This window comes from Haloferax sp. Atlit-12N (assembly GCF_003383095.1).
Classification (GTDB): Archaea; Halobacteriota; Halobacteria; order Halobacteriales; family Haloferacaceae; genus Haloferax.
Genome location: NZ_PSYW01000002.1, coordinates 710,863 through 768,533, shown reverse-complemented (window position 1 = coordinate 768,533; position 57,671 = coordinate 710,863). Strand labels below are relative to the sequence as shown.

At 63.3% G+C, this 57,671-nt stretch carries 50 protein-coding genes (1 of these 50 running past the window's edge); 33 read left to right on the top strand and 17 right to left on the bottom strand.

All coding sequences use genetic code 11. From position 1 onward, the window contains the following. Window position 1: 1 nt before the first annotated feature. On the bottom strand, window positions 2-919 hold the full coding sequence (locus C5B90_RS12140) for an NAD-dependent epimerase/dehydratase family protein (protein WP_115881774.1): 918 nt from the start codon (window positions 917-919) through the stop codon (window positions 2-4). Window positions 920-1,065: 146 nt separating this feature from the next. On the opposite strand from C5B90_RS12140, the gene C5B90_RS12135 reads away from it, so the two are divergent. From C5B90_RS12135 to C5B90_RS12120, 4 genes are all read left to right on the top strand, one after another. After that, window positions 1,066-1,602 (top strand): hypothetical protein, encoded by a 537-nt coding sequence (locus C5B90_RS12135; protein WP_115881772.1) that lies wholly within the window; start codon window positions 1,066-1,068, stop codon window positions 1,600-1,602. Window positions 1,603-1,815: 213 nt separating this feature from the next. Next, on the top strand, window positions 1,816-3,423 hold the full coding sequence (locus tag C5B90_RS12130; RefSeq protein WP_115881770.1) for a BCCT family transporter: 1,608 nt from the start codon (window positions 1,816-1,818) through the stop codon (window positions 3,421-3,423). A 190-nt stretch (window positions 3,424-3,613) separates the two neighbouring features. Beyond that, complete coding sequence (locus tag C5B90_RS12125; protein ID WP_115881768.1) at window positions 3,614-3,931, top strand: RPA12/RPB9/RPC11 RNA polymerase family protein; 318 nt, start codon at window positions 3,614-3,616, stop codon at window positions 3,929-3,931. 83 nt (window positions 3,932-4,014) lie between these two features. Further along, window positions 4,015-4,677 carry a hypothetical protein gene (locus C5B90_RS12120; RefSeq protein WP_115881766.1) on the top strand — a complete coding sequence of 221 codons (663 nt, stop codon included), beginning with the start codon at window positions 4,015-4,017 and terminating at the stop codon, window positions 4,675-4,677. A 77-nt stretch (window positions 4,678-4,754) separates the two neighbouring features. Here the strand turns inward: C5B90_RS12120 and C5B90_RS12115 are convergent, their stop codons facing one another. Continuing rightward, the gene (locus C5B90_RS12115) at window positions 4,755-5,006 is read right to left on the bottom strand and encodes an AbrB/MazE/SpoVT family DNA-binding domain-containing protein (protein WP_115881764.1); all 252 of its coding nucleotides are present in this window, start codon (window positions 5,004-5,006) and stop codon (window positions 4,755-4,757) included. A 436-nt stretch (window positions 5,007-5,442) separates the two neighbouring features. Between C5B90_RS12115 and C5B90_RS12105 the strand changes: the two genes are divergently transcribed. Together C5B90_RS12105 and C5B90_RS12100 are read left to right on the top strand one after the other, a co-directional pair. Continuing rightward, the gene (locus tag C5B90_RS12105) at window positions 5,443-6,918 is read left to right on the top strand and encodes a PAS domain-containing sensor histidine kinase (protein ID WP_115881760.1); all 1,476 of its coding nucleotides are present in this window, start codon (window positions 5,443-5,445) and stop codon (window positions 6,916-6,918) included. A gap of 185 nt (window positions 6,919-7,103) precedes the next feature. Continuing rightward, window positions 7,104-7,622, top strand: a complete 519-nt coding sequence (locus C5B90_RS12100) for a DUF21 domain-containing protein (RefSeq protein WP_115881758.1) — start codon at window positions 7,104-7,106, stop codon at window positions 7,620-7,622. Between the two features lie 33 nt (window positions 7,623-7,655). On the opposite strand, the gene C5B90_RS20575 is transcribed toward C5B90_RS12100, so the two are convergent. Continuing rightward, window positions 7,656-7,829 (bottom strand): hypothetical protein, encoded by a 174-nt coding sequence (locus C5B90_RS20575; protein ID WP_157575490.1) that lies wholly within the window; start codon window positions 7,827-7,829, stop codon window positions 7,656-7,658. 263 nt (window positions 7,830-8,092) lie between these two features. Between C5B90_RS20575 and C5B90_RS12095 the strand changes: the two genes are divergently transcribed. The 3 genes from C5B90_RS12095 to C5B90_RS20845 all read left to right on the top strand — a co-directional run bounded on the left by C5B90_RS12095 (window position 8,093) and on the right by C5B90_RS20845 (window position 10,091). Further along, window positions 8,093-9,343 (top strand): PQQ-binding-like beta-propeller repeat protein, encoded by a 1,251-nt coding sequence (locus C5B90_RS12095; RefSeq protein WP_115881756.1) that lies wholly within the window; start codon window positions 8,093-8,095, stop codon window positions 9,341-9,343. Continuing rightward, window positions 9,340-9,780, top strand: a complete 441-nt coding sequence (locus tag C5B90_RS12090) for a hypothetical protein (protein WP_115881754.1) — start codon at window positions 9,340-9,342, stop codon at window positions 9,778-9,780. Before C5B90_RS12095 ends, C5B90_RS12090 begins: the two co-directional genes overlap by 4 nt. Window positions 9,781-9,914: 134 nt before the next feature. Then, complete coding sequence (locus C5B90_RS20845; RefSeq protein WP_199517485.1) at window positions 9,915-10,091, top strand: hypothetical protein; 177 nt, start codon at window positions 9,915-9,917, stop codon at window positions 10,089-10,091. Between the two features lie 103 nt (window positions 10,092-10,194). On the opposite strand, the gene C5B90_RS12085 is transcribed toward C5B90_RS20845, so the two are convergent. Continuing rightward, window positions 10,195-10,854 (bottom strand): helix-turn-helix domain-containing protein, encoded by a 660-nt coding sequence (locus C5B90_RS12085; protein WP_115881752.1) that lies wholly within the window; start codon window positions 10,852-10,854, stop codon window positions 10,195-10,197. A 102-nt stretch (window positions 10,855-10,956) separates the two neighbouring features. Between C5B90_RS12085 and C5B90_RS12080 the strand changes: the two genes are divergently transcribed. Then, the gene (locus C5B90_RS12080; RefSeq protein WP_115881750.1) at window positions 10,957-11,295 is read left to right on the top strand and encodes a hypothetical protein; all 339 of its coding nucleotides are present in this window, start codon (window positions 10,957-10,959) and stop codon (window positions 11,293-11,295) included. Between the two features lie 41 nt (window positions 11,296-11,336). Here the strand turns inward: C5B90_RS12080 and C5B90_RS12075 are convergent, their stop codons facing one another. Continuing rightward, a complete protein-coding gene (locus C5B90_RS12075; RefSeq protein WP_115881748.1) occupies window positions 11,337-11,525 on the bottom strand; it encodes a hypothetical protein in 189 nt (62 codons plus the stop codon). Between the two features lie 206 nt (window positions 11,526-11,731). On the opposite strand from C5B90_RS12075, the gene C5B90_RS12070 reads away from it, so the two are divergent. From C5B90_RS12070 to C5B90_RS12060, 3 genes are all read left to right on the top strand, one after another. After that, on the top strand, window positions 11,732-11,968 hold the full coding sequence (locus tag C5B90_RS12070) for a hypothetical protein (RefSeq protein WP_115881746.1): 237 nt from the start codon (window positions 11,732-11,734) through the stop codon (window positions 11,966-11,968). Then, complete coding sequence (locus tag C5B90_RS12065) at window positions 11,965-12,318, top strand: type II toxin-antitoxin system PemK/MazF family toxin (RefSeq protein WP_058828760.1); 354 nt, start codon at window positions 11,965-11,967, stop codon at window positions 12,316-12,318. The genes C5B90_RS12070 and C5B90_RS12065 overlap by 4 nt, the downstream gene beginning before the upstream one ends. A gap of 602 nt (window positions 12,319-12,920) precedes the next feature. Next, window positions 12,921-14,306, top strand: a complete 1,386-nt coding sequence (locus C5B90_RS12060; RefSeq protein ID WP_115881744.1) for an ATP-binding protein — start codon at window positions 12,921-12,923, stop codon at window positions 14,304-14,306. A 194-nt stretch (window positions 14,307-14,500) separates the two neighbouring features. On the opposite strand, the gene C5B90_RS12055 is transcribed toward C5B90_RS12060, so the two are convergent. Next, window positions 14,501-16,306, bottom strand: a complete 1,806-nt coding sequence (locus C5B90_RS12055; protein WP_233511986.1) for a choice-of-anchor I family protein — start codon at window positions 16,304-16,306, stop codon at window positions 14,501-14,503. 1,112 nt (window positions 16,307-17,418) lie between these two features. On the opposite strand from C5B90_RS12055, the gene C5B90_RS20570 reads away from it, so the two are divergent. The 4 genes from C5B90_RS20570 to C5B90_RS12040 all read left to right on the top strand — a co-directional run bounded on the left by C5B90_RS20570 (window position 17,419) and on the right by C5B90_RS12040 (window position 20,718). Beyond that, window positions 17,419-17,559 (top strand): hypothetical protein, encoded by a 141-nt coding sequence (locus tag C5B90_RS20570; RefSeq protein ID WP_158547223.1) that lies wholly within the window; start codon window positions 17,419-17,421, stop codon window positions 17,557-17,559. Between the two features lie 59 nt (window positions 17,560-17,618). Continuing rightward, window positions 17,619-17,999 carry a hypothetical protein gene (locus C5B90_RS12050; RefSeq protein ID WP_115881742.1) on the top strand — a complete coding sequence of 127 codons (381 nt, stop codon included), beginning with the start codon at window positions 17,619-17,621 and terminating at the stop codon, window positions 17,997-17,999. A 121-nt stretch (window positions 18,000-18,120) separates the two neighbouring features. Then, window positions 18,121-18,906 carry a winged helix-turn-helix domain-containing protein gene (locus C5B90_RS12045; protein WP_233511984.1) on the top strand — a complete coding sequence of 262 codons (786 nt, stop codon included), beginning with the start codon at window positions 18,121-18,123 and terminating at the stop codon, window positions 18,904-18,906. 102 nt (window positions 18,907-19,008) lie between these two features. Then, window positions 19,009-20,718 carry an NAD(P)/FAD-dependent oxidoreductase gene (locus tag C5B90_RS12040; protein WP_115881740.1) on the top strand — a complete coding sequence of 570 codons (1,710 nt, stop codon included), beginning with the start codon at window positions 19,009-19,011 and terminating at the stop codon, window positions 20,716-20,718. Between the two features lie 39 nt (window positions 20,719-20,757). On the opposite strand, the gene C5B90_RS12035 is transcribed toward C5B90_RS12040, so the two are convergent. The 3 genes from C5B90_RS12035 to C5B90_RS12025 form a co-directional block, all read right to left on the bottom strand. After that, the gene (locus C5B90_RS12035; protein ID WP_115882510.1) at window positions 20,758-21,081 is read right to left on the bottom strand and encodes a hypothetical protein; all 324 of its coding nucleotides are present in this window, start codon (window positions 21,079-21,081) and stop codon (window positions 20,758-20,760) included. A 173-nt stretch (window positions 21,082-21,254) separates the two neighbouring features. Then, window positions 21,255-21,740 (bottom strand): hypothetical protein, encoded by a 486-nt coding sequence (locus C5B90_RS12030; RefSeq protein WP_115881738.1) that lies wholly within the window; start codon window positions 21,738-21,740, stop codon window positions 21,255-21,257. Further along, the gene (locus C5B90_RS12025) at window positions 21,733-22,422 is read right to left on the bottom strand and encodes a nucleotidyltransferase domain-containing protein (RefSeq protein WP_115881737.1); all 690 of its coding nucleotides are present in this window, start codon (window positions 22,420-22,422) and stop codon (window positions 21,733-21,735) included. Before C5B90_RS12025 ends, C5B90_RS12030 begins: the two co-directional genes overlap by 8 nt. A 153-nt stretch (window positions 22,423-22,575) precedes the next feature. Here C5B90_RS12025 and C5B90_RS12020 point away from each other — a divergent pair, with 153 nt between their 5' ends. Further along, window positions 22,576-22,851: a hypothetical protein gene (locus tag C5B90_RS12020; RefSeq protein ID WP_115881735.1), complete on the top strand. Its 276-nt coding sequence runs from the start codon at window positions 22,576-22,578 to the stop codon at window positions 22,849-22,851. A 69-nt stretch (window positions 22,852-22,920) separates the two neighbouring features. On the opposite strand, the gene C5B90_RS12015 is transcribed toward C5B90_RS12020, so the two are convergent. Continuing rightward, entirely contained in the window at window positions 22,921-26,853 is a 3,933-nt protein-coding gene (locus tag C5B90_RS12015) for a heparinase II/III family protein (RefSeq protein ID WP_115881733.1), read from the bottom strand. A 130-nt stretch (window positions 26,854-26,983) separates the two neighbouring features. Continuing rightward, window positions 26,984-28,234 (bottom strand): hypothetical protein, encoded by a 1,251-nt coding sequence (locus tag C5B90_RS12010; RefSeq protein ID WP_115881731.1) that lies wholly within the window; start codon window positions 28,232-28,234, stop codon window positions 26,984-26,986. A gap of 643 nt (window positions 28,235-28,877) precedes the next feature. On the opposite strand from C5B90_RS12010, the gene C5B90_RS12005 reads away from it, so the two are divergent. Further along, window positions 28,878-30,095, top strand: coding sequence for a succinylglutamate desuccinylase/aspartoacylase family protein (locus tag C5B90_RS12005; protein ID WP_233511981.1), 1,218 nt, complete (start codon window positions 28,878-28,880; stop codon window positions 30,093-30,095). A gap of 113 nt (window positions 30,096-30,208) precedes the next feature. Next, window positions 30,209-30,670 carry an HTH-type transcriptional regulator Lrp gene (gene lrp / locus C5B90_RS12000; protein ID WP_115881729.1) on the top strand — a complete coding sequence of 154 codons (462 nt, stop codon included), beginning with the start codon at window positions 30,209-30,211 and terminating at the stop codon, window positions 30,668-30,670. Window positions 30,671-30,672: 2 nt separating this feature from the next. Here the strand turns inward: lrp and C5B90_RS11995 are convergent, their stop codons facing one another. From C5B90_RS11995 to C5B90_RS11980, 4 genes are all read right to left on the bottom strand, one after another. After that, window positions 30,673-32,838: a PAS domain S-box protein gene (locus C5B90_RS11995; protein WP_115881727.1), complete on the bottom strand. Its 2,166-nt coding sequence runs from the start codon at window positions 32,836-32,838 to the stop codon at window positions 30,673-30,675. A 75-nt stretch (window positions 32,839-32,913) separates the two neighbouring features. Continuing rightward, window positions 32,914-33,615, bottom strand: coding sequence for a hypothetical protein (locus C5B90_RS11990; protein ID WP_115881725.1), 702 nt, complete (start codon window positions 33,613-33,615; stop codon window positions 32,914-32,916). A gap of 258 nt (window positions 33,616-33,873) precedes the next feature. Next, window positions 33,874-34,707, bottom strand: coding sequence for a CPBP family intramembrane glutamic endopeptidase (locus C5B90_RS11985; RefSeq protein ID WP_115881723.1), 834 nt, complete (start codon window positions 34,705-34,707; stop codon window positions 33,874-33,876). Between the two features lie 76 nt (window positions 34,708-34,783). Next, entirely contained in the window at window positions 34,784-38,701 is a 3,918-nt protein-coding gene (locus C5B90_RS11980; protein ID WP_115881721.1) for a PAS domain S-box protein, read from the bottom strand. 279 nt (window positions 38,702-38,980) lie between these two features. On the opposite strand from C5B90_RS11980, the gene C5B90_RS20840 reads away from it, so the two are divergent. Then, entirely contained in the window at window positions 38,981-39,964 is a 984-nt protein-coding gene (locus C5B90_RS20840; protein ID WP_199517484.1) for a hypothetical protein, read from the top strand. 60 nt (window positions 39,965-40,024) lie between these two features. Beyond that, window positions 40,025-40,417 (top strand): DoxX family membrane protein, encoded by a 393-nt coding sequence (locus C5B90_RS11970; RefSeq protein WP_058566541.1) that lies wholly within the window; start codon window positions 40,025-40,027, stop codon window positions 40,415-40,417. A gap of 33 nt (window positions 40,418-40,450) precedes the next feature. On the opposite strand, the gene C5B90_RS20835 is transcribed toward C5B90_RS11970, so the two are convergent. Together C5B90_RS20835 and C5B90_RS11965 are read right to left on the bottom strand one after the other, a co-directional pair. After that, a complete protein-coding gene (locus C5B90_RS20835; protein WP_199517483.1) occupies window positions 40,451-40,627 on the bottom strand; it encodes a hypothetical protein in 177 nt (58 codons plus the stop codon). A 98-nt stretch (window positions 40,628-40,725) separates the two neighbouring features. Further along, window positions 40,726-41,901 (bottom strand): PAS domain-containing protein, encoded by a 1,176-nt coding sequence (locus tag C5B90_RS11965; protein ID WP_115881719.1) that lies wholly within the window; start codon window positions 41,899-41,901, stop codon window positions 40,726-40,728. Window positions 41,902-42,094: 193 nt separating this feature from the next. Here C5B90_RS11965 and C5B90_RS11960 point away from each other — a divergent pair, with 193 nt between their 5' ends. From C5B90_RS11960 to C5B90_RS11910, 11 genes are all read left to right on the top strand, one after another. Beyond that, window positions 42,095-43,432, top strand: a complete 1,338-nt coding sequence (locus tag C5B90_RS11960) for a hypothetical protein (RefSeq protein ID WP_115881717.1) — start codon at window positions 42,095-42,097, stop codon at window positions 43,430-43,432. 644 nt (window positions 43,433-44,076) lie between these two features. Continuing rightward, complete coding sequence (locus tag C5B90_RS11955) at window positions 44,077-47,346, top strand: 5'-nucleotidase C-terminal domain-containing protein (protein WP_199517482.1); 3,270 nt, start codon at window positions 44,077-44,079, stop codon at window positions 47,344-47,346. Continuing rightward, the gene (locus C5B90_RS11950; protein WP_115881715.1) at window positions 47,339-48,256 is read left to right on the top strand and encodes a hypothetical protein; all 918 of its coding nucleotides are present in this window, start codon (window positions 47,339-47,341) and stop codon (window positions 48,254-48,256) included. Before C5B90_RS11955 ends, C5B90_RS11950 begins: the two co-directional genes overlap by 8 nt. A 64-nt stretch (window positions 48,257-48,320) precedes the next feature. Next, a complete protein-coding gene (locus C5B90_RS11945) occupies window positions 48,321-48,926 on the top strand; it encodes an acetyltransferase (RefSeq protein ID WP_115881713.1) in 606 nt (201 codons plus the stop codon). 271 nt (window positions 48,927-49,197) lie between these two features. After that, the gene (locus tag C5B90_RS11940; protein WP_004975735.1) at window positions 49,198-49,398 is read left to right on the top strand and encodes a hypothetical protein; all 201 of its coding nucleotides are present in this window, start codon (window positions 49,198-49,200) and stop codon (window positions 49,396-49,398) included. 259 nt (window positions 49,399-49,657) lie between these two features. Beyond that, window positions 49,658-50,461 carry a DUF502 domain-containing protein gene (locus C5B90_RS11935; RefSeq protein WP_115882504.1) on the top strand — a complete coding sequence of 268 codons (804 nt, stop codon included), beginning with the start codon at window positions 49,658-49,660 and terminating at the stop codon, window positions 50,459-50,461. Between the two features lie 221 nt (window positions 50,462-50,682). Next, window positions 50,683-50,973, top strand: a complete 291-nt coding sequence (locus C5B90_RS11930) for a hypothetical protein (protein WP_115882503.1) — start codon at window positions 50,683-50,685, stop codon at window positions 50,971-50,973. Window positions 50,974-51,291: 318 nt separating this feature from the next. Further along, window positions 51,292-52,275: a CARDB domain-containing protein gene (locus C5B90_RS11925; protein WP_115881711.1), complete on the top strand. Its 984-nt coding sequence runs from the start codon at window positions 51,292-51,294 to the stop codon at window positions 52,273-52,275. Between the two features lie 192 nt (window positions 52,276-52,467). Then, on the top strand, window positions 52,468-55,440 hold the full coding sequence (locus C5B90_RS11920; protein ID WP_115881709.1) for an FtsX-like permease family protein: 2,973 nt from the start codon (window positions 52,468-52,470) through the stop codon (window positions 55,438-55,440). Further along, entirely contained in the window at window positions 55,433-57,097 is a 1,665-nt protein-coding gene (locus C5B90_RS11915) for a hypothetical protein (RefSeq protein WP_233511979.1), read from the top strand. The genes C5B90_RS11920 and C5B90_RS11915 overlap by 8 nt, the downstream gene beginning before the upstream one ends. A 49-nt stretch (window positions 57,098-57,146) precedes the next feature. Continuing rightward, window positions 57,147-57,671 carry the 5' portion of an ABC transporter ATP-binding protein gene (locus tag C5B90_RS11910; RefSeq protein WP_058566549.1) on the top strand. The gene runs 156 nt beyond the window's last position, so 525 of the gene's 681 nt are visible here — the first part of the coding sequence; the start codon lies at window positions 57,147-57,149; its stop codon lies off the right edge, out of view.

Below are 57,671 nucleotides of genomic sequence, written 5' to 3'. Positions count from 1 at the left end.
GTCAGTCGAGATACGGCTCACAAACCCGCTCGACTCCCTCCTCGAACGAAATCTCAGGCTCCCACCCTGTCGCCTCGTGTATCTTCGAGTAGTCTGCTTTCGTGTCGTGGACGTACACCTCGAACGGGTTTTCCACATACTCAGGCTCCACATCCGTCCCAAGCACCTCGTTGATCATGTCGACCATCTCGTTGAACGAGTAGCTCTCGGCAGTCCCGAGATTGTAGATGCCCTGGAGTCGCTCGTCGGCCGCGAGTTCGATCCCCCGAACGATATCATCGACGTGGGTGAAGTCACGCGTCTGTGACCCATCACCGAACAGCTCCGGCGACTCACCATTGGCGATTTTGTCGGTGAACTGCGCGACCGTATTCGCGAACTCGCCTTTGTGTTCTTCTGCGCCACCGAAGCCCTGGTACACAGAGAAGAAACGCATGCCAGCCAGTTGCATGTCGTAGTGGTGGTGGAAGTACTCCGCGTAGCGCTCACGGCCTAACTTCGACGCTTCGTAGCCCGTCCGCGACTCCACGGGCATGTCTTCCGGCGAGGGTTCCGTCCGCGAGCCATAGATCGAAGAGGTCGTCGCGTACACGACGGTGTCGCACCCGTCTTTCCGGGCCTGTTCGACCGTGTTGACGAAGCCTTCGATGTTCACACGAGCACCCTTCGTCGGGTTCTCTTCGTGCATCTTGTACGACGACAGCGCCGCGAGATGGAACACCACATCGACGCCCTCGGTCGGGAGGTCGTCGTCGAGGACCGTCATGTCGTGGAACTCCACGGCATCATCCAGATTCTCGGGCGTCCCGAGATAGAGGTCGTCGATTGCAATGACGTCGTTGTCTTCTGCGAGAGAGTTGGCGAGATTCGAACCGATGAATCCGGCACCGCCAGTAACGAGGACTCGTTTGCCGTCCATACGTGGTTGCTTTCGTCAAGTGACAAGAACCTATCGCGTGCGTGTTCGTCCACCAGACGAGAGACGACCGCGGTTCGCCTGCGGGAACCAACCGAACCTAGTTATTTCAAGAACATATTTTCAGTCCCGCCGACTAACTCGATTCCATGCAACAGTACACCCGCCGGAACGCCCTCCGTGCGTGCGGCATCGCCGCCCTCAGTTCACTCGCTGGGTGTTCGGCCCTCCCACCGGACGATTCGAACGCGGAACAACCATCGTACGAGCGGCTCGACGTGACGCCAGTCTACATCGCCGATGGAGTCGACCTCTCAACCCCCGCAGACATCGAGACCGTGAGCGCACCCCACAACGCCGACCTGCTCGTCCTCCCCGACGAGACAGACACCGACGCCACACAGGCAGTCGAGTGGCTAATCGATGACCGAGTGCTTGCACTCCTCGGTGAAAAGGCTGAAACAACGTGGCTGTCGTGGGTTCGAAGCGATGCGTTCAACGACGTGTTCGACACGCAGGGATACAGCGAGAGCGAACCAGCTCCATCCCTCGTCGTCGGTGCAAAAGTCGGCCTCAGAACCACGACGTCTCGGTACTCGTGGGGCGATAAACCAGCCAACCGTGACGTACTCAGGGCGCTCGACGAGTCGCTCGTTGCGATTGAAAACCGGACGCCGACAGGGTAACTCGGCTGTCCCCCACCCCTCGCACCGAGTGACACCCTGCCGAGACACCCATCGCATTGTCCGAGTGACACGTTTTCCGGAGCGTTACTGTAAATTCGTCGTCAATTGCCCTGAATCGTTGGAAGACTGGCACCGTCGAGAACAGCGTTGACTTAAACAGGAGCCATATTCAACCCGAAATTAGAGACACCATGACGGAAGACATCATTCCGAATGGTAGAAAATAACACCCCAATACAACGGTTCGTCGACGAACTTGACTTCACCATCTTCGGGATTGGATTCTCGGTATCGCTGCTCGCGATTATCGTGTTCTTCAGCAACCCCACTGCCTCTGCAAACGCGATGGAACAGATCAATACGTTCCTCTGGACGGAGTATATGTGGGTCTACATCGGAACGATGTTCCTGATGGTCATGTTCAGCCTCTGGCTGATGGTTGGCCCGTGGGGACGCATCAAACTCGGCAAACCAGACGAAGACCCAGAGTTTGGGCTGCTGTCGTACTTTTCGATGATGTTCTCGGCAGGCATTGCAGCAGGGATCGTTTTCTGGGGCCCTGCAGAGGCGTTGAGTCACTATCAGACGGTGCCGCCACTCATCGGGGGCGAACCCCAATCGGCGACCGCGGCAGTCGGGGCAATTCAGTACACCCTCTTTCATTGGGGGATCTCGTACTGGGTTCCGTACCTCATCGTCGCACTCCCGATTGCGTACTACGCGTTCCGTCAGGATGCCCCGATGCGGGTGTCGACGCTTATCGCGCCATTCGTCGGCGTCGACAAGCTTGACGGCGTTCTAGCGAAAGGCATCGATATCTTGGCCGTGTTCGCGACGATTGGTGGGATCGCAACCACGCTGGGATTCGTCGGAGAGCAGTTCCTCACTGGGCTGGCGTACAACTTCGGCGTCTCGATCGGTGATACCGGGACCGTACTGGTAATCACGGGGCTGACGGTTGCGTTCACCGCCTCGGTTGCACTCGGCGTCAAGAAGGGTATTGCCCGAATTTCACGGTTCAATATGGGCGTCTTCGCCGTCCTGACGGTCATGACGTTCCTGTTGGGGCCAACCAACTACATCATGAATACGGGCCTCCAGGCGATGGGGAGCTACTTCGTTGGCTTCCTCGAGATGTCGTTGTACACCAACGCGACGGGATCTGGCGAGTGGGTCGGCAACTGGACTGTCTTTTATTGGGCATGGGTGTTCTCGTGGGCACCATTTGGTGGGCTGTTCGTAGCCCGGATCTCACGCGGCCGGACGATCAGGCAAGTCGTCGCCACGGCACTCGTAGGCTCAACCGTTGCGACCACGCCGTGGTTCCTCACGATGGGCGGGAGTGCGATTTTCTTCGAACGGCAGAACATCGCACCGATGCTCGAGATGGTTGCCGAACACGGCGTTGCCGTCTCCGGCTTCCCGTTGTTCGGCTCGTTGCCATTCGGTGGCGTGCTTTCGGCCGTGTTTCTGTTCCTCGTGGTCACATTCTTCATCACGTCTGCTGACTCCTCGACACTCGCACTCGGGATGCTCACGACAGGTGGGAAGCAACACCCCTCGACTGTCAACCGCGTCATCTGGGGGGCCCTCATGGGCGGGCTCGCGTCGCTACTCATCGTCGGTGGCGGTATCAACGCGCTCCGCTCGTCGGCAATCATCACTGGATTCCCATTTGCACTCATCTCTGTCATCGCCATCGCTGGCATGCTCCTGGAATTCCAGCAAGTTGAGCCACTCCTCTCCGGCACGAGCGACTCGACGGGTGCCGAGCGAGCGAGTTCGCCGAATCGGGCAGGGTCGAGTATCGACGACGACTAAGCCAAAACGGGTCCCCCCGTGACCACAATCGCTGTCTAGAACCGTAACCTACCCAAAATCGCCTTAGACACCCGGCAGAGTGGGTTACTGACACCATGAATGCTACTCGAACACGGTGTGGAGATGCCACTCCTCCACGACGAAGCGGAAATTAACACATATATCGGCCAGCCGTATACTCCCGCCAACGATGCAATTTTGCTCCGAATGCGGGTCGCTAATGCACACGGAAGGTGACACGTGGGTGTGTCGCTCCTGCGAACACGAAGAACCGCGGGACTCGCAAGCGGAAGCAGCCATGTCGATTCAGGACGGACAGCGAGACGACGGCGCACCCGCCGTGGCCGACGCGACCCAAGACTCCTCCGAGACGATGCAGGAGCCCTGTCCGGCGGACGACTGCGACAGCGACCGAGCCAACTATCAGATGATGCCGAAACCGGGTGGCTCCTACGAGGTACGGCTGTTCACGTGCGTCGAGTGTGGCCACAAGTGGCGCGATTCTTGAGACGGTCGTTCTCGTGAGTGCGTCGAACACTCCGTCCTCGTACACCAACAGAGATTCACTCGCGGAGCGACTCGCTCGGAACGATGCACCGTCGCACGCTTCTCGGACTGGTCGCCAGCGCCGGAGTCGTCGGCGTCCTCGGGGCGAACTGGGGTGCCGGCGAGCCTTCCGTTCCACCAGCCACCTCCGCTCCGGAGCCAGTCCCGTCGACAGGTCAACGCGACAGCCCCGTCGTGGCCACCGACACGACGACGGCGGGGAGCACGACGTACGGAACCGTCCGACAGTCAGCGTCGGTTCACGACCTCGAGGCGACCGGCCGCTACGCCCTCGTCACCACGTATCAACTTATTCCAGGGTCGAACTATCACGCGAGGAGCGGGTGGAAAACTGCCTCTCTGACGGTCGAACACAGGTGGAACGCCGGATCACTCGTCTCTCACGCTGGAGACGTTGTGCCGGGTGACGATGACAACGCCGACTCGAACCTGTACCTGGGTACTGGCCGGTCGGCGAGACAGTACCGATGGCAACTGACGTTTGACGCTGCGACAGGGAATTCGCACACGTTTCGCTTCGCTACTGTCGTGGACCGTGAGGACGTCCCCGAGCGAGGTGACGCACTCGTCGATGCGATGTTCGGGGCGGGTTTCACGCAGGGATTCTTCGGAGCCTCGGAACGGGACCTTGCGACGGCACGCCTCGAACTGCAGGAAACGAGCGCGGACACTCGGCGTCGAACCTGAGGACGACACAGTCCCAAACGTGAGGGCAGGGTGACGCTCAATACACCCCACCGTTTCCGGAGAAAACCCACTCTCGTTTACTCCGCCCCGACGCCCCACGCGTCATGGTTCTCGGTGGCGTCCGTTTCTTCGTCGACAGCATAGCCATCGAAATCCGCAAACGTCCCACTCCGTTGTTGGACGACACGAACTCGAATACTTCCGTCGTCTTCGAGATGCCAGCGAAGTTGGTCGCCATCGTCGATCCCCAGTTCTCGACGAATCCGTGCTGGAATCGTCGCTTGGTTCCCAGACACCGTGCTTTCAGCGTCTACTGGGTCACTACTCATGACTGACCACTAGAACCACTTGGTGAAAGCCTAGTGTGTCGCCACACTACCAAAACTACGGTTGGGTCGACGCGAAACACACCCTCCCCCATCGACAACCCGGCTCCCAGCCCCGCCCCGAGCGCCACGCCGATTGCGATGCCTACTGCACAGTCGTTGCGACCGGCGCTCTCAATGTATCGGCTTCGCATCGAAGCGCGAAAGCGATCCAATCCAACAGGCCCCGTTCATCTCATATCTCACGCTATTTTCACGATTATCATCAACGGCGACCTCCAAGCGGAGTCGTTGCTGGACTGCATCACGCTGTAGTCCCGTGACGTCGATTGTCGTGAGCATGCGTTGGTCGGGGAGCAGTAGTATCACACTCTGATATCGCCGGGTAATATTGAACTGATATGTAATATTGAAGTGATACGCAATCAATATAACCGACATGACGGGTCCTGGGAACGAATCGTCAACAAACTACAGACCGGGCGACAACTCGGCCTCGATTATGGCATATGCGCTCCAGGCCACAGAGACCGTTATCTGGGACTGGGATATCTCCGCGGATGCTGTCTCGCTGTATCCTCCTTCGCAGACTGTGTTCGAAGATATCGCCGACCTTGATGACTTCTTGAGTCAGGTTCATCCGACAGACACACAGCGCGTCGTTCACGCACTGGAGGTCGCAGTTGAAGAGACCGGGCACTACGTGACCGAGTTCCGCCTTGCCGATGACACAGAGCGATGGGTCGCTGCACAGGGGGAAGTGACCTACGATGACGGAGACGACCCGGAGCGTCTGATTGGTGTTGGGCGAGACGTAACTGATAAAAAACACACAGCGCAGCAGCTCAGACGAGCGACAGAACACCTTGCCGAGACAGAACTCGTATCCGACATTGGTGGGTGGGAACTGATACCCGAAACGAACGACCTGTGGTGGACACAGGGGACGAGACAAATCCACGATGTCTCGCCGGAGTACAACCCGACAGTAGAGGATGCCTTCAAGTTCATCCATCCAGCGGACAGACAAACAATCGAGAAGGTGGTCCAACAGTGCCTGACGTCCGGCGAACCGTATGGTGTTGAACTCCGGTTGATTACTGCCGAAGGACGTGAGCGATGGGTCTACTGTAGGGGCGATCGGGTACAACGTGGTGAGACCACCGTTCTCAGGGGCGTGATCCAGGATATCACCGACCGAAAAATCCGTGACCAACGGTTGATGGTGTTGAGTCGGGTTCTCAGGCACAATATTAGGAATACACTTGGCGTCGTCATTGGGAACGCAGAGTTACTGGCAGAAGAACTGGAAGCACTCGATCCACTTGAGACGTACCTCGCTGAAACGGCTTCGTTTCCACTTGATGATAGTCGTCGCATGCTTTCGAAGATTGCTGACAACGCGACGCAGTTGGTTGAGCTGGCTGAAAATGCCCGGCAGCTGAGTCGTGTGTTAGAACGTGGTCCGGTGCGGTACTACGTCGATGTCCCGACAGTTGTCGATCGACTCGTCTCGAAGTTCACCGACCAGTATCCCACTGCAAGTATTCACGTCGAAAAACAAGCGGTCGGCGTGAAGGGAAACGAAGAATCCCTCGAGATGGCGCTTACTGAACTCATAGAGAACGCAATTGTCCATACTCACGACGCGTCACCGACAGTCGAGGTTTCCATTTCCCGAGTCGACAACGAGCGAGTTCGTATTCAGGTCGCAGATACAGGCCCGGGCATTCCGGAGATGGAACAAGAGGTTCTCGAGATGGGTACTGAAGAACCCCTCCTGCATGGTCGGGGAACCGGGTTGTGGATGGTCAATTGGCTGATGACACAGTTAGGCGGCAGTATTTCAATCGACGAAAACGTCCCTCGAGGAACCGTTGTGTCTCTCACGTTGCCTGCCGCACTGAGTGAGTGACGGCTTTCGCGCCCCCTGGCGTGGAGGAGTCAACTCCTTAGTGAGCGGGAGTCCGCACTGACCGACACAGAAACAGGAACACACAGCGCTCAGGCTTGGTCGGTCTCGGTCGGGCCAGTCGACTCGGACACGAACGCGCCAACCAACCACCGATATTCATACCCCTACCAGCGAACGAGTGTGATATGAATACATACTCGATTTTGGGGCCGTCACTCGTCGCAGTCGTGATTTTGTTGTTGCTGAGTGCGTTCTTTTCCAGCAGCGAGTCAGCGATCTTTTCGCTCCCGGATGACATGCAGCCCGCGACCGAAGACAGTACGAAAGACAGCCGCACACTCCAGCAACTCCGCGCGAACCCGCATCGACTCCTCGTCACACTGTTGGTCGGCAACAATCTCGTCAACATCGCCATCACCAGCATCGTCACACTGCTGGTTGCACGGTTCGTTCCCCCCGGATACACCGTCGTGATTGCAACACTCTGTGTGAGCGTGCTCGTCCTCGTGTTCGGGGAAATCGTGCCGAAATCCTACGGCCTCGGTCACGCGGAATCCTGGAGTCTCCGTGTCGCCCGCCCAATCTCGTACGTCGAACGTGTACTGAGGCCACTCGTCGTGTTGTTCGACATCGTCACGCGATGGCTGACGTCACTTATCGGCGGCGACCAACACATCGAAAAACCATATCTCGACGAGGACTGACTACGCCCCGACGGGCGTGAAATTCAGCATGGGTCAGCCGGTCGAGTCGTAGACAGCCAGATACAGTATTCCAACGAGGCCGATGAGTCCAAGGCCAAGGTATCCAGATTGCGGGACCAACTGCCCGTAGCTGAACACGCCGATGACGATCAGGACGAGCAGGTAGAACTCGATCAACAGCAGGTGTCTGCGGAGGGCCGAATCCATGGATCCACTATCGTCGGCGGAGTTATTGTAAATTTGACTCTTGTTCGACGACCGACAGCACGAGTGTGGTCTCCCTCAGGTGGTCGGTATCGCAGTCCCGGGGTGGCTGAGCGACCGCCACGAGAACCGAATCGGTATCACAGTCATACAACTGCCACACCTGTCTGAACAGCACCGCACGGACTCCGGGCGAACACCATGATGACTGTATTCATGTCAACAACAGCGACAGACACTATATCCCGAGCGCAAAACCGACGAGTATGCCCTCCGAATCGCTCGTCTCACGCCGCGGCCTGCTAGCCACGCTGGGTGGGGCCGCGTCGATTAGTCTCGGGGCGGTGGTTGGGTCGGACGCCGTCCGCCCGCCGCTCAGTCTCGAACACCGAGTCCCCGCCGGCGAGTGGCCGATGGCGAAACGGACGCCGCGACGAACCAGTTTTCAACCACAGCCCGGCCCCCAAGACGGCCTCGTCGAGGCGTGGCACCAGCCCGTCGAATCCGCGACTGTCGTCTCCCCGGGACTGGTGGCGACGCACGACCGGGTGTACACCGTCGGTCGGTACACGGTGCGAGCGCTCGCGAGTGCTGACGGCCAGCCCGACTGGACGCGACCGCGTGAGAACGCCCCGAGCGTCCTCACCAGTCGCGCCCCCTTCGAGTTCCTCCAGACCGGCCCGACCGTCAGCGGCGACCACCTGTACGTCGTCGGTGGAGTGACGCTGTACGGCCTCGACGCCACAAGCGGGCAGTCGACGTGGGCGTTTCGTACGACGAGTAGTTTCGAGCACGTCCTCCCGGTCGGCAACCTCGTCGTCGCCGGCGTCTCGCGTGGGTCCGAGGACTCCCTCGTCGCACTCGACCAGGCGACGAGTTTCGAGCGCTGGTCGCGGGTGACCGCCGAGGTCCCACTCGCGTTCGCGTCGGGCACGGAGGGCCACGTGGACGCCCCACTCCTCCTCACCGGAACCACAGCACAGAGCAACAGCCAGCAGTTGGTCGGCCGCGACCCAGTCGATGGCTCCGTCTACTGGCGAACGACCGCCGACGCGCCGGCGTTCGAGGCGTTCGCGCTCCCCGCGATTAGCCAGGGGCGCATCTACGCCGGTGGACCGCGGCTGACTGCGTTCGCGGCCACCGATGGGAGCGTCGAGTGGCAGACCCCGATTGTCGACCGTGCCGAGTCGATATCGCCAGTCACCGACGGCGAGCGTGTGTACGGCGTCGGTGGCGGCGTCGCCATGGCGGTTGACGCGGCGACCGGAACTCGACAGTGGTCGGTATCGGTCGGGGGAGTCACTCCGTTCGTCCCGCCCGTCATCGCTGGTGAGACACTGTACATCCCCGGCGACGACGCCGTCATCGCGCTCGACACGACCGACGGCTCGACGCGGTTTCGGCACGCACTCCCGGAGTCGACGCCCGACGGTATGGCGAGCGCCGACGGCAATCTCTACGTGAGAACGCACGAGTCGGTCCGCGGGTACGTCGCGTCCGGGGAGGCTGACTCGTGAGCGACTCCGAGTCGCCCACCGAAGCAATGTCGACGTACGCTCAACAAGTGGGGCGTGGGGTCGTCTCGCTTCTCATCCTCCAGTACTCACTCGGCGTCGGTGTGCGTGCGACGGTCCAGCACGCGTTCGGGCCGACCCCGATTGTGCGGCCCAGCATCGTCTCGACCGTCGTCGTGGCGCTCGTCGTTGCAGTTCTCGTCAATAGCGCCCACCAACCCAGCTACCGACAGCTGACGGGCTTTACCGTGGTTGCGTTGGTGATCGGGACCGCTGTCACCACGCTCGTCGGTGGTGGAGACGGACACGTCGGTGCGCTGTATCCGACGCTGCAGACCGGGCTCTCTTGGCTGGGCGCGTTCTGCATCGCGTACGCCGTCGCGTTCGAAGTCGAGTGGCGTCGCGTCGTCGAGGTGCTGCTCACGCGTCCGAGAGAATAGCACTACTACTCGTCGCCGAGCACGCCGAGAGGCGAACCACCGACTCGACGCCGATCTGGTCACAGTCCTTCGTTGCCGTTTCGCTGACGACTCGAACACACCACACTAACAGAAGGCCCGCTCCAAGCCAGCCCATGGACCGGACGGACTTCTTCCTCGGCTTGATCGTCGTGCTGTTGGCTGCACAGGTATACGAGACCGGTGATGGTCACACACCGATATTCATCGTGTTCCCCGTGATGGCGATTCTGTATCTGGGCCCGGTGTACCTCGTTGGGGCAGTTCTCATCGAGAACGTCGTCGATAGCTGATCCGGAGCACACGGTCCGTCTCGTAGATGTGAGACGCCACAGAAACGGCGTACAGAACGAGAGCACACGGCGAGACACGTGAATCACAGCGGGAGCCAACGACCTACCCGTGGGCAGACGCCGACTCGTTCACGACTGTCTGTTGCACGAGTTGCTTCACGCCTCTGCGAAACCGTTCGGACGCAGAGCTATCCGAGATGTCAAGCTGCTCTCCCAGGTCGGCCAGCGAACACGTCCGCGGAATTTCCAGATACCCACACTCAGATGCAACAACCAACATCTCCCGTTGGGCGTCCGTCAGCGACACACTGGGTCCGTCTTGGTACGTCTCCTCGTAGAGTCGCTTGACGGAGATGTCGATCTCGTGGTCACGACAGAACTGCATGATGTGTCTGAACGCGTCTCGACTCGGGAACTGGGCGTGACACCGCCAGCCGCTGTTGGTCCCGACCGCACGCTGAAGGACGCCCCCGACCGAGATGAACTCGGGCATGAGATTCGTCTCGTCTCCGACCGGAGTGAAGTCCACCCGGTAGAATCGGCGGTCACCCGTATCGTCCAAGACGGTTGGGTTCGTGACTGAGCGGTCGTCAGCCAGCGCCCGCCCGACCGCCGCGAAGTCGTCGCTCCGCACGGAAAAGAGCATCTGCGTCCGGTCGTCTGGCCCCTGATACGTCTCTTCCCATTCGACCTCAATGTCGGGTATCTCCCGTAACGCCGTGAGCAAGATCGGATGGTCGATCGTGAATTCTGCTATGAGCATTGGTAGCACCCCTCACCAGATAATAAAATGTGGGGGTCATAGATAAACACCCGGGAGGGTCAGGCAGGGGACTCATTCCATCCTCGATAGAACAACCTGTAGATGTCCACTTTCGACGTGCCGTCGTCGCAGCAGGAACCTGATCGAATCGGAGAGCTTTGCGACGTCATCGCAAAACAGCGTCGTCGCCACGTCCTGTACTCTCTCCGTGACGCGGACGAAGCGACTGTGGCTGTCGAGCGGCTCGTCCAGTCTCTCGTCGAGCGGACGGGTGACGAGACAGCACGAGTCGAACAGCGGCTGCACCACGTCTCGCTGCCGAAACTCGTCGCCGCGGGCGTCATCGAACACGACCGCCGGAGTGGGTGTGTCCGGTACCGTCCAACTCGTCTGCTCGAACAACTGCTCGAACAGGTGTCGGCACTCGAAGAGCGGGACTAGTCGCACTCCAACCCAACAGCCCATCCGAGAACGTCCCTACCCTACTCTCCGGACTGCCGACGGGCCTCGTTGATCAACGTCGGGACGACGATACCCACACCGAACAGCGCGACGAGTTCGACAAGCCCGTTCCCCAGATACTCTTGTGCTAGGTACCAGGCGGTAAGCCCGAGAACCATGAACACGAGCGTCGTCTTCGTCTCGGTACTCAGGAGTCGATCACCGGTCATAGTCGTTATTCAGCACCCGCGAGTGTAAATACGCCCCACGAGTTCTCGACGAGACGTTCCAACAGCGCTGGCACAGAGAACAAACACGTGCTGACGCAGGCAATTTACATCACCCACGACCGACGTCATGGCGGTACTGACTAGATCTACGCCGTGGGCAATAGTGGGTAAAGCATTTGTTGTAGTGGGTTATAGTGGGTATCACGATGGAAATAGACGCCCGTGACCTGCGAACCAACGACACCGACGACCGAGGTCGAATTTATCTCGGGACGGAGTACGCGAACAAGCGCGTGACCATCGCTGTAGTGGAAGTCGAAAACAACCACCCTGACGAAGACGAACTCGCAGCTGCCTATCAAGAAGCCTCTGAGAGTGCGGCATCGTTGGCCGAAGCGTGGGACGACACGTCGGACGAAGCGTGGCAGGGGCTGGATGAATGAGCGAGGAGACGGACGTTCAACGCGGTGACGTCGTCATCGTCCGATTGGATCCTGCTGAAGGCCACGAGATGAAGAAGACCCGGCCGGCAGTTGTCATCCAGAACGATGTCGGGAACGCAAATTCGAGTACGACTATTGTCGCACCTGCGACAGGCACGTACCGTGGCTACCCGTTCGAAGTACTGGTCGAAGCGGACAACTCACCATTCGAGAAGGATTCGTCAGTCCGGCTTGACCAGATTCGTGTCGTCTCTATCGAAAAGCGGATTCACTCGGTCGTCGGGAACCTGGCTACTGGAACGATGGAACAAGTTGACGATGCACTCAAACTGAGCCTCGGACTCAATTGAACGGGTGTCCGCTTCGGGCGTTTAATACCTCAACGCTCGGGGTTCCAGCGTTGACGAGACCAGCGGTCTCGTTCGCACACCAGAACGCGCTGCGTTCTGGGGACGCCTTTAGCTGCTTCTCGTGGCTTCTCCCTCCGATTTCCGATACGCACTGCCCATCGGAAGCGAAGGGTTCGTTCGTGACCCAGTCACTGCCGAAGACGCGAACGTCCCGCAAGAACAGATGAAGTCGTGGGGGGAGCGAGCAGACCGTATTGAACAGTCCACACCGAGGATTCGGGGACACGACGAAATTCGTGCTGGCGATGTGAAGCAGTACCGTACCCCACGACTTCATCTGTTTCAGCGCGCTTCAAGCGCTAACACGCCTGCAATCGACGCTTCAGTCTCGATAGGAAGGGACGGCTCTGTTGAACTCCCCTGGGCCTGACAGAATGTGCGTGCTGCATACAGCGGGTCGGATTCCTCCCACGGCTTCAGCCGTGGGCTTCCTCCTCGTAATCATGTGAGTCTCCGTACTCGAAAATAGCCTATTTCAGAATAGCCTATTTTGAATTTGGTTATTCGGCATAGTTAACTGCGTGCGAGGAGAGGTGAGGATCATGGAACGGTTTGTGGATCGGGAAAGCGAACTATCTCGGCTGCGAGCGTGCTACGCGTCCGACAGCCCAGAGATGATTGTCATCTTTGGACGGCGTCGGCTCGGAAAGACGCAGCTCGTTCAACACTCACTCACGCAGCGAGATGATGCCGTCGTATACCAAGCGACGCAGACGACACCACAGGTGCAACTTGACGAATTCGTTGACGCCGCCTCAGATTCCTTCCCTGGCATTGAGCATATCAAACAGAATTGGGAGTCACTACTCGGATATCTTGTCGAACAAGGCGGAATTGTCGTACTCGACGAATTTCCATATCTCATCGACGCCGACAAGAGCATCCCTTCGGTGATTCAGCGATTGTGGGACCAACGCCTCCAGAACACGAGTGGAACACTCATCCTCGTTGGATCATCGATTAGCATGATGGAGGAAGCAACCCTGTTAGGAAACAGCCCGCTTTACGGGCGATTCACCGAGAAAATCGATCTCCGACAACTCGGATTTGCTGCTGCCCAGGAGTTCTTCCCAGAAAGCTACACGCCTGAAGACCGGATTTTTGCATGGGGTGTCTTCGGTGGTGTTCCATACTATCTCGATGGCATCGACCTTGAGCACGACCTTGGAACTGTGATTTCTGACTCCCTCCTCTCACAGCAGGGATATCTCCACAACGAACCGGAGTACGTCCTCCGAACTGAGTTAACTGAGCCGAATCGATACTTTGCGATTCTCAAGGCCATCGCTGCAGGGAATACCACGTCAAATGAGATTGCACAGATGGTTGGAATCGACGGAAAGCAGATTTCGACCTACACCCAGAAACTAGAACGCCTTCGGCTCATCGAACGCGAAGTTCCACTCACAGAAGAGAAAGCTCGCTCCCGCCGTGGCCGCTACCGGATTCTCGACCCACTGTTTCGGTTCTGGTTCCGATTTGTCTACGGGAACGAAGACCGATACGAGCGATTGGGCGACGAAGCGTATGAGGCAGTCATCGAGCCCGAACTCCCTGACTTCGTGAGTTCACAGTTTGAAGTCCTCTGCCAGGATGCGCTTCCTGGACTGTATCCGGATAAAACGTTCTTAGATATCGGCCGGTGGTGGTACAAAGAACACGAAGTCGACATCGTCGGTTTCACTACGGAGGGTACGATGGTCGTCGGCGAGTGTAAATTCACGAATGCCCCGCTCGACTACAGTGCGCTTGCGTCACTCGAAGAACACACAGAAGAAATCAGATGGACCCCTGACAGTGGCGGAGAAGTCGACAAAGAGTATGCACTGTTTACTCGGAGCGGGGCGACCCAAACTGTCCGAAAAGCGGTTGCAAAGCGAGATGACGTGCGGCTGTTTGGGTTAACTGACATAACAAACAACGTGTAGTCCGAAAGCCTGCAAGCTAACCACCGTGGGCTCACGGAGAGGAGCACCGCCCGAGTGGGCCACCTCGGGGTCACATGATTCGCGACGCGGAGTCGCTCGTCACCACGGACAGCGTCGAGTGCCGTCCACCCCCGAGGTGCTCGCCGTGTGTATCTGCCGTCGCCCGCTACGGACCCGCAGTTGACACCGTTAGCTCACGAGCCGCGGCCGTTGCCACGGCCCTTTCCATGTCCGTTCTTACGCCCGTTCCCCGGTGAGTCGGCGCTGCACGACCCGACCGCGGCGTCCGCGCTCGTGTCGCTCGTCACGCGAAATATCGCCGTCGTCCCGCTGATTTCGTGGCCGACGAAGACGAGCGGGTCGTCAACCGGGCTCTCTTCGGCGGTCGCGAAGTCCAGTCCCTCCGGACCGAGGTCGCCAGCAGCGCCGGCGGGCGCGTCACCGTCTTCGATGGCCGCCTCGATGTCGACCGAGAAGTCCCGGTTGTTGACGTACTCGACGAACGTGGCACACTCGGGGTCGGTGATGTCGTACACCATGACGCCGCCGATGCGTTCGAGGCCGATGAACGCGTAGTACCGGTCGCCGACCTGCCCGATTGTCAGCCCCTCGGGCTCGGGACCTTTGTTGTCGCTGCGGCCGTCAGGGTCGTGTTCGTTGTTGTCGTTGTTGAACTGGTCGCCGAATCGCTCGGCGGTGATGTCTTCGAAGTCGCTCCCGCTGTCGAACACTCGCGTGCCGTTCGTCGTGAAGATGCTGAACGACCGCCCGCCGAAGACGTAGAGTTCTTCGTAGCGCCCGTCGCCGTCGACGTCACCGAGCGTCGTCGTCACGCCTTTTGCGCCGAGGTTCTCGGGCCGCTGGAGTTCCTCGACGCTGTCGATCCCCTCGATCTGGTCGAAGTCGAACGCCTCGGGGTCGAGTCGAAGGTCCGCGACTTCCGCTTCCTCGCTGAACGAGCCGTAATCCCGGCTATCGCCCTCGTTGGCCGTCACGAGATAGGTCTGGCCATCGGGGCTGTACGCGCCGATCGCGTCGGGCTGGAGGATGCCGTTGATCGGCCAGTTCCGGATGTTGACCCCGCCGTCCTCGTTGCTCGCGTCGAGTTCGTTCCCCGCTAGACTGTAGTCTTTGAAGCCCAGCGGCATGAGGTCCGTGATGGTCGCCGTGTCGATGTCGACCTCCGCGATCGCGTTGTTCTCCTGCAGCGAGACCCACGCCGTCTTCGAGTCGTCGCTCACGGCCACGTACTCCGGCTCGAAGTCCTGCGACGCGCTCGCGTGCGGCCCGAAGATGCGGATGCCTCGCTTTCGGAGCTGGTCTTCCTTGCCGTCGAAGGCGGTGAAGTCGGCAGTGCTGACCGTCGGCGCAGCCGCGCCGTCGGACACGTCGACGATGCTGACCGAGCCACGGGGGTCGTACGCGTAGTTGTCCGTCGGCTCGCCCTCGTTCGCGACGAGCACCCGCGTTCCGTCGGGGGTGAAGGTGACTTTGTCCGGCAGCGGACCGACCGGAGCCGTCCCCAGGCGGTCGAGCGTCTCGGGGTCGTAGAAGCCGACCTGCCCGGGGTCCTGTGCGACCTCGGCTTCGAGCGCGACGGCGACGACGTCGGCGGACGTCGCGACGCTGTTCGCGGAGCTCACGTCGTCGAGCTCGCTCGCGGCGTCGATCGCACCGACTTTCTCGGGCGCGGTCGGGTCCGACACGTCCAGCACGTCGACGCCGCCAAGCTCGGCGTTGATCACGAACAGCCGCTGGGTGGGGGCGTGGTAGGCGATGATTTCGGCCCCACCCTCGTCGAACAGCCCCGACTCGTACCGGCCGATCTGTTCTAACGCGACGTTCTCGACGCCCGAAAACCCACCCGCAGCCTCGGAGCCAGCCGCCGCCGTGTCGTTACCCGCGACAGCCGTCCCTGCGAGGAGTCCAAGAACGGTTCCGCCGGTGAGTCCGAGCACAGCTCGACGCCCGATTTCGCTCGTCTGGTGTGTTCGTTCCACACCCGATGCCCTCGGGCGGGCACGTTAAGAACTTATAATATTTGACACTAGTGCTATGTAGTGAACTGTTGACCACGGGGGTCCTGTTTATCGAATCCCAACATATCGAGACGGCTCCCCTGACAGCCGTCACCGTTGAATCGTTGGGAGTCGCTCTGCTCGGGTTTTCGTGGTTCTGTTGGCACTTCACTAGTCAGCAACTCGCCAGACATACCGGGAGGTTTCAACAGTCGTTTCACGGCGAGTGGTCGACCGCGGGCTGGTACGCTTGGCGTCGTTCGCCCACCTGTAACGCGCTGGTCTCACCACTCAGTTGCGGACGCACACCGGAGCGATGCCGCGCTGGCGACAGTCCGAGGCATCCGATTCGTATGGAGAATCTAACACAACCGTAGACGGCGAACCGGCGCACTCCACAGCCAGCCATTCACGACTGCGCCGACGCTACCACGCCGCCCACCGCGATACACCCCTGCCGAAATACCCGGCTGATTCTACACCCCTGGTAGCGAGGGTGAACCGGGAGACACGCGCTACACCCCCGACATGCAGGGGTGTACATGGACGCCGATTCTCCGCAAGGGTGTACTCGATTCGCGTCGATTCGTGACGCATCCGGGCGGCCATCGACGCCGGCTGTGTGGCGTTCGTCGCCTTACCCAATTCCGGCCTGCAGCCGTCTCACACCCTCCCTGGGCGTATTTGTAGGTTCACAGTCCCCCTGCGAATGCCGTCTCGACGGCCGTTCGTCGTCGCTTTGGCAGGGTCGAAAATCGTCAATTCCCCGGTACACCCAGTCGTGGATGGGGTGTATCGACCGATTCCGAACGCGGAAATCCGCCTCGAAGTGGCGTCTCGATGCAGGCACGACGCGCGTCGGCGACAGTCCACAGTCTCCCGTCTGTCGCCGTCTGAACGGTTAGTTCGACCCGTTCGACCTGAAATGGGGGTTCGTCGAGAGGGCCCGAATTTGGCCGCGATTGCCGGCCGACTTGGAGTCGACGCGACGACGGCCACAGCGGACACGTTGTTGCGGGAGAATGTGTGGGTGTACGCTGACTCGCCCCACCAACGGGAGTGGATTTTTCCGACTCGAACTGAAGACGGAGAATATGGTTCCCGTACAGTCGATACTCAAGGGACTCATCGGCCTGCTGTTTGTGTTGTTCCTGGTCGTCGGCCCTATCCTCCTGTACATCCTGGTCCGGAGCGAGGGACTCCTCGGTGACCCACCCGGTCGGGGTCTCCAGTAACACCCCCGACGAGACGGCGCGGACTTATTTCACTCCCCGAACCGACACACGAATACGAAATGACCGACACCCACACACTCGGCGAGACGAGCAAACGGCTCGGGACGTACGCGCTCATCGCTGTCGCTCTCGGTGCGCCCTTCGGTCCGTTTTGGTACGTCGAGTCGACGGTGGGCCGGCAGGCCTCACTCGTACACATCGGCGGTGCGCTCCTCGCCGGGTCTGTCGTCCTCCTGTGTGGGCTCGTCGTCCTCGAACGCTACGCGGGAGTCCGTGCGAAGACCATCGCGTCGTTCGACGGGTTCTTCCTCGGCTTCAACGCGGGCGTCCTGTACGGGGAGTGGCTCGGGCTCTTGGGGAACGCATCGGCGTTCACCGGACTGGCTGGGGCACTCGTGTGGTCGCTCGGGTTCCTCGAGATTCACGACCGGATTCGGTGAGTTGTTCGCCCGGTCGGCGCGTCGCGACGGCAGCGTCGTCGACAGACGAGTTTCAGTCATCCTCGATTTCTCGACAGTCTTCTAGAGATACACTTACAGTTTGCAGGTCCGTTCCGAGAACATGACTCCTCACGGACCGGACTCACACCAGTTGCTGGACCAGGCACCGCTGTTGGATGCGGCCCGTGATGGGCCGCTCGATAGGTCCACGCTCCAGGATGAACTCGACATCTCTCGTGCGACGGCCTATCGGTGGACGTCCGCGCTCACGGACGGGCAGTTGCTCGAACAGACGGCGACGGGCTACCAGACGACGGGCGCGGGCTGTGCCGTGGCCGATGCCGTGTCCCGATTCGAGCGCTCAATCGCTGCGGCCGACCGATTAGAACCCCTGCTCGCTCAGATTTCAGCGCCGGAGTTCACGCGTCACGTCCATCTGTTTGCCGACGCCGATCTCCACGTCGCCACGCCGCAGAACCCGAACGCGCCCATCGAACCGTGGCTCGAACAGTTCGCGTCGTTCGACCGCTCGCGGAGTCTGGTCGTCGCCGGCTGCCCGCCGAAGGTCACAGAACAGGGTATCGAGCACGCCCAAAACGACGTGGACTTCGAGGCCATCTGTACGCCGCTGGCGCTCGAAGCGGACCGAAACGCCTCGAAGAACGCGTTCGACACCATCGCGTCGGCTGACGCGCCCGCGTTGTACACCCACCCCGGACTGCCGTTCACGATGGGCATCATCGACGACGTGGTCATCGTCGGCGGCTTCGACGACGAGACAGCCCTCCCGATTGCCTCCGTCACGACCGATGACCCCGAGGCTCGCGAGTGGGCCGTGGATCTCTATCGGCGCTACAAGCGCGAAGCGGACAGGCTCGACGTGACGCAGATGAGTACCGGGCTGTAGCCACTCCCGCGCAAAATCTGTATGCTGCGTGAACCGTGTCTCACGACCTGAGACGCCGTCTCAGGGAATGACTATAATCCTGATCTGTCCGTCGAGCAGGATATGGAACGGACAGGGCAGACCGATTCGGGCGACGAGAATCGACAGCACGGGCGACGAGACGACCGGGGCAACGGAGAATCACCAACGACCGACACCTACGACGTAATTATCGGCGGCTCCGGGATGTCGGCATCGCTCACCGCGATGATTCTGGGGAAACACGGCCTCGACGTGGTGATGCTGGAGGCCGGGTCGCATCCGCGGTTCGCCGTCGGCGAGGCGATGCTCCCGCAGAGTTCGATGTGGATGTGGATTCTCGGGGAGTACCACGGCATCCCGGAGATTCAGTATCTCAGCGACACCAACGACATCGTCGACAACGTCACGTCGTCGTGCGGTATCAAACACTCCATCGGCTTCGCGTACCACGAGCCAGGCCAGTCGGTCGCGACGGACCACAGCCACCAGTTGATCCCGCCGAGCCTGCCGTTCTACAGCGAAAGCCACCTCCTGCGTTCGGAGGTCGACCAGTATCTGGTCGCGGCCGCCGAGCGGTACGGCGTCGAGTACCTCGACGAGACCGAAATCACCGGCGTGGACATCGGGCAAGACGAGGTGGCCGTGACGACCGACCGCGGTCGTATCGACGCGACGTTCTACGTCGATGGCACCGGCGGGAACTCCGTCCTCGCCGACGAGATGGGGTATCGCGAGGACGCGCCGGAGTTGGAGACGGATTCGCGCGCCATCTTCACGCACGTCGAAGGGCTCGCTCCGTTCGACGAGCTACTCGACGAGGCTGCCCGCCCCGGACAGTCTAACCGCCTCCACGACGGGACGCTCCACCACGTGTTCGACGGGGGATGGATGTGGATTATTCCCTTCGACAACTTCGAGCGCTCCGAGGCGAACAAGGCGAGCGTCGGGTTGGTGCTCGACCGGACGCAGTACCCCACAGACGAGTCGGTCAGCGCCGAGCGAGAGGCTCGCCGAGTCATCGCCGAGTTTCCCGACATCGAACGCCATGTCGAGTCGGCGACGCCGGTGCGACCGTGGGTCCGGACCGGGAGACTCCAGCGGACCGCCAATCAGTCCGCGGGGCACCGCCACTACCTGACCAACAACACCTACGGCTTCGTCGACCCGCTCTATGCGGTCGGGCTGGTGAACACCCTCGAATCCGTCTTCGTGTCGACCAACCTGCTGCTGGACGCGTTCGAAGACGACGAGTTCTCGGCGACGCGCTTCGCGCCCATCGACGAGATGCACCGCCGCCAACTCGCGACCAACGACCGGGTCATCAGCAACGCGTACAAATCGATGGGTGACTTCCGGCTCTGGAACGCGTGGACCCAGATGTGGCTGGGGCAGGTCCTGTTTCACGACCTGTATCTCCAGCGGCATTGCTTTACCTACCTCGCGTCGGGACAGCCCGCCGAGTTCGACTCGCTTCTCGAAGAACCGACGCCGGGCGATGGCGCGCCGTTCGTGCCGGAGAAAGCCGAGATACACCGACGAATGGGCGAGATACTGGACGCCTACCGGGCGGACGACGCGAGCGTTGACGAGGCCGCTGGCCTGCTGTTCGCGGAACTGCGACGGGCAGACTGGCTCCCGAAGCACGTCTACGACTGGGGCGACGAGCGGGCGCGACACGTCGACTTCTCCGACCCCGAGCTCGTGGGGAAACTCATTCAGTGGGGAAAGACCGAGTCACCCGAACAGCTTCGCGCGGAACTGTTCGACTTTCCCGTTCCCGAGATGGCCTAACTCCCTGAACCTCGCTACAGACGGACCGAGGACGGTGTCTCACTTCTCGTCATCAAACCCGGGAAGCCGTCGAACGGCTTTCTCCCACCTGTCGCGGGCGGCCTGCCCGGGCTCGGCAACCGGGTCATACGTGATGTCGTCCGCGGTTCCGAGCTGGCTGCCCCCGTCTCGTCCGGCCGCACGCCGCCACAGCGCGACCACCGACGCGAGCATGACCACGGCGAACAACCCGCCCAAGAAGATGTTGACTGGGTACTCGAGTGCGGGCACGACGAACGCGAGGACCAATGCGAGCACAGCTAGTTGGACCGCGTACAGCAAGTAGCTGAGCCGCGCGCCAGTGAGTTCGAGCGTCCGACTCATTGTCGGCTCCATCGGCCCACTCCGACAAAGGATTTCGCCTAAACTAGATGGGCGGTCCCTTCCGCACGGTTTGACCGGAGAGTGTGAGTGGGAGTCGACTGCGTTCACGAGGGCAGCGCTCTCGTGAGCGAACGAAACGTGGGGTGTCTCGTCCAGCCGGACTTCTTGTTCAATCACTGGCAGATGCACTCGTGTTTCTTCGCCGACTGATTAACGACGTACTCGTGGGTCTCCGACGCGAGTTCGTATAGCATCTCTGCGCGCTCTCTCGCTGCGAGTCCATCTTGGTAGTACGTCTTCGCACGGTGGTTCCGCCACAGATCTTGGAGACTCTCGGCGACGTGTTCTGAAAGAATCCCGCGTCTCGCTGCTTCTGTGTACACGCCGGGGTGTGTTCCGGGAAGGTCTCGCGGTTCGATGCCACCTTCGAGGAGTTTGAACTCGACAACGCGCTCGATCGCGACGAACGACGCCTCGATTACCAATGTGTAGAACCCTTGTTTCAGCAGCGTTCCTGCACCCGCGAGTAGTCGACACGACTTTCGGAGCTGGAGGACGTCCGCCTCGCTCGTCTCTAGCCCTTCCTCGATATTTTCGGGCCGATAGTCGAAGGCGGCTTGCACCTCGTCGACCAACGTCTCAATTCGAGAACTACTCACGACTCATCACCGTCGTCCGAAGTCGTTGGAACTCGTCGCCACCGTAGACGGTGATTCCCTCTCGGAATATCTCTCGAAGCTTTTGGCCCGCTCGGATCGAACTCCCCTCACTCTCGACGAACGGTTCGAACGTGTACCGGTCGCCGTCAAATCGCTCTTCGCCGAGTTCACTAGCCACGTTCGAGACGACACGACGAGCAGTCGTTCGGTCGCCGTCAACGAGGACAAACACGTCGATGTCGCTCTTCCGGTCGGCCTCACCGCGAGCGACGCTCCCAAACACGAGAACGCCGAGCAGTTGGTCGACTTGGTCCGAGTTCTCGACCACTGTCTCGACGCGCTCTACGAACGTACGAACCGGAGCGTGGTACTCGGTCTGTTCGATGCCGAGTATCGGGTCGTCTTTCTGGAGTCGCGCGGGGTCGATAGAGACGTACTTTCGCTGTGTCGTCTCTCGCACCTGAACGATGTCGAGTTCGTCGAGGAACTCGACTGCCCGCCAGACTGTTGACCGACTCCGGTCGGTCATCTCGGACAGCTCCTTTATCGTGAACTCTGACTGGTGGGCGTCGACGAGCAGTCGAAGCAGGTCGTCGGCCGCGTGGAGCCTGAATATCTTCGCGTCATCACCGGGGGTGACGGGAAGGCAGATGTTTATACCTTGTTTTGTTTCTTCGGACACTGTCTGATATAGTGCAACGAGGTATAATAACAGTTAGCCCGAGCACGAACTGGTGACAAGAACCCATCTCGCGCCGCGGGTATCTATGACGGTTTTTCACGGTCTGTCGCGGCCGAAATAAACATATGCCGCCGGGCGAGTGTTCCTGCACGGATGCCGACGCGAGAGCACATCGACCAGAAACCCACGAGCGAGCAGCGAAGCGAACTCGCTGCACAGGACACCCGCGACGACGACGACCGCGTGGCTACGACCCCCAATGGTGCGTACACCGGCGGCTACGCGTACCACGAACTCGACGACGACGGCGACATCGTCTGCGGCGGCCACAGCGACGGCCGGTTCGTCGAGGTCACCCGCGCCGAGGCCAAGCGAACGGGCAAGACGCCCTGCGGGAAGTGCGAGTGGATTCTCGGCCTGAAGAAGTAGTGCACCCCCACCACGTCGACGCGCGGGGCCGAACGGGTGCGCGCGACCGGACGAAGGCTGATGGGGCGGCTATCCCGACCACGTGGTGCGCAGCGGGATGACGAACCGTCCGTGTTCTTCGAGGATGTAGTCGTAACCGGCGTCCGGGTTGCTCGGGTCGGTGAACTGTTTGACCGTCGTCTGCTCGCCGAGTTTGAGCGTCGCGCTGGTGCTCGTTACGTTCTCGACGCCGACGATTTCGTACGCTCCGTTTCGGCCATCGACCGCGTCGGCGTACACCCACGAGCCGACCGCTTTTTCGATGAGGCCGGGGTCGAGTGGGCCGTTCGTCACGCTGACGTGCAGTTCGTTGTCGAGCGAGAGCGACCTCGTGAAGTCGTCGACGACGCCCTCAATACGGGGCTGCTGGTCGAGTAACTGGTCGCCGTCGGCTGTCAACGTCGACCCATCGAGCAGATAGGCGTGTTCGTGATTCCCATCGCTGTCGGTGGAGTAGACCGCAACCGCACCGTCACAGGTGAAGACGCCGTCGACGGTGTGCTCGGTCGGTTCATCATCGGGACGAGCGGTCGCACAGAGGATGTAGTCTGTCCGTCCGTTGTTCAGTTCGACCTGTACTGCACGGGCGGTGGGGTCGCGACTCTCGACGGGGGCGCCGGTCACAGCGGCGACCGCTCGCTCGTCTTCGTACGATTCGATGACGGACCGAAAGACGGACTGGCCGTCCTCGGGGTGTCGATGGGCGAGGAGGTAGTTCAGCGACTTCGGGTTGTTCCACCGCTGCGGCGGGTCACCGGTGGCGATTGCGACATCGTCGCACGCCGTCAGCATCGTTAGCCGCAACCGGACGGAGTCGGCCTCGCGTGGCCGAACGTCCCAGTAGTCCAGCGCGTTCCACTCGACGCTGAAGAAGCCGCTGGGGTCTGTGTCACGTTTGACGTCGTAGAGATAGTTGAAGCCGTTTCCAACGGTCTCGTTGTAGTCCGTGCGCTCCCCCTCGCCGGGCTTCGGCACGTCTCGGCCGGCATACGTCCCCTGGTCTTGCGGTGTGAGATACAGACAGTCGGTCGACACACCGCTCTTCTCATCGAAATCCGTCCGAAGGAAGTCGACCGCAGTGCCGTTGACAGAAAACCCATCGAAGTAGAGACTTCCCGTCTGTCGCGTTCCGAACCCACCGAAGATACCGACCCGCTCGTCGGTCTCATTCGCTAGCTCGTACGTCCCCTGTGCGTGAGTCGTGCCATCGGCCGCCGATTCGAGCGAGATGTCGACGGTCGTCCCCTGTGTCGAGACAGTGAGTTCGTACCACGTCTGTTGGTCCCAGCCGTCGATTGACGTGAACGCCTCCCAGGTGTTCGTGTCGGGCGAGAAAATCCCGAGTCGCGGGCTGTTACCAGGCCCGTGATTGCCGATTCCGGCACAGACGTGTCGACGGTTGTCGTCTTGACCGAGATAGATCGCTTGGACGTGTTGCAGGTAGTCTTCCGTCCCCGTCAGCTCTGAATTGACGTACACCCGCGCCTCCACGTCGGCGTCCGCGGCGACGGACAGTCCGCGACAGTCGTGCGACTCGTCCGAGGGGTCGAAGATACGTATCGACCGGTCGTCACCGTCGTAGGTCACGTCGTGGGATGGTTCGACCGCTCCTGCCCCCTCGCGGGCGATGAACTCCGAAACCCCATCAAGCAGGTCGTACGTCACGCGGTCGGTCGGAGTCGGGGGACCGTGAAAACTGAAGTGGTGGTCGGACCCACCAGCGACAGCGAAGAAGTCCACCGCGTACGAGGTTTCCTCGTCGATGGTGATCTGGGCGGTCGTTCTGCGGTACCGCTCGGTCTCTTCGTAGACGTTGGCGGCATCGACATCGAGCAGCTGGACGCGGTCTGTGTGGTCGAACCGCTTCGGTGTGGCGACCCACTGGCGGTCCTGCTGTCGTTCGTTGACGACGACGGTGTTGTGGCTGATCGTATTGGCAGTCCAGTTCCACCGCTTCGGCCAGTCGCCGGTCTCTTCCGGATAGCCGAGGTCCGGCGAGAGGTTTAGTCCGTGGCCAAACAGCCCCAGGTTGAGCGTGTCGCGGTGGCAGTGACTGGTTCCGTAGCCCTCGTCTGGACCGAACGCGTTCCGCCCGTAGTACGTCCAGACCCCACGGCCCGTTCCCTCGTTGGCGTCTCCCGCTCGAAGGGCTGTGAAGCCGTACCCCGCGAGTTGTGTGCTCTCGTGATTCAACGGCCCGGTCGCGTTCAGCGCCGCATCGAGTGCCTCTCCGATCTCCTCGGGGCGCTCGTCGAAGATGTCACCTCGCAGGCCTGCCTTCGTGTTTCCGTTGCGTTGATAGAGCCACTTAACGAGGTCTTCGTCTCTGTACTTCGTGTACGCTCGGATCAGCAGGTCCGGGATAACCATGTCGTCGAACCCGGGGCTGCCCGTCCCGGCAGTGTCTCCAACTCGGGGAACGTATCGGTTGAGGAACGTCAGTTGGGACTGATTCTCGAACGCTTGGTTGACGAACGGGTTGCGGTATAGATCTGCGCCAGAGTAGCCACCGTACCCGTTGAGAACCTCAGCGGCACCTCCGAATGAGCGGGTTACGAGACTGTTGTAGTGGACGCTCGCTTCGTTCGGAAAGCCGTCGCGGTCGAAGTCGGTGAGCAACTTCGAAAGCAACTCGCCACCGGTGATGTACCAGCGGCCAAATGCCGTTCCGTCGGTTTCTTTTTCGAGTGTGCCAGCTTTGAAAAGGAAATCGAGCGCTTCGTCGGTATACCCGTCTCGGTCGTCTTGAATGACGGCCGAGAGCGCCAACGTCTGCTGGTGATTTCCGAAGTTACCACGAATCTGTGCCTGCTTGACCCCGGGAAGCATCTGCTTGATGAATCCCTCTTCGATGTTCGCCCGGACGGCGTTCGGAGTGTCCTTCGCTGACAACGCGGGATACTCGGTCGCCTTCCGGTCGAGCGTCCTCGTGAGCTCGGAATCGACGTCGAGTGCGGGGAAGACGGCGTCGTAGGCCTTCATCACCGCTTTGACCCAGCTGGATTCCCAGATTGAGCCGATCTGTTTCCCCTGGCCCGTCCCGCCGTGGGTCGGGTTCGGCAGTCCGTTCACTGCTGTGTATCCCCCGTCGTCGAAATACACCGTCTCTTGGAGGCTCATGTCGGGATACACGTCGGCCAGTCGGTCGAGCAGTACTGCCGCAGCGCGCGCATACCGCTGTGCTTCGGTGTAGAGGTAGGCTTTGGAGAGGTGTTCCAGCATCGAACGCATGCCGTAGATGACGTTCCAGTGATGCGCCCACCCGACCGGTGTCCACCGAACGCCCGGTTCACCGAGGTCACCGTTCTCGTCAACCCACCCGAGGCCGTCATCGACGCCCCACGTCTCTCCCATCTCGGGATGCGTTTCGTTGACGAGGAGCGACCGGTCCGCAAGCGACGGGTCGAACGCGCCCGTCTCGTCGAGACCGCTCCGACGGTACGCCTCGAAATCGTTCGTTGGCAGGGTGTACTCTCCGTTCGTGATGTGCCACTGTGTATCTGGCTTCGCCGCATACCTGGCCCCGGCCGCGGGGTCTCTCGGATCCCATTCGCTCGACCACGGATAATACCCGGCCGTCCCCTCGGCGAGCCACGCCGTCCGAGGAATGTTCTGTGAGCCGACGTACTCCCAGAACTCGTCGAGTGAGAACTGATTGAGCAGTTTGTTCGCGGCCGAGACGATGCCGTTGCGTCTCGCCTGTGCCCACTCGTACGAGGCGATGTTTTCGCGGGCCGCGTGACGCTTCCGGTCGGTGTAGAACGTCGCCCGCGTTTTCCGCGGTGACCCCGTCGCGGAGACTCCATCGCTCGATAACAGCGTCCCGAGTACGCCGACACTCGACGTTTTCAGAAACCCGCGACGGCTCAGGTCCAACCCCAGACCCTGGTTCTCACCGTTGTCAGACGCCTCTGGTGTCGAGTCGTCTTGGCTCGCGGTTGGATCACGGTTAGTGTCATTCATTATCTAGTTATCTGTATCACGAATGTTAAACCATTGGACATTTTGATTAAAACCAATATCTAAAACTGAGATTTAAACTGTGCTGTGGACCGCATGCGGTCCGTGGCTCGGGTGTGGGCCCCGCAGTCGTCTAATTTGGACGGGTGATTTTCGTCATGAACCCGTCGTACTCATCACGTCGCTGGGGCGGGTTCCGGTATCCACAGACACCGAGCGCGTTCCTCCCCATCGTCGTAATTGCGTACGGTTGTTCCACACGCTCAGTACCGAACGTGTACTTCCAGGTGCGGTCCCCACTCTCGTCGAGTCCGTTGAGCCACATCTGCGGGCCGATGATGTCGACGCTTCGGGTCCCGACCGCGGCGTAGCCGTCTTCGAGGGCGGCAATTCCGTCAGCGGTGAACTCCTGTCCCTCCTCGCCGTAGGTTTTCGTCCAGACCACGTCGCCGTCCGCCGTGGTCTTGACGAACAGCGCGTCGGTGGTGACGTCGTCGTCCGCCTGCGTCGTCCCCGCGAAGACGTAGCCGTCGCCAACCCGGATACACTCGCCGAGGTGATTGGCTTCGTTGGCTGCGTAGGACGTTCGCCATCGCTCGCGTCCCGCCGCGTCGGTCCGCACCATGAGGAACTCCGTGGTGTCGTCGTCGTTCGTGCGCGTTCCGGCGACGGTAAACCCATCATGTGCTCGGGTTACTGACGCGATTTCGGTTCGCGTCCCACCCGCGTACGTCCTCGTCCAGCGAACCGCACCGTCGGAACTGAGTCTCGCCAGCGCCGCGTCGTCGCCGGACGTTCCCGCGACGACGAACCCACCGTTGGGCGTCTGAACGACGTCGTTCGCCCGGTCGTCGGCAGACGTCGCGAGATGAAACCGTTGTGTCCACCGCGCACGGCCGTTTCGGTTGGTTTCGACGACGTACATCTGCTGGCTACAGCGACCACGCGTTGCACCGCACAACACGTAACCGTTGGTCGCGGTTCTCGCACCGCCGTACGCGACGTCGACTCCGGACTGACCGTGCAGGGTTGCCCACCGCTTGTCACCGTCGGCATCCCACGTGTACTGCCACGACTCCGAACCGTCGTCGGACGTGGTTGCAAGGCCGAACGTCGTGATGCCACCGTCAGGCGTTGAGACGGCCTCTCTGAACTGCTCTCGCCCGGCCTTGTCGCCAGTTCGATACCAGACGACGTTCTCCCGATACTCGCTGAGCGGCGTTTCTTCGGGGGAAGCGTCGTCACGGTCGTCCTGTGTCGGTGCCGCGGTTGCGGTCGTCCCCGCGGCCGACAGGAGCGCTGCTAAACTGATGCCCCTGAGGACATCTCTGCGGTTCACGGCGAGTTCCGTACGTGCTGTGTCGGTGTCTGAAGAGTCTGTCATGGCTCGGTGGGGAAACGACGACGTGCGTGTGATGGAGTGGAACTGCCCCGAGACGTGCGTTGGGTTCCAAACCATCACCATGCTCTCGATACTCGTGGGCGGGCCGACCGGTCGACTGCGATTGGGTGCCTCTCTGCCGCTCACGCGCCCAGACGGGGCACGTGGGTCGCGCTCATTCCAGACGAATGTGCGTCCGGTAGGGCAGGTCGTGGATTCGTGATGTTATTGCCGGGATTACACGTCCACGCGATACTTGCTACTGAATGACACGATGAAAGGAATGTGGCGATAAATAATAACATCTGTCTTATATTTTGGATTAACCGAACTATCGTCCATACTCGCCGATTGTTCGGTTTTTCACACAGTACCAGCATCTATTTGTCATCTCGATAGGGTGTTCTAGGCAGGTGTTCACAGCGTGCACGAGTACCTCGAATCCCTTCGTCAGAATCCGGACCAGTCTCGGTTGTTACCACGTGTTGCGACTCGCGACTCGCAGCGAGGGTCACTCGGCCGTCGCTCGCTCGCGACCGCTGTCGGAGGGGCGGGGTTACTCGGCGCGGGTGGCACCGCCGCTGCGGGGTTCTCACCGGGCGTCGTCGGGACCGCACCATATCTCAGTGACCGACTTCACCCGACGATGGGCACCGACGATTCGAACCCGACGCTCGTCGTCTACGTGAACTTCCTGTCGGACTCCTCGCAGTACTTCGTCCAGCACAACCTCGAAGACATCGTCCGCGAGTACGTCCTGACGGGCGACCTCAACCTCGAACTGCGGTTCCTCTCGTACAGGCCGGACGCCATCGACACCTACCTCGTCGGCGACGACGAGGGCGAAGCCCGCGCCGCCCGCGCCGCTCACGGCGTCTGGGACGTCGAACCGGAGAACTTCTGGCAGTTCTTCGAGTTCATGTACTGGAACTTCACGACCAAGACGTACACCCACGCTCGGTTGGAGTCTTATATGGACCTCGCGGGTGTCCGAAACATCACGAAAATCGCCAACCGCGCCTACGAAGACCGCTACGACAGCCTCGTCCGCTCGGCGACCGACGAAGCCGTCCGCTACGGCATCTCTGGCGTGCCACGAGTTCGCCTGCTCCGCGACCACAAGGACGCAAACTACGGTGACGTTCTCGTCTGGATTCGGACCCGCTTCGACCGGGTGAACGAGGGTTCGGTCAGCACCCACTCGCTCCTTCCGGGAACGAAGTACGAAACGCCCGTCTACGTCATCGACTCGGTGGAATCCGGCCCGACGGCGTTCGTCGTCGGCGGTATCCACGGTGAAGAGCCCCAGGGCTACCACGCGGCGAACCATATCAGGCATCTCCGGCCGACCGGCGGCAAACTCGTCGTCGTCCCCTACGCGAACGCGCCCGCAATCAGCATCGGGGCCAGATACACTGAAGACGGCGACCTAAACCGGCAGTTCCCCACGGGGGCGCAGCCCATGTCCCGACTCGCGCGGGCGCTCTGGGACGAACTCGTCTCGCACGACCCCGACGTCGTCGTCGACCTCCACAGCTCCAGCGGCATCTACAAGCACGACGGGAGGGTCGGGCAGGCGGTCTTCCCGACCTGGGCGACCCCCGACAACGCTGCAAGTGCGTGCAACTCCGTCAACGAGCAGTACGTCGACCCCTCGGAGTACCCGTCGTACTACGACTTCGACCGCGGGAACTTCCTCGATGGTTCGCGACCGCTGTTCGTCCACAAGGTGTACGGCGACCGCAAACTTCCCGGGTACGTCGTCGAGACGACCCGCAAGGGGACGGCCCTCGAAGACGCCGTGACGTGGGAAGTCGCCGTCGCTCGCGACCTGCTGTGGCAACACGGAGTCTACCACGGGTGAGTCCCATGCACTCGCGCCCATGACGAGCGTTCAAGCAACTTTTGCAACGACAATTCACCGGATTGTCAACTTCAACCGGGAGGTTAATCACAATCAACTGCAAAGAGGCCCATATGACCTACGAAAACTTGGATTCTGACCTCATTAATGCGCTGTTGAAAGACGGGCGGCGCAGTCTCCGGAGCCTCGCCGAAGAGCTCGACGTCTCGGTGACGACCATCTCGAACCACCTTCGAGATCTCGAAGACGAAGGCATCATCGAGGGCTACACGCCGCGTCTCGACTACGACGCGCTCGGCTACGACGTGACCGCGGTCATGCACCTCAAAGTCGAGGGGAGCGCGCTCACGGATGTGACCGACATGCTTGCCAACGAGCCGCAGATGGTCTCTGTGTACGAGGTCACCGGCGACTACGACGTCCTCGCGGTCGGCAAGTTCAAAAACACAGACGACATGAACCGCCAGATCAAGGCGCTTCTGAACGAAGCGCCGATTCGCGAGTCGAACACGAGCGTCGTCCTGAACGCGGTCTCCGAAAACGAGCAGTTCGACCTCGACGCCGGCGACGCGTAGGCTCAGTCGACCCGAAAGTCGAAGCGCGCACCACCCTCGGCTCCTTCCGAGACCGTCACCGTCCAGCCGTGCGCGGCGGCGACCTGCGAAACGATGTTCAGGCCAAAGCCAGTGCCCTCGGAAGACGTGGTGTAGCCGGCTTCGAACACGGTGTCGTGGTCGTCCTCGGGAATGCCGGGGCCGTCGTCTTCGATGGCGAACCCGTCGTCGGTCTCGCTGATAGTGACGGTCACGTCGCCGTTGCCGTCGCCGTCGTCGGAACTGTGCTCGACGGCGTTCCGAAACAGGTTTTCGAGGAGTTGCTGAAGCTGGTCGCGGTCGGCGTCGACGACGGCGTCGGTCTCGACGGTCAGCGTCGCACCGTCGGTCACGACGTTCTGCCAGCACGCCCGTGCGAGGTCGGCCAGCCCGACCGGTTCGACCTCCATGGCGTCGTCGCCCTGGTGGGCGAGTACGAGCAGGTCGCTGATGAGGTCGTCCATGCGGTCCAACGCGCGGTCGATATCGTCGAGGTGGTCGCTGTCACAGTCGTCTTGGAGCATCTCGAGGCGGCCCATGGCAACCTGCAGCGGGTTGCGGAGGTCGTGGCTCACGACGCTCGCAAAGCGGTCGAGCCGTTCGTTCTGTTCGACGAGTTCGGCCTCGCGTTCCTTCTGTTTGCTGATGTCGCGAATCATCGCGACGAACATATTCTCGCCTTCGACGTTGAGTTGGATGAGGTGTATCTCGGTGGGGAACGTCGTCCCGTCGCGTTGTTCGAGTTCTCCCTCGAAGCGGTGTGGCTTGTTGGTCGGCAGCTCCGTCCAGAACTCCCTCGCGCGGTCGGGCTCGGACGAAGGGTCGAGGTCCCAGACGGTCTTGCCGACGAGTTCGGCCTCGCTGTAGCCCAGTTCCTCACACACCCGCTGGTTCACGTCTTGGATAGTTCCGCCGTCGTCGTGCACGATGACGAGGTCCGGCGAGTGCTCGAATAGCGCTTCGAGTCGGGCGGTGTTCGACTGGAGGAGTTCCTCGTAAGTTTTTCGCGGCGTGATGTCGTCTTGGAAGCCGACGAAGAGATCGACGCTCCCGTCGTCGTCGAAAATAGGGGCGATGCGGACGCGATTCCAGAATTCGGTGCCGTCCTTGCGGTAGTTCAAGAGTTCGGTCGTCACGGGTTCGCGCTCGTCGACCGCCGCCCGAAGCTCGTTGACCGCCGCCTCGTCCGTCGCTTCGCCCTGCAGAAACCGACAGTTTCGCCCGAGGGTTTCGTCACGACTGTATCCGGTGATGTTGGTGAATTCGTCGTTGACGTAAACGATGGGGTTGTCGGCTTGGTCGGGGTCCGTGAGGACGACGCCGATCGGTGCCTCGTCTATTGCCCGCTCCCGACGCGACAGTTTCGTTTCGAGTCTGTCGCGTTTCGAGACGCGCGACAGCGTCCAGACGAGCGATCCGTCCGCCGTGCTCGTGAGCGTGTGGTCCACGTCGACGAGGCTCCCGTCCTTCCGCACGAGCGACGACTGTCCCGACCACCGACTCTCGCGCGCTTCGGGGAGTATCGAATCGGAGACCGTCTGCACGTCGTCGTCGGGATAGAACGCTTCCCAGTGGCGACCGAGGAGTTCCTCGCGCTCGTAGCCGAACAGCGCAGTACAGGCCGCGTTCGCGTACTCGATTGTGCCGTCGTCGCCGAGGATGCAGACTGCATCAGTCGCGTTCTCGATGGCCGTCAGTCCCCGAGTGAGAGACTGCGAGGCTCGATACCGCTCGACGGCATTCTCGATGCGGTTGGCGAGGAGTTGATACTGACTCGTGTCGTCGCCTTTCCGGAGGTAGTCGGTCACGCCCGCCGAAATCGCCTCGCTGGCGACTTCCTCGCTGCCGTTCGCGGTGAAGAGAATAACTGGGAGTTCCGGATACTCGGCCCGGACGCTCGCCAGCACGTCGAGGCCGTCGAGGTCGGGCATATCGTAGTCGCAGACGATGCAGTCGAACGTCGGGCCGTCGCGCCGAACCCGGTCGACCGCGACCCGCGGGTCCGTCTCGGTATGGACGGTGATGTGCTCGCGCTCGCGTTCCAGCGCCGCCGCGACGAGCGTCGAGAACTCGGGGTCGTCGTCGACGTGCAAGACGTCGATAGGCGACGACTCCGAGAGCGAACGCGGCGTGTCACGAGGCGAGTCCATTTGTGAGATAAACGTGACCGCACCGCATCATAATGGTTGTTGCTCGCGGGAGGACCGAACGGGGGACAGGCCCCCTCAGTCGTCGAGGTCGTCGATGGTGTAGTACACCTTCACCTTGCCGGGGTTCCCACGGTCGGAGTCGATGGGGACCGTGTTGGTCACCTGCTGTGGGTTGTCGCACGCGAGCGTGATATCGACCGGCTCGCTCCCTTCGTCCGGTGTCCCAGTGAACCAGTCCGAAGGTACCTCTCGTTCCGTGATTTTCGTCACGATGGTCTTCGGTTCCGACCCATTTCGGGGAACTTTGAAGTTGTCAATCGCCACACCGATGTTTCGCGTCGCCCCCGTTGGGAGCCTGAGCGATGTGTGTTCGGACTGCCCGCCGCGGATGTCGTGTTCGATCTCCAGTTCGAGCGCGCCTTCACCCGGACCTTGCCCGCTGACGAACTCGACTTTCTCCGCGCGGACGACGACCTCACACAGGTCGCCGTCGCCGTCGCCCGGACCGCCAGCGATGGCTCCTGTGTGGACCTGTACGTGGTCGGGATTTTCGAGGCTGATGGACTTGATGCCGCCGTAGATTCGGAAGCCGTCTGACTTCCCCCAGACGGTTCCGTTTGCCGTACTCCCGGACACTTGGTCTCCGGGACCTGTGGTGACGGGGAGTCCGCCGAGCCTGCCGCCTGCTTTTTCGATGTCGCCAGTCGCCTGAATCGTGTAGTCGGACTTTCCGGCACCGAGGCCTTCCAGCACGACGTAGTGCTTTGGGTTTGCCATGTCAACAGACCACAAACTGATGTCAACTCGCGACTGGTTAATTGTTATGAATGTTCAACAAGTTCACACAATCGGCGGGTTTGGAACGTGACGTGTTTCGGCCCGAATCGGAGTGCAGTCGGAGAGTCTGTGAGACGGTGGCCACAGCGTTTCCGGCGGACAGCAGTCGATAGAAAAGGGAATGCAGTACGGACCTCTATGCTCAGGCCGAGGAAGAGAATCTGCCAATCATCGCCTGTACCGGTCGGTTTCGAGATATTAGTGCCATTCGCGGGCCCACACGGATTCCCCATCACCGACACCGGTCAGCCGAACTGCGAGCACCACGACGGCGAGAATCCCCGCGTATTCGACCACGCCGGCGACGAGATGCAGGTCCGAGGGGATGTCGACGGTCACGATGAACGGCGGTTGGTTCATCGTCGCGTGGAACAGCGCGACCACCCAGAGATTCCCCGTAAGCGCGTAGACACCGCCGTAGGCGAGTCCGGCCAGAAACAGCCCGAACAGTCGCGTTCCGAGTGCGGCGCTGACGCCGTGGCCCGAGGCGATGAACCACCGAGGCAGGTGGAAGACGGCGAACAACACAGCGACGACCGCGACGCCGCCGATGACCGCGCGACGACTATCGCCGCCGGCCAGCGAAATCGCCTTCTGCTGAAAGTAGCCACGAAACAGGAGTTCCTCCGGGAGCGCCGTGAGCACGAACGAACTCAGAAGCGCAGCGAGATACGGAGCCGGGTGTGCGACGACCCGCGACAGTGCGGGTTCGAAGCCGACGACGCCGGCTGTCGCGAGTCCGGCCGCGGCGACGTTGTACGCCGCCCAGAACGCGGCGACGACGGCGACCGCCGCGCCGAACGCCCGGAGAGACGGGAACAAAGACCGGAGTGCGACGCCCTCAACCCGAAGCGCACCGGCCGCGAGCGCGACGAGGAGGCCGCTCCACGCGAGTCCCAAAAGCGGCGTGGGTGAGCCGTGGGGCGCGGCGAAAAGAAACCCACTCAGCGCGGTGACGAGAAGGAGGTAGGTGACAGTCGGAAGCGACGCGCCGCGGTCGAACGTCGGCGGTGTGAGACGAGTGCGTACCATCGTCCGGACGATTTCACTCGCGTTGGGAAAATGGCTTTTCATTGACTTTTACGACGGCTGACCGCGCTCGGTCAGGTCACCGCTCTGTCCGGAACTCGAACCGCGCACCGCCGTCGGTGCCATCGGACACGTCCACTTGCCAGCCGTGTGCGCTCGCGACGTCGGCGACGATGGACAGTCCGAAGCCGGTTCCCGTCTCGCTGAATGTCACGCCGTGGTCGAACACGTCGGCGCGATGCGACTCGGGGATACCGGTGCCGTCGTCTTCGACGTAGAAGCCCGCACCGTCGTCGAGGGGGCCGACAGTCACCGTGATGTCGCGGCCACCGTGTTCCACCGCGTTCCGAAACAGGTTCTCGAACAGTTGTGTCAGCCGCCCGCGGTCGCCGGCGACGGCGCTGAGGTCGTCAATCGTCGTGAGCGTCGCCGCGTCGGTGTCGACGTAGCCCCACGCCTCGGCCGCGAGCGCCGCGAGGTCGATTTGCGTCGGTTGCTTGATGGTCGTCGCTCCCCGCGAGAGCGTGAGGAGGTCCTCGATGAGTCGCTCCATCCGGCCGTGTGCGGACTCGACTTTCGACAGGTAGCTCGTGTCACCGGTCTCCTGTGCGAGTTCGCGAAAGCCGATGGCGACGGTCAGCGGGTTCCGGAGGTCGTGGGCGACGACGCTCGCGAACGTATCGAGGCGGTCGTTCTGTCGCTGGAGCTTCGCTTCGCGACTCGCGCGGGCGAACGCGGCTTCGACGGTCGCACTCAGGATGCGAAACAGGTCGATGTCAGTGTCGGAGAACGCCGACGCTGACGGCGAGGCGGCGAACATGAGCCCGTACTCGCCCAACGGAATCTGAATTTCGCTTTGAATCTTCGTCTCGGGGTTGTACAGCCCCGACTGGGTGGGCACGTCGTCGTACACCTGCGGTTCGCCCGACTCGAACGTCTGCCACGCCAAGCTCTCGCCGGCAGTTAACCGTGGAATCGGCCCGAAGAGGTCGCGCGCGGCCGCGGTCTCGGTAATCGGCAAGAGCGAGTCGTCCCGCTCGTCGTACTCCCAGACGCCGGCGATTTCGAAGCCGAGGATGTTGCTCGCCGCGTCGACGACGATGTCGCCGATTTCGTCGCTCGTCTGCCCCCGGCTCAGCGCTTGGGCGGTCTCCTGCAGCGCGCGCAGGTCGCGCTCTAACTGCTTTTGCTCGGTGATGTCGTCGAGCACCGCGAGGACACTCGTTATCTCCCCGTCGGCGTCCGAAAGCGGGACAACCGACAGGAGGTGGTCTAACTGCTCACCGTCTTTCGTCTCGCGGCGAACCTCTTTGCCGCGGATTCGCTCGCCTTGGAGCGCCCGCTCTCGGTGGGCCTCGAACTCGACGCCACGGTCGGTGGGGATAATGGGGTTCGGCTCCCCGATGACCTCGTCTTGGGACCAGCCGAACATTTCTTCTGCGCCCCGGTTCCAGAGGACGACGTCGCCGTCAGTGTCGATTTCCATGATGGTGAGCGGTGCGGCTTCGATGAGCGATTCGAGCCGCTGGTTCGTCGTTTCGAGCGCACGCTCCCGCTCGACCTGCGGGGTGACGTTGCGGGCGATGCCGACGATTCTAATGAGCTCGCCATCGACGATCACTGGTGCGAGTCCCGTCTGCCAGAAGCGGGCGTCGACTCCGAGCGGGAGCTCTTCGCGGTACGAAATCGGGGCACATTGTTCGACACAGCGGCGGTAGTTGGCTTCCAACTCTGCCCCACGTTCCTCGCCGAAGGCCTCTCGTGGCGTCTTTCCCCGCACGTCGTCGGTCTTGAGTCCTGTCGTGTTCTCGTAGCCGGTGCTGAGGCGAGCGTATTCGAAGCTCGGGTCGTCACCGGACGTGTCGACGTCGATGAGGAAAATCGCGTCGCCGGACGTGTCGAGGAGGGCTTCGTACTCCTCGGCGAGCGTCTGGTGGACACGCGCCTGCTGGGTGTGTTCGGTGACGTCCTGGAAGACGCCACGGACGACTCGGCCGTCGTGGGGGTCGCTGTCGACTGGATGCCCCCACGCGCGAACGTTGCGAATCTCGCCGTCCGCCCGGACGAGTCGGAGGTCGAGGTCGAACGGCTCACCGTCTTCGACCGCCGCTGCGACGGCCGCCGAAATCCGGTCTCTGTCGTCTGGATGGTAGAAGTCGATGGCGTCGTCGAGTTCCGGCTCGTAGTCCGGGTCGACGCCGTGAAGCCGCTTGATGCCGGCCGACCACTCGAGCGCGCCGGTTGCCGGGACGTACTCCCAGATGCCGATGTTCGCGATGTCCTGGACGCGGTCGAACAGGAACTGCTGGCGTTCGAGTTCGGCCCGGTCGCGGCTCCGCGAGAGCACGGCGCTCACGAGCTCTGACAGAAGTTCGACGAACGTGTGTTCGAGCGTTCCGAACGGCGTCGCCCGCGGCGACGGACTCGAGAAGTTGAGCGTCCCGTAGCGCTCGCCGTCGACGACGAGCGGGACTCCGATGTACGATTCGAGCGCGAATTCTCGATAGGTGGGGTGGTCCGCTTTTCCCGCGGCTGCCGCGTCTGTGAACGCGCACACCTCGTGTTGGCTGACCACCTCCTCGCAGTACGTCGACGCGAGGTCGAAGCGGTCGCCGACGTCGATGCCGGCGTCGGACGGGTGGACCGCCCGAACGGTGTAGTCGTCGCCGTCGATGTGCGAGACGATGCCGATATCGAGCCCGAGCGTGCGACAGCCGACCGCAATCAGGCTCGACAGGCGCTCGTCGGGCGACGGCGTCTCGGCGGCCATCACCGACTGGAGTTCGCGCAGCGCGTCGCGCTCGCGCTCTAACTGCCGCTGGGCGTCGCTCCGTTCGGTCACGTCTCGGGCGACGACGAGCGCGTTAGACTCGCCCGCCCGGCGAAACGGCGTCAGTCGAACGTCGAACGTCCGCGTGCCGCTCCCGTCGGTGAAGTCGACCTGTAAGTCGGCGTCGTACAGCCCCGTCGTCCCCCCGTCGCTTTCGGCGGCGTCGAGCGTGTCTGCGACCGCTCGCACGAACTCGCTCGCGTCATCGTCCGACACGTGCCGGCCGACGACTTCCCGGAGCGACAACCCAACGAGTGACGACGCCCCCGTCGCGCCGAAGAGCCTGGCCGCCGCCGCGTTGGCGAACTGGACGGTCCCGTCGGCGTCGAGAATGAAAACCACGTCGTGAATCTGTTCGAGAATCGTCTCGCTTCGCTCGGCGTCGAGGCGCTGTTCCCGGGTGCGGCCACGGTCGGTAGCGGTCGCCTGCGAGAACATCGTGAGGCCGTCGTCGTCGGGGAACACGCGCAGGTCGACGCCGTGGCCGAACGGCGTGGTACGAGCCCGGTCGACCGAGGTGGTTTCGCCGCGTCGCATCGCCGTTCGGAGCGTGGCTTCGAGTTCGGTCCCACGGAGCGACGGGAACGCTTCCCAGAACCCGTCGCCGGCGAGTTCGTCCGGGTTGCGGCCGAAGCGCTCGGCGAACTGCCGGTTCGTGTACTCGATGCGCCACTCGTCGTCGACGGTGATGACGCCGTCGGTCGTCCGTTCGAGCACGCGGTCGAGTTGTGTCCGCGCCCGTTCGGCGTCGCGTCTCGCCTGTTCGGCGTTCGAGAGCGTCCGAATCCGGCGTGCGAGCAGCGCGAAGTCGTCCCGGTCCGCACGAAGCGGGATGTAGTCCGAGACGCCGGCGTGCGTGGCTTCGTCGTCGAGGCTGCCGTTGCCCTGCCCGGTGAACAGAATCACCGGCAGGTCGGCGTCGCGTTCTCGAATCGCCCGCGTTAGTTGGAGGCCGTCGGACTCGGCGAGTGAGTAGGCGGTCACGACGCAGTCGACCCGTTCGGTCGAGAGTGCGTCGAGCGCGTCCTCGGCCCGCGTCGCGGTGCGGCAGTCGAACCCGAACCCCGTCGCCCGAAGCTTCGTCTCGACCAGCTCCGTGAACTCGACGTCGGCGTTGACGTAGAGAACCCGAATCGGTTCGTTCGATGCGTCGGCGAGGGAGGACATGATGCGTAAACCAATCCTCGGAATTGTGGTAAGCGTTTTCCACGGTGAACCGCCCGACACGAGGGCTGACCGCGGGCCCACCTCGCCCCCTTGCGTGGTGCGACTGTGCGGGAGACGCGTGTCTCATTTTCAGCCCAGACAGTCCGTAGCTGCGCACGCCAGAATACCGGCCCATCAGCGCGTGAAACGAGTGATTATGGCGGTTTCGGGCGTGTTCAAGCTCTCCTTTCCGGGGAGATAGCAGGCTAATACTTTAGCCCGATACCGGGTAGGGTTGACATGACTTCGCGACGTTCGGTGCTGCTCGGGTTCGGGTCGATGCTGACTGCCGGGGGCGCACTCGTGGGGAGCGGTGCATTTGCGACTGTGAGCGCACAGCGGGCGGTCAGCGTGGACACGGCCGGCGACGCGAGCGCGTTTCTCACGCTCACCGGCGACGGCGTCTACGTGACCGACGACTCCGCGACGGGGACGCTCACTATCGACCTCGGCGGCCCCGGTGAGGCGGGTTTCAACCAGCACGCGGTCACCACCGTCACCGACATCGTGACCATCGCCAACAACGCGGCCGACGGGTCCACGACGTACGTCGGCGTCTCGACGGACGCGCCGAGCGCCGACCCCACCGCCGCCCCGAGCGCGACCATCGCGCTCGAAGCCGGGACCGTCACGTTCGCGGTCGGGAGTGCCGCCTCGCCGAGCGTCCAGTCCCTTTCGAGCGGCGAGTCGACCGCGCTCCACGCCACGATTGACACCACCGCGGGCGGGAACGGCTCGCCGACCGGACAACTCACAATCGTCGCGACGAACGAAGCGCCCTCTGGTGACGGTGCCGGTGAGTCCGGGGGTTCGGGCGACGGCTCCGGTGACGCTGGCGGTTCCGATGGCTCCGACGGCTCGACCCCGCCGTCGCCGCCGAGTAACGCGATTCACGTCGCGGCGGACTCGGACACGCCTATCGACGCCAACGGCGCGGTCGTCGTCATCGAAAGCGGCGTCACCCACAGGAGCAACATCAACAACGCGCGCAGTCTCTTCCTCTTGAGCGGGGCGACCGTCACGGAGTCGGTCGGCGTCTCGGAGGACATCGTCCTCCGCTCCGGCGCGAGGTTGAACGGTAACGTCAACGGCGGACAGAACCTCTATCTGCTTTCCGGGTCGCGAGTGAGCGGAAACGTGGGCGTGAGCGGGCAGATATACCTGAAACAGGCGAATCAGATTCAAGGGAACGTCAACTCGGGAACGGTCCGTTTCGCGTACTAAAGCCTACTGGCAGATTCGTAATCGGAGCCCTTATAATTAGAACTCCGTTTTCGAAAGGTGATGACAGCCCCCGACGAATCCGAACGCAGCACGCCATCGCGGCTCGCCCGCGCCCTCTTCGCGAGCGGTCTCGCCGTCCTCGCGATTCGTAACCTGACCGACCTCGACGGCCGCATCGCCTACGCCGAGGCGAAGGGCGTCCCCGAGGCGGACCGACTCGTCCCCGCGGCGAGCGGCCTACTCCTCGGCGGGAGTATCGGTATCGGCCTCTGGAAACTCCCCAAACTCGCCGCCGCGAGCGTCGCGGCGTTCTTCGCCGGCGTCACGCCGACGATGCACGACTTCTGGGCCGTCGACGACGACGCCCGCGACGAGGAACTCACCTCGTTCCTGCAGAACCTGACGCTGTTCGGCGCGGCGGTCGCGTTCTTCAAGCGCGCGTCGAACGAATAACGACACCGACACACGGCCCTCGCTTTTCTGCGGTCACACGTCGATTGCGTCGTCGTCGGCCGCGTCCTCGCGTCTGAGCGTGTACAGATTGAGCAGCCCGACGATAACCCACCCGGCCGCGATGAGCGGTGAGCCATCGACGATCCAGTATACTGCAAAGAGGAACGCGGCGAGGACGAGAAACTGCTGGAGGCGGGTCCGTCGGGACATGAATACAGACGACGCGTCCCGCGGTTGTAATTCTTCCTCGCGGGTACGACACCCCACCGTTTCCAGTATAGTCGTCGGCGACTGCGGCGACGTTCGCGTCAGGGCGAGTCCGCGTTGTCTGCGTCGCCGTCGCGGTCGCCCACGCGTTGGAAGCCGACGAAGCATTCGAGCGCGCCGTCGTCGTCCCGAACCGGATGGATGTCGAGACGGTTCCAGAAGGGCTCGCCGTCGACGTCGTAGTTGCGAATCTCGGTCGAAATCGACTCGCCGGCGTCGAGCGCGGCCCGAATCTCGGCGACCGTCTCGGGGTCCGTCTCGAGACCTTGGAGGAACCGACAGTTGCGACCCGTCACCGACTCGGCGTCGTAGCCCGTGAGCGCCTCGAACGCCTCGTTACAGTAGACGATCGGATTGTCGTCCTGCGAGGGGTCGGTGACGACGATGCCGACGTCGAGGGCGTCGAGCACCCGGTTTTTCAGTTCGACCTCCGCGCGCAACGCGTCGACCTCGGTGAGTTCCTGGACGATACAGACGTGTCCGCCGTCGTCCATCTGGGTCAACACGAGGCGCTCGGGAACCGCTTCGCCGTCTTTGGTGACGCCGGTCGAAAAGCCGCGCCACGACCCCTCGGCTTCGAGTTGCGGGAGGATTTCCTCGTGGAAGCGCCGGGCCTCGTCGTCCGGGTAGAGGATGTCCCAATGCTCCCCGATGAGTTCGGTCCGGTCGCGGTCGTAGAGCGCGGCGTACGCCTCGTTCATGTACTGGTAGACGCCGTCGCCGTCGATGATACCGATGCCTTCCTCGGCGGACTCGATGGCGAGAAAGCCGCGTCGCATGTGCGTCTCGGCCCAGTACTTCTCGACGAGGTTCGAGACTTTGTTCGCCAACACGGGGTACTCCTCGGGGCCGCCCTTCTGGAGATACTCGTCGACGCCGGCGGAGATGGCGCGGCTGGCGATCTCCTCGCTTCCCTTGCCGGTGAAGAGGACGAAGGGAATCTCGATGCCCTGCTCGCGCGCCGCCGTGAGCAGTTCGAGTCCGTCCATTCCCGGCATGTCGTAGTCGCTCACGACGCAGTCGTACCCGCCGTCAGTGAGCTCGTCGAGCGCCGGCTCCGGGTCGGTGTACGTCGCCGTCTCGGCGTCGGCGAGTTCGCGTTCGAGGAACGTCGCGGACAGCTCCACCATCGGCTTGTCGTCGTCCACCAACAGGATTCGCATCGCACGTTGCTCCGTGCTGAACGGCGCGATATCGTGGAGCAGGGACACGTCCATACGGACGTACTGTGGCCTCAGAGTCATAAAAACAGCTAGGGCGACAGTCGAGCGCGACGACCGTGCGCTACAGACCGCTTCAGGCCGCTCACCACCGGGAGCCAAGAGAATCGAAGTCTGTATAGAATATATATTACTAGATGATGTCGGCGGCAATAAATTATATGCGATGTGACGGAGTTGACATCCTCATATGGAAGTGGTTAGAAGCGTCCGAGAACTCACGGCGGTTCTCGAACAGTTTTCGGAGACGACAGGAGAGATTCACGGGCTGGAACTGACCAGCGAGGACGAGCCAAGTGAAGAGGGCACAGCGGCCTCGGTCACCGTCGAGTACGATGTCGCGTCGGAGTGCGCGGTCGACCCGGACCGACTCTCCGTGTCGTCACCAGTGGCGTCGATGACCGACGGCCGACTTCGGCTCGAACTCGATGTGGTGCTCGCACCTCCGGCGGCCGCGGGCGCCGGGGAAGAGTCACTGTCGACTGAGCACGCCGCCACCGACAGCGACTCCGAGCCGGCGGACGCACCGATTGCCCGAGCCGACGGCTCCGGGGCGCGTGGCTCGGGAGGCAGCGCCTCCATCACGTCCGGTGCGTCGTCGCCGACGATAGCGTCTGCGGCCCCGACGACGAGAGACGGAACGACGGGGGAGGACCAGCCCGCACCGGTAGTGGCGGACAGCCCCGTTGAGGCGGATACGGAGGAGAGTCCGGACATGGATACGGTCACGACACCGGACACCAGCACGAACACGGAGCCAGACGCGGACGCCAAGACAGACACCGACTCGGTGCCGGCACACCGCGACCCCGTTCGACTTCGCGAGGCGTACGAGGCTTGTGAGACGTTCAAAGAGATGACCGACGCGCTCGGCGTCGACGTGACTCCCCAGACCGTCCGCAACCAGATGATTCAACACGGGATTCACGAACCGGAGTCGTACGGCGCGCCGACCGAATCGGCGTCTTCGAGCGAGTCGACCGAGTCGGGCGACGAACCACGGCAACCCGACCCGAGCAACTCCAATGGGGACAGCCCGAGCGAGACGGAACTGTCTCCCGAGTCGGGAGGCGACGACACCGCCAACGCGGCGGAACGCGACACGCAAGTCGACGCCGAATCCGACGTGAGCGCCGAGTCGGCATCGGCGTCCGAACCGAAGTCGGCGTCGCAGTCTGACGCTGAGACGGACTCGGCCTCGGACGCCGAGCCAGTCGCGGTCGACACAGACGAGACGAGCGAGGCGACCGAGGACGCGCCCAGCCCGGCCACCCTTCCGCCGCTTCCCGCGTCGGTCTCCTCGCTCGACTGCTCGACTGAAGACGTGTGTGCGGCCGTCTCGGGCGCGAAGACGCTGTACGAAGTCGAGCGCCGCCTTGGACTCGACCGCGCCGACGTCCGCGAGGTGCTGACCGCGCTCGACCTCCTCGACCTCGTCACCGGACGGATGGCGCGGCGCGACGCGTCGGCGGCGAGCCCTGCCGACGTTCGAACGCGAGTACACGCCGCACTCGGCGCGAACGAGTAACTCGGCTATCGTAGTGGGTCGCTCGTGGTGACGCTCGAAGCGAGGCGCATCGGCTCGTTGCAGGCGGCTTCACCTCTACTCAGTAGCGAGACACAGCGGAGCGATATCCGAAGGGTGGTGGGGTCCCCCGGATGGGGGAGGATGGAACGAGAACGAGAGTCACGCTATCAGCATCGGGTGATAACGTTCTCGTCCTCGTACACGTTGTTCTAGCAGATGTTGATATAAATTTGGATAGTAGAGACTATTGGCATATACTGATAGTGTACGCAACTCGAGGGGGGAAAGAGAGAACGGTCTCACGGTGGGGGCGACCACCGGATCGAGGAGGTGGAAAACCGTTCTCAACTGGCACGCAATTGGCCAATGGATTTAAATATACCTATTGCGGCTACCGGAAGTACGTACCACTAACACCCCGTGGATGGCCAACGGCTCGTACCGGGGTCCCCGCGCGATGATGTCGGGTTGTGTCCACCGAGGCGAAGCCGAACCGAACCACGGCGTACGAACCTCTCTATCGCAGTTCTGTCATCTATATAACACACTTACCAGCGGTTATCACACCCGCCACGGTGCGGACTGATGTGCCTCCGCACACATCACCACAGACCACTCTCAGTCGTACTGTAACGGTGCTACTGGTGTTAGTACTCACGACCGCGACGTTCCCCGCCGGTGCGGCGGGCGTCGCGGCGGGGGAGGACGCGAGCGCACTCGATTCGAACGTCCAGTCGGCGATGAACGCGTCCGCGCCGGCGGCCGTGACCATCACCGAACTCCAGTCGAACACGACCGACGGCGACGCCTCGGCCTACGCGGGGCAGTTCGTCAGCGTCACCGGGACGGTGACCGCGACGAACGCCGACGGCTTCTTCCTGCAGAACGCCTCCGCGGCCGACGTGCGGCACAGCGCTGTCTACGTCTACGCGGGCGGGTCGTCAGACGCGACCCCCGGCGACGAGGTGCGCGTCGACGCGCCCGTCACCGAGTACTACGGCCTGACCCAACTCGACCTGACGAACGACAGCGCCTCGCTGTCGACGACCGGAAGCGGGTCGGTCCCCGAGGCGACCAGTCTCGCGACGGAAAACGTCTCCCAAGAGGCCTACGAGAGCGTGCTCGTCAGCGTGCGCGACGTGGAAGTCACGGCGACGCCCGGCCAGTACGGCGAGTGGGCCGTCACCGACGGCTCCGGAGCGGTCGCCATCGACGACGTGACGACCGGCGACGACACCACACCCTCGGAGGTCGGCAGCACCGCCGACGCCATCGAGGGACCGGTGTTCTACAGTTTCGAGGAGTACAAGATTCAGCCCGCGTCGGTGACGAACCTGACCGCCCCCGCGGGCGGTGACGACGGCGGCGACGCCGGTAACGACACCGCGGGCGCGAACGCGACGACAATCACGCTCGTCGGCTTCAACGACATCGGCAAGGCGGCCGCCGGCTCCGGCGACGACAAGCTCGGCCGAATGATTACGCTCATCAACCGCGAGCGCGCGAACGCCTCCGGCCCCGTCTTCGTGGCCGGCGGCGGCGACGAACTCAGCCCGCACGCCCTCCGCAACTACGACGGCTTAGAACACGGCTACGAGCCGCCGGTGACGGCGATGAACCTCATCGACCCCGACGCCGAGGTCGTCCAGAACCACGAACTCGACTACGACGAGGACGCGGGGACGAACGACTTCGCCGTCTTCGAGGCCATCGCCAACGAGTCGACCTATCCGTGGCTCCTCGCCAACGTCGTCGACGAGGAGACTGGCGAGAACCTCCCCGGGACGCAGAACTACACCGTCGTCGAGCGCGGCGGCGTCAAAGTCGGCTTCTTCGGCCTGACCGACGAGGCCATCAACGCGAAGACCGACGGCGTCATCGAGCGCAACGGCTACACCGTCGTCGACCCGACGACCGCCGCCCAGCGGACCGTCGACACGCTCCGAAACGAGGAAGACGTTGACGTGGTCGTCGCGCTGGCTCCGGTCGGCATTCCGGACTCGAAGGACCTCGCGCGGAACGTCGACGGCATCGACGCGCTCGTCTCCGGCGACGACCAACAGCGCTACCCGCCGCAGACGACCAACGGCGTCCTCATCGGCGAGACCACCGGCAAGGCAAACGCCATCATGCGGATGGAACTGACCGTCGACAACGGGAGCGTCACCGACGCCTCCGGCGAACTCGTCGACGTGACGACCGACATCCCGCGCAACGACTCGTGGCAGACGTACATCAACCCGCTCCGCGAGGACTATCTCAACACGGAACTCGCGACGGCGGTCATGCCCGAGCACACGGGCGTCGGCTCCAGCTACACCGACGACTCCGCGACGGGCCACCTCGTCACCGACGGCGTCCGTGGCTACACCGGTGCCGACGTGGCCGTGACGAACGCCGGCGGCATCCGCGACACGCTCTATCCGAGCGACTACGCCGCGGGCGAGGAGTTCAACATCACCCGCGGGATGGTTACCTCGACGCTCTCGTTCGGCAACCACATCGTCGTGGTCGAGGTGACCGGCGCGGAACTCCGCGAGGTCGTCAAGAGCCAAATCACGCCGCTGGAGATGGACAACCAGTACGGCACCCAGACCCAACAGCAGGTAAGCGGCGTCACCTTCGAGTGGGTGCCCCACAGCGATAGCTCGTCGCCCGGCGAGGGCGACGCGACGATTCGCGACCTCACGGTGAACGGCGAACCCGTCAACGACTCGGCGACGTACACGCTGGCGACCAACTCCTACATCGCCGACGGCGGCAGCGGCTACCCGCTCGCCGACAAGCCGCGCGTCGCGGTCCTGAACGACACGACGATGGCCGACGGCGTCATCGGCTACCTGCAGAACCGCTCGACCATCGCGGCCGCCGAAGTCGACACCGAGTCCGACGACCGGATGCGCCGGGTCGACACGGCGCTTGACGCCGACGCGGTCGACGTGACGAGCGGCGACGGCCAGACGACGGTCACTATCGACGCGCCCTCGCGCGTGACTGGCGTGAGCGGAACTGCCGCCTTCGCCGACCGCAACGGCGGCTACGTCGAGACGACGAACGTCGCCTACGACGGTGCGAGCGGCACCATCACAGTTACGGTGCCGACGAGCGACCTCGACGCCTTCGGGACGCCGGTGACCGCGCCGGACTCGGGCGTCGACCTCTACGTCGACTACACCGACAGCGCGTATTCGAGCCAGTACGAGAACTTCGACTCGGCCGTGCTGAACGCCGACCTCGACGGTGAGGCGACGACGCCCGACCCGACGCCTGAACCGGCCGACGGGGTCGCGCTCGCGGTCGGCTCGGACGGCCAGCCCGTCCCCCTCGGCGACACCCGGACGTTCGACATCACCGCGAGTGACGCCGCCAACGGCGTCGGCGCGTACGAACTGACGCTCACGGTGGGCGATTCGAGCGTGGCCCGCATCACGGGCGTGCAGTTCCCCGACGAACCCGGCTTCGCGGCGGTCAACGTCAGCGACGACGGCAGTACGGTCCACATCGAGGCCGCCGGCATCGACGCCGCCGACGACGCGAACGACTCGCAGGTTCTGGCGACCGTGACGGTCGAGGGCGTCGCGCTCGGCGGTTCGACGGCGCTCGAACTGACCCAGACGGCAACCTACGACCCCAACGGCACGGCCTACGCGGTGTCGCGCATCGACAACCGCCCGGTCGGCGTCGAACCCGGCGACCTCACCGGCAACGGCCGCGAGATGGCCGACCACGACGGCGACGGCACCTTCGAGGACGTGAACGGCGACGGCAGCGTGGACGTTGTGGACGCCCAGGCGCTGTTCGTGAACCGCGACGCCGAGCCGGTCCAGTCGAGCATCCCCGCGTTCGACCTCAACGACGACGGCCGCGTCGACGTGGGCGACGTGCAGCGGCTGTTCGCCTCGACGAATGCGTAAGCCGAACTCGAATTGGACCGGCCGGACCGCACTCGCGGCGTTCGCGGCGCTCGTCTGTCTGAGCGCCCTCGCGCCGCCCACGCTCGCTGCGACCGACACGACCGTCGGCTTCGGAACCGACGCGGCGACCGTCGAACCCGACTCGACGCGGACGTTCGACATCGTCGTCGACAGCGTCGACGCCGGCGTCGGCGCGTACAATCTGACGGTCGAACTCGACGACGCGTCGGTTGGTCGCATCGCCGAGGTCGCCACCCCTGACGGCACCGACCCGCGACTGCAGGACGTGTCGTACGACGAGGACCGGACGGTCGCCTCGGTTCGCGTCGTCGGCCTCGACACCGACGACGCCGGCTCGGTCGCCGTCGCGACCGTCACCATCGAAACCGCCGACGCAACCGGTAACGGCGCGCTCGACGTGTCCGTGTCCACCCTCGGCGACGAGGACGGGAACTCCTACACCGTCACCGATACGTCGGGACTCGACCTCTCCGTCTCGGAGTCGGCCGGTGGCGGGGGTTCCGGCGGTGGCGACAGTGGCGGTGACACCGGCGACGACACCGATGATTCGACCAACGATGGCGACGATGGCGACGACACCGACGACGGTTCGGACTCCGGGTCGGACGGCGATTCCGACGCGGACGACGAGTCGGACGACGTGACCGACCAGCCTTCGACAACCGAGTCGGCGGCGGAGTCGCCAACGGCAACCGCGTCGCCCGCGAGTCCGACGACGACTGACGACGGTGCGACGACCGCCAGCGCGACAGACACGCAGTCCGCGACCGAGACGACCGAGCGCCGGACGACGGCAACCGTCGTCCCCGGCTTCGACGTCGTTCCCGCGGTCGCTGCCATCGCGGCGCTCCTGTTCGGGGTCGGACGCCGGGCGCGGCGCGAGGACTGAGCGAACACGGGCCCTCGGGGGTCTGTGTCGAATCTTTATCCGTGTGGCCGTCTAGCAGGGAGGTATGAACGGCCCGGACACCGCGGACGAAACGAGCTTCTATTTCGACTACGAGCTACAGGTCGACGCGACCCGCGACGCCGTAGCGAAGCTCGCTCGTGAGGTCCTCCAGTACGAGTGGGCCGACTACCTCCGTGCGTCCCCGCCGGAGGGTCCCCACACGTGGCACGCCCTCGACTCGGGGAAGCCGTGGGGCCGCGTCACGCCCGCGGCGTGGGAGCGCGGCCGCGACCGCGGCTTCGACCTCCACTTCGAGCACTACCCGACGCCGCGCGCCCTCCAGCGCGGACAGTTCCGCCTCGAACTCCACCTCGAAGACGGCATCCACGGCGACGCCGACTTCTCGGGCGACTCGCCGTACGCGGCGCTCCGCGAGCGACTCGTCGCGGCGCTCGACGAGGTGCGCGACGAACACGACGACCTCCCGGCCGGCGAGTTCGGCACCGGGCGGACGCTCTGGCGGGTCGATTCTCACTTCCTCGCGGGCGACACCGTCGCCTACTACGAGGCGCTCCGCGAGGCGCTGTCGGCGCACGACGCGTTTGTCGACGCCGCGGCGGCCGTCCTCGACGACGAACTCCCCGAGCACGACCCGTTCGGGCGCGACTGACGCACCGAGGCGAACCGCCGACTCGCCGCCTACGTCGAATCACGTGAGGACCGACCGGGAGTGGTGATGCTCCCGATAGCAGCGCATCCGACGCCCGACTGCCGTCGTTACTCGACCGTACGGGTCCGTCAGAGTGACGCGTATCGGTGTGAAGGCAACTGCAACAGAAAGTGTACAATCCATCCGACAATACCACTATATAGCTACATTTGGACGCCAATCGCCGAGAACTGCGAAAGAATTATACCCGATACCGTGCGTTAGTGAAACGATGGCACAAACACTCGAGGTCGCCCCGCACGTAATTACGGAGGGTTCGACCATCCGGCATTCGACGCTGTGTACGGAACAGACGGTGGTGGAAATCGAAGACGAGACCGTCCGGACGATGTACGACGACGAGGAATTCGTCTACCCGCGCGAGCAGCTCGCGGTCGACCTTTCGGTCGGTCGGTTCGAAGTCGTCTCCTGACCCCGCCTTCGAGACGGCACGGGCCACCGTCTCGGCTTCCGTCGTCGCTCACGGCTCCCGCGAATCCATCTGGCCCGCTTCGGTCCCCGTTTTTCCCCGCTCTCGACTGACTCGTTCGTCACCGGACCCCCGCGAGCGACTGCGCCGAAGCGCGCCTCACAAATCTGGACAGTTCGATTGCCGACACTATTTTTACGACCCACATGAATCTCCGGCCGTGTCCTCCGCAGACCCTCCGCGCTCGCCGGGCACGCTCGCCGTGAGCGCCAAAGAGACCGGTCAATCGCTGTACGAACGGGTGTATAACACCCTGCTGACGGGCGTGGCGATCATGATCCCCATCGTCATCACGCTGTACGTCCTGCGCGTCGGCATCGACTTCGTCAGAAACGCCCTCGAACCGTTCATCGAACTCCTACGCTGGGCAGGTATCATCGGCCGCTTCGAGAGCGTCGAATTCATCACGCTCCTCATCGACCTCGGTATCTACTCGTTCGTCGTCGACTTCTTCACCGAACTGGTCGCCCTGCTCGTCCTCTTCGCCATCGTCGCGGTCGTAGGGACCATCGGCCGCAACCAGTACGGCGAGAAAATCATCGGCGTGTTCGACCTCGTCATCTCGTCGATTCCGGGTGTCGGCACGGTGTACAAGAGTTTCCGCCGCATGGGCGACGTGGTCCTCGACGAGGGGGCCGACGAGTTCCAGGACGTGAAACTCGTCCAGTGTTTCGACGACGACGTGTACGTACTGGGCTTCCAGACGGGCGGTTCCCCCGCGACCATCGAACAGTCGACCGGCCACAACGAGATGGTCTCGATGTTCCTCCCGCTCGCGCCCAACCCGGTCACCGGCGGCCTGCTCACCTACATCCCCGCCGACGACGTGTACGACATCGACATGACCGTCGAGGAGGGCGTCCGGAGCATCCTCACGAGCGGTGTCGCCACCGACGAGGACGCTGACGCGCTCGGCGTAAACATGTCCGAACTCCGCGGCACAGAGCGGTTACAGGACATCCGCGAGTCGATGATTACGCGAGAGCGGAAGGAAAAACAGGACTGAGTCGGCTCTCGGAATCTCTCGTGTCCTTCTCATCGATGTTCGGAGACGCCGTGTAGCGGTATCGCCTCCACGACGTCGAATCTGTCAGTGTATCTAATATTTATATGTCTGCTCTGCGAAGTGTGGTACGAGTACCCATGGGGCCGCCACCGAGAGTTCTCGTCTATGGACCGCCGCCAGAGCGGGCCTGGCACCCGCAGAGCGACGTCGAAATCCGATACGTGACCGAGACTGAAGCGCTTCGCCAGCTCGCGTCGTCGAAAGACCCGACGGTCGTCGTCTGTCTCCACGCACCGCCGTCCTACCGAGGCGGGGTCGCCGCGCGCGTCACTCGTCGCGTCGACGATTCCCAGCCGGTCGTCGTCACCGGTTGGGAGACATCTCGGCCACCCAGCCTCACGACTGATTCGGACCTCGTGAAAACCGTCGGCCTCCCGGACGACGAACCGCTTCCGGAGGCGCTGTTCGACGTCGTCGACAAAGTCGGTGCGCGTCTGGCGGCCCACGCGTGACGTGACCTCGCTCGGCCCTGCGACGACCGCCACCTGTCAGAAGTGGCAACCCTCCGACTGACCGTAACAATTAGCATGGTTGATTCTTCTTGTCATATCGTGAACGTCGGAGTAATCACGTGCCTGCACGGCGATTCACGGCAGTACGACGCGTGAGGGGCTGCTGCCGACCGCCGTCCGACGCGGCTTCGCGCAATCCACGCCGTGCGTGACTCGTGATGGTTCGACGGACAATCCGACACTAACTATGAGTTCTTCGAACACGACCGGTTCAATGCGAGTCATCTGGACAGTGTCCAACCGTTTGGGGGATGCGAGATGAAACTGAAAGCGCGGCACGGCTTCCTGCTGCTGCTGGCGCTCGCGCTCGCCGTCGCACCCGGGGTGAGCGCCGCGGCCGGGTCGACGGCCGTTGCGCTCGAACCGACGAACCAGACGGTCGGGAACGGCGAGACGACGACGTTCGACGTGGTCGTGACGAACGCCTCCGGCGGCGTCGGCGCGGCGAACATCTCGTTCTCGGTCGCCAACGAGACGGCGGCCATCACGCAGGTCGCGTTCAGTCACGAGACGGTTGAGAACAACACGACGTACGCGAGTGACAACAGCTCTGCGACGCTCACCGGCTACGGACTCGACACGAACCAGACCGGTTCGGTGGTCGTCGCGACCGTCACGGTCAGGGGGAACGCGACGAGCGCAGCCGAAACCGAGGTCACGCCTCACGTCAACGCGCTCGGCGACGAGGACGGCAACGACTACACGGTTAATGAGGAGCGCTCCGCACAGCTCGACGTGGCGACCTCCTCCGGGGACGATGGCTCCGGGGGCGGCGGTGACGACGGCGACGATGGTGACAGTGGCTCCGGCGACGGCGGCGACGGAGATACGGCGTCGACAACTGTCACTAACCTCTCCGTCGGGGCGACCGATGTCGAGACCGGCGAGAACGTCGAAGTCACGGCGGCCGTCCTGAACGACGGCGACGTGACGACGAACGCGACGGTCAACCTCACGGTCGGCGGGGCGGTCCGAACGACGAAAACCGTCTCCGACCTCGACCCCGGCAACGAATCGACCGTCGTGTTCCTCCCGGCGTTCCAGCAGGCGGGGACGTACAACCTCTCCGTCGGTGGCGAGTGGGCGACGGTCACGGTCGCCGAGCCGACCACGACGACTTCCGACCCGGTGACGACCGAGACGCCGACGGAGACGGAGAGCCAAGCGCCGGGCTTCGGCGTGCTGACGGCGCTCCTCTCGCTGGTCGCGCTCGTCGGTGCGGCGCGTCTGCGGGCCGAGTAACTCGCTTTCGACTCGCTCCATCCGAGTGAGCGGTCGGGAGTCGAGGCATCGACGTGTAACCGTTTTTCGAGTTCCAGTACGCTCCCGAGTCTCCGACTTCCCGCGGACGTGCAGTCCCCGGTCGGAGGGGGTGTCAGCGGAACCACACACACTTAATGTGAGTGCTCGTGAGTCTCGCGTTAGAGAACGCTAATGGGCTACCGTCGAGCACTTTCGTTCAGCTGGGAGACGCGCGATACACTCGCGGTGCTCGTCATCGCCCTCACCGTCTCGTTTCTCGTCGGCGCCGCGATTCTCGGCGTCTCGCTCGGCCAGCAGACGACGACTATCTCCGACGAGTTCGGGACGAGCTATCACGTCGAGCGCGCGGCCTCCCCGTCGAATGTCGCGGGCGCGAGCGACTCTGAAGTCCGACTCGTCTTGGTTCGCGCCTCCGTCGACGGGACGCCCGCGACGATTGTGGGTATCCCGCCGGATGCGCCGGACCTCACCGTCCGGGGACAGACAATCGACTTCCCACGACCGGCCACCGGAACGCTCGCCGTCGTGGGCGGACCGCCTTCCGGTGAGACCGCCACGCTCGAAACGGACGACACGGCGACGACGGTCACGGTCGCAGGCCGCTCGGGCCATCAGGTCCTCCGAGATAGTTGGTACGTCACCCGCGCCGAGACGGTTTCGGCGTTCGAGGCGACCGAGGTGGTCACCATCGAACGGGCGGACGGCGAGCCGGCGACGCCGCTGTTGTCGGCGCTCCAGTTCTTCGTCCGCGGCACCGACCAACTGGTCCGCCTGCTCCAACTCGCGACGCTCGCGAGCGGGATTCTCGTCGGGGTGACGACGTACAGCGTCATCCGACTCACGGTCAAGGAGCGGCGGCCGGACATCGCCGTGCTCCGCTCGACGGGCGCGACGCCGCGGCAAATCGTCGGCGTGTACACGCTCCGCGCCATCACACTCGCGGCCATTGGGCTGGCGCTCGGATACAGTATCGGCGTCATCCTCGTCCGTGCGGTCCTGAACGCGGCCGTGTACGCTGGCCTCCCGACCTCGCTCGCGCTCGCGCTCACGCCGACGGTCGTCCAACTGCTTGGACTGGCGGCCGCCGTGCTTCTCGTCGCCGGCGTTGTCGCCGGCCTGACCGCGTCGTACCCGGAAGCGACGAAACCGCTGGACCGGCTGTCGTCGCCGGGACAGCCGACCGTCGAAGGCTCCCGGTCGCCGTTCAAACGACTGTTCGAGACGCGACTGCTCGGGTGGGAGGCGACCGTACCGACCGTCGCAACGCTGAGCGTGTTCATGGGCGTGGTGCTGTTGCTGTCGGCTGTCATCGGTGCGGTCGGCCCGCTGTCGGGCGTCGGACAGCAGACGATTACGGAACCGGACGCACCGCATCCCATCGCCAGTAACGTTCCGGAGTCGTACGCGTCCGCGCTCCGCAGTCAGGGCGTCGCGGTCAGCCCGGAGATTCTCCTCTTCGAAGTGTACCGCAGTACGCCGTTCGTCGCCCGGGGGGTGAACTACTCCGCGTACGAGTCGTTGGCGCACACGACGCTGACGGCGGGACGGGAGCCGACCGGTGACGACGAGGCGCTCGTCGGCGCGAGCCTCGCCGAGGCGACCGACCTCGCGGTCGGCGACACGCTCGTTCTCGGCGGCAGCACGACCCCCGGAATCACGCGAATCGAAATCGTGGGGCGGTTCGCCGGGACCGGTGTCCAAGACGACCAACTGCTGGTGTCGCTCGACACGGCGCGTCATCTCACAACGACGGGGGATAACGGGGTTCAGTTTATCAGAACCAGCGGCCTCGCCAGCGGGGACGCGAACACGTCGACAATCGTGGTCACTGACGCGACGGTCACCCGTCGTGATGGGAGCTTCGGCGTCGCCGTCGAGGCCACGAATCTCGGGCTGAGCGACGCCTCGCGGCCCGTCTCGGTCACGCTCGGCGACGCGACGGCGGAGGCCGCGCTCTCGGTGCCCAGTCGCCGGTCGACGACGACGTTCGTCGCGTTCGAGACGCCGCCGGCAGGCACCGTCTCCCTCTCGGTGGCCGACGTGACGAAGTCGGTGACGGTCGACGAGCGAGGACGCGTCGTCGAGCCACTTCGCGTGACTGTCCCCGCGTCGATACCCGTCGGGAGCGAGCCGCGAGTCAGCGTCTCGCGGGGCAGTGAGCCGGTCGCAAACGCGACGGTCTCGGTCGACGACCGGAGTCAGACCCAGACGACGGACGCGAGCGGGGCGACCCGCGTCCGGTTCAACGAGACCGGGACGTCCGTCGTGTCGGTTCGCGCCGACGGCCAACAGCGTAACACGACGCTCACCGTCTCCGACGACGCGACTCGGCGACCGGTCCAGACGCTCTCGCTCTCGCCGCAGGCCCCCACGCTGTTCACGTCGCCGACGGTGACGGCGCGACTCAGTAACCCGTGGGCACAGCGGCTGAACGCGACGGTGACCATTCGCGGCCCGGGGACGAACGTCGAGCGGGCCGTCTCGCTCGCGCCGGGTGGGAACCGTCGCGTCTCGGCGACTCTCCCCCAGCGGCCGGCCGGAGAGTACACCATCTCGTCGCAGGTCGGCGCGGGCGAAGAGACGACGCTCACCTACCGCGTCCGGGGCGACGAGCGGTTGGCGACGGCGCTCGCGGGGAGCGGTCGCTACACGAGCGGTGGTGGCATCGCACAGGCGATTCAGCTCGTCTTCGGGAACCTCGAAGTGCTCCTCGCCGCGGTCGTCGCGCTCGTGAGTCTCATGACGGTCGGGAGCACGACCGCGGCGTTCACGCGGAGCACCTACGGCGTTCGGAAGACCATCGGCGTGTACCGCGTGACCGGGGCGCGCCGGACCGACGTTCTCCGACTCGTCCTCTTCGACACGCTCAAAGTCGGCCTCGTCGCGTCGGTCGCCGCGTTCGCCATCGCCACCGCGGCCGTGACGGCGCTCCTGTCACTCGGCGAACTCCGCGTGTTCGGCGTCGCGCTCACGCCGGTGTTCTCGCCCGGCGTCGTCGCCGGGATGGTTCTCGCGGGCCTCGGACTCGCGGTCACGAGCGCCTGTCTCGCGACGGGCTATCTGTTGCTGCAGGACCCTGCCGCACTCTTAGTGGATAGACATATACCGACGCCCGAGGGAGAGGGAAGTATCACCAATGAGTAACGGACGCCGCCGCGGATTCGTGATTCTCATCGCGGGTGTCGCCCTCGCGTTCGCCCTCCGCGCCCTCCCCCTTTATTGGAGCGGCTATCCCTCTACGCTCGACGGGTTCGACTACGCGTGGTTAGCGAAGACGGCCACGGAGACGGGGTCGCTCCCCCTCACGCAGCGGGCAGATAACCTCGTGTTCAGCACCTATCTGAGCGTCGTGTCGCTCGTCACCGACGCCGTTCCCCTCCGAGCGATTCAGCCGCTTGCGACGGTCGTCGGCGGGATTATCTGTTTCGTCGGCGGCGTCGTCGCTCGGCGCGTGCTCCGCGACAGCGGGTCGCGCGACGACACCGCCACGGCGGTCGGGGCGGTGACGGCGACACTCCTCGCCATTCAGGGGCTGTTCCTCCGTCGGACCGCCGTTCCCGACGAGGAGATTCTCGGCATCCTCCTCGTGATTACGCTCGCGTTCTGCCTGCATCTCGCGCTCCGCAGTCAGCGCCTCCGCTGGTGGCTCGTCGTCGGGCTGCTCCTCGCCGTGTTCCCGATGACGCACACGTTCTCGACGTTCATCGCCGCGCTCGTCGTGACCGCGCTCGTCGTGCGCCACGTCTCCGTGCGGCTCTCGCTTCGGTCGGTGCTCGGGCCGGGTGCACTCGCGGTCGCCTTCTGGGCGTACATGTTCGCGTACTACCGCTTCGCCGAGTCATCGACGACGCTCAGCGTCCCGTACGTGAATCGGGTCATGGCTTATCCCGGGCTCTTCCTCGCGTGGCTCATCCTCCTCGCCATCGGCATCGTGTGGGTCCAACAGACGGGCCGCCGGGTCAAGCAGGTCTCGTACCTCGCCGTCGTCGGCTCCTTTTTCGCCATCGTCGGGCTCAACGCCGTCTCGCCGATATTCCCGGGGACGACCCAGACGCCGCCGCTCATCTTGGGGCTCGTCGCGATTCTCGGCGTGTTCGCGGTCACCGCCGCCTTCGGGCTCGAACTGTTCGAGTCGTACCGCGGCGGCGCGATACCGACGGCGATGTTCCTCGCGCCGGTCACCATCATCGGGTTCGGCCTCACCGCGTCGCTCACCCCAGAGTACTACGACACGGTCATGCGCGCCCAGACGTTCCTTCACGTCCCGGCGGCGATGCTCGTCGGCGTCGTTCTCGTGCGCCTCCTGCAGGGCGTCTCGCGTTCGACCTTGGGACGAACGCTCCGTCTCGCGCTCGTCGCGCTCGTGCTCGTCTCGACGCTCGCCACCGCGCCGCTCGCGTACCTCACGATGGACACCGCGACGGTTCCGACGACGACGTACGAGTCGGAGTTCGAGGGCGTCCGGTTCGCGTCGACGCACACCGACGCGCCGTGGGTGAGCGACCACTCGCTGACGCGGGTCGGCGCGCACTACTTCAAGGCACAGGTCGGCTACAGCGCCGTCGCGAACTGGCTCTCCGGCGGGCCAAGCCCTGACTGTCTCGTCATCTCGCAGCAGTCGTGGACGACGACCGGTGCCCACCTCTTCCCGAACGCACCGGGGACCGTCTCGGCCACCACGTACGCCGAGTGGACCGCGACGCGCAACGTCGTCTACGCCAACACCGGGAACGACCCCGTCTCGGTGTCCCGGCCGGTCGGGAACGCGACGTGCGCGGCCGCGACGAACCAGACGGTCTGACCGAGTAGCCGTACACTATACATAGGTGAAGCATGAAGGGAACATATCGATGACGGGCCCCGTACTGCGCGGCGATTCGCTCACCGTCGAACGCGGTGACTCCACCATTCTCGCGGACGTCTCCATCACCGTCGAGCCTGACACCTCCCTCCTCATTCAAGGCCCGAGCGGTGCCGGGAAGACGACGCTGTTCAACGTCCTCGGACTGCTCAGCACCCCGACGAGCGGCTCGCTGTACGTCCACGGCGACGACACGAGCGCGCTTCCCGAGCGCAAACGCGCCGTCCTCCGGCGGGACGCAATCGGGTTCGTGTTCCAGGACTTCCAGCTCATCCCGGACCTGACCGCGTGGGACAACGCCGCGCTCCCGCAGGACCACACCCGGAGCCGAGACGAGGCGTGGCTCGACACGCTGTTCGACGCCCTCGACATTTTAGACCTCAAAGACCAGTATCCGGCGACGCTCAGCGGCGGGGAGAAACAGCGCGTCGCCATCGCCCGCGCCCTCGCCAACCGGCCGGACGTCGTCTTCGCCGACGAGCCGACGGGGCAACTCGACCCGGAAACCGCAGAA

Bases quoted from the DNA above. Each gene is read 5' to 3' on its own strand.
- C5B90_RS12080 (WP_115881750.1), top strand. From the start codon at position 10,957: ATGTCCACTTTCGACGTGCCGTCGTCGCAGCAGGAACCTGATCGAATC.
- C5B90_RS20840 (WP_199517484.1), top strand. From the start codon at position 38,981: ATGACTTCGCGACGTTCGGTGCTGCTCGGGTTCGGGTCGATGCTGACT.
- C5B90_RS20845 (WP_199517485.1), top strand. From the start codon at position 9,915: ATGGACCGGACGGACTTCTTCCTCGGCTTGATCGTCGTGCTGTTGGCT.
- C5B90_RS11945 (WP_115881713.1), top strand. From the start codon at position 48,321: ATGAACGGCCCGGACACCGCGGACGAAACGAGCTTCTATTTCGACTAC.
- C5B90_RS12075 (WP_115881748.1), bottom strand. From the start codon at position 11,525: ATGACCGGTGATCGACTCCTGAGTACCGAGACGAAGACGACGCTCGTG.
- C5B90_RS11915 (WP_233511979.1), top strand. From the start codon at position 55,433: ATGAGTAACGGACGCCGCCGCGGATTCGTGATTCTCATCGCGGGTGTC.
- C5B90_RS12065 (WP_058828760.1), top strand. From the start codon at position 11,965: ATGAGCGAGGAGACGGACGTTCAACGCGGTGACGTCGTCATCGTCCGA.
- C5B90_RS12140 (WP_115881774.1), bottom strand. From the start codon at position 919: ATGGACGGCAAACGAGTCCTCGTTACTGGCGGTGCCGGATTCATCGGT.
- C5B90_RS11940 (WP_004975735.1), top strand. From the start codon at position 49,198: ATGGCACAAACACTCGAGGTCGCCCCGCACGTAATTACGGAGGGTTCG.
- C5B90_RS12115 (WP_115881764.1), bottom strand. From the start codon at position 5,006: ATGAGTAGTGACCCAGTAGACGCTGAAAGCACGGTGTCTGGGAACCAA.
- C5B90_RS12120 (WP_115881766.1), top strand. From the start codon at position 4,015: ATGCACCGTCGCACGCTTCTCGGACTGGTCGCCAGCGCCGGAGTCGTC.
- C5B90_RS11950 (WP_115881715.1), top strand. From the start codon at position 47,339: ATGCGTAAGCCGAACTCGAATTGGACCGGCCGGACCGCACTCGCGGCG.
- C5B90_RS12070 (WP_115881746.1), top strand. From the start codon at position 11,732: ATGGAAATAGACGCCCGTGACCTGCGAACCAACGACACCGACGACCGA.
- C5B90_RS11920 (WP_115881709.1), top strand. From the start codon at position 52,468: ATGGGCTACCGTCGAGCACTTTCGTTCAGCTGGGAGACGCGCGATACA.
- C5B90_RS12100 (WP_115881758.1), top strand. From the start codon at position 7,104: ATGAATACATACTCGATTTTGGGGCCGTCACTCGTCGCAGTCGTGATT.
- C5B90_RS11995 (WP_115881727.1), bottom strand. From the start codon at position 32,838: ATGGACTCGCCTCGTGACACGCCGCGTTCGCTCTCGGAGTCGTCGCCT.
- C5B90_RS12130 (WP_115881770.1), top strand. From the start codon at position 1,816: ATGGTAGAAAATAACACCCCAATACAACGGTTCGTCGACGAACTTGAC.
- C5B90_RS12005 (WP_233511981.1), top strand. From the start codon at position 28,878: ATGGGCACCGACGATTCGAACCCGACGCTCGTCGTCTACGTGAACTTC.
- C5B90_RS12135 (WP_115881772.1), top strand. From the start codon at position 1,066: ATGCAACAGTACACCCGCCGGAACGCCCTCCGTGCGTGCGGCATCGCC.
- C5B90_RS11970 (WP_058566541.1), top strand. From the start codon at position 40,025: ATGACAGCCCCCGACGAATCCGAACGCAGCACGCCATCGCGGCTCGCC.
- C5B90_RS11990 (WP_115881725.1), bottom strand. From the start codon at position 33,615: ATGGCAAACCCAAAGCACTACGTCGTGCTGGAAGGCCTCGGTGCCGGA.
- C5B90_RS20575 (WP_157575490.1), bottom strand. From the start codon at position 7,829: ATGGATTCGGCCCTCCGCAGACACCTGCTGTTGATCGAGTTCTACCTG.
- C5B90_RS20570 (WP_158547223.1), top strand. From the start codon at position 17,419: ATGGTTCCCGTACAGTCGATACTCAAGGGACTCATCGGCCTGCTGTTT.
- C5B90_RS12010 (WP_115881731.1), bottom strand. From the start codon at position 28,234: ATGACAGACTCTTCAGACACCGACACAGCACGTACGGAACTCGCCGTG.
- C5B90_RS12020 (WP_115881735.1), top strand. From the start codon at position 22,576: ATGCCGACGCGAGAGCACATCGACCAGAAACCCACGAGCGAGCAGCGA.
- C5B90_RS12105 (WP_115881760.1), top strand. From the start codon at position 5,443: ATGACGGGTCCTGGGAACGAATCGTCAACAAACTACAGACCGGGCGAC.
- C5B90_RS12015 (WP_115881733.1), bottom strand. From the start codon at position 26,853: ATGAATGACACTAACCGTGATCCAACCGCGAGCCAAGACGACTCGACA.
- C5B90_RS11980 (WP_115881721.1), bottom strand. From the start codon at position 38,701: ATGTCCTCCCTCGCCGACGCATCGAACGAACCGATTCGGGTTCTCTAC.
- C5B90_RS11985 (WP_115881723.1), bottom strand. From the start codon at position 34,707: ATGGTACGCACTCGTCTCACACCGCCGACGTTCGACCGCGGCGCGTCG.
- C5B90_RS12095 (WP_115881756.1), top strand. From the start codon at position 8,093: ATGCCCTCCGAATCGCTCGTCTCACGCCGCGGCCTGCTAGCCACGCTG.
- C5B90_RS20835 (WP_199517483.1), bottom strand. From the start codon at position 40,627: ATGTCCCGACGGACCCGCCTCCAGCAGTTTCTCGTCCTCGCCGCGTTC.
- C5B90_RS12045 (WP_233511984.1), top strand. From the start codon at position 18,121: ATGACTCCTCACGGACCGGACTCACACCAGTTGCTGGACCAGGCACCG.
- C5B90_RS12085 (WP_115881752.1), bottom strand. From the start codon at position 10,854: ATGCTCATAGCAGAATTCACGATCGACCATCCGATCTTGCTCACGGCG.
- C5B90_RS12050 (WP_115881742.1), top strand. From the start codon at position 17,619: ATGACCGACACCCACACACTCGGCGAGACGAGCAAACGGCTCGGGACG.
- lrp (WP_115881729.1), top strand. From the start codon at position 30,209: ATGACCTACGAAAACTTGGATTCTGACCTCATTAATGCGCTGTTGAAA.
- C5B90_RS12060 (WP_115881744.1), top strand. From the start codon at position 12,921: ATGGAACGGTTTGTGGATCGGGAAAGCGAACTATCTCGGCTGCGAGCG.
- C5B90_RS12035 (WP_115882510.1), bottom strand. From the start codon at position 21,081: ATGAGTCGGACGCTCGAACTCACTGGCGCGCGGCTCAGCTACTTGCTG.
- C5B90_RS12040 (WP_115881740.1), top strand. From the start codon at position 19,009: ATGGAACGGACAGGGCAGACCGATTCGGGCGACGAGAATCGACAGCAC.
- C5B90_RS11925 (WP_115881711.1), top strand. From the start codon at position 51,292: ATGAAACTGAAAGCGCGGCACGGCTTCCTGCTGCTGCTGGCGCTCGCG.
- C5B90_RS12125 (WP_115881768.1), top strand. From the start codon at position 3,614: ATGCAATTTTGCTCCGAATGCGGGTCGCTAATGCACACGGAAGGTGAC.
- C5B90_RS11965 (WP_115881719.1), bottom strand. From the start codon at position 41,901: ATGGACGTGTCCCTGCTCCACGATATCGCGCCGTTCAGCACGGAGCAA.
- C5B90_RS11960 (WP_115881717.1), top strand. From the start codon at position 42,095: ATGGAAGTGGTTAGAAGCGTCCGAGAACTCACGGCGGTTCTCGAACAG.